The sequence below is a fragment of the Afipia felis ATCC 53690 genome (assembly GCF_000314735.2).
Classification (GTDB): Bacteria; Pseudomonadota; Alphaproteobacteria; order Rhizobiales; family Xanthobacteraceae; genus Afipia; species Afipia felis.
In genome coordinates, this window is record NZ_KB375270.1 from 3,820,656 (window position 1) to 3,875,025 (window position 54,370).

Consider the following 54,370-nt stretch of genomic DNA (forward strand, 5'->3'; position numbering starts at 1 on the left):
CATTCGCAGCTGGACAGCAGGTGATGGTGTCGTTCGCGCCGGAAGACGCAGTGGTGCTGACGCAATGAAGAGCCGCCGCATCTTCACCCGCCCGGCGCGGATTGCCGCGATCGCGCCCTATCTCTGGATGGTGCTGTTCTTTCTGGTGCCGTTCGGCTTCGTGCTAAAGATATCGCTGTCGGAAACCGTGATCGCGCAGCCACCTTATCTGCCGACGCTCGATCTGTTCGGTGGCTGGGATGCGCTTCGTGCGGGTCTTGCGAAATTCTCGACCGACAATTTCTATCTGCTTGCCACTGACGACATCTATATCTTCTCTTACTTGCGCAGTCTCACCGTGGCGTTGGTCTCGACCGCGATCCTGCTGGTGATCGGCTATCCGGTCGCCTATGCGATGGCGCGCCTGCCGCAGCGCTGGCAGGGTATCGCGATGATGCTGGTCGTGGTGCCGTTCTGGACCTCGTTCCTGATCCGCATCTATGCCTGGATCAACATCCTGCAGCATGACGGCCTGTTGAACTCGCTGCTGCTTGCGCTGCATGTCATAGACCGACCGCTGCCGTGGCTGTCGACCGACAGCGCGATGTATCTCGGCATCGTCTATTCGTATTTTCCTTTCATGATCCTGCCGCTGTTCGCGACGCTGTCGAAAATGGACGGCTCGCTTCTGGAGGCGGCGGCCGATCTCGGCTGCTCGCGGCTGAAAGCATTCTGGCTCATCACCGTGCCGCTCTCGCTGCCGGGCATCGCGGCGGGCGCGCTGCTCTGCTTCATTCCGATCGCGGGCGAATTCGTGATTCCTGATCTGCTCGCAGGCTCGGACCGGATGATGATCGGGCAGACGCTGTGGCTTGAATTCTTCACCAACCGCGACTGGCCGGTGGCCTCGACCATCGCCGTCGTATTGCTGGTGCTGCTGCTCGCACCGCTTCTGGTGTACGAGCACATCCAGCGCAAGCAACTGGAGCAGGGGTGATGGCAAGCTCGCTGCACAGACCCTCTGCTGTGAACGTCGCGGCGCTCGCGCTGGGGCTTGCGTTCCTCTATCTGCCGATCGTCATTCTGGTGATCTATTCGTTCAACGCCTCGCGCCTTGTCACGGTGTGGGGCGGCTGGTCGTTGAAATGGTACCGTGAACTGTTCAACGACGGCGCGATGCTGTCCGCCGCGTGGATGAGTCTGCGTGTCGGTGTGGCGTCGGCGAGCGCCGCGACATTGCTCGGCACCTTGGCCGCGGTGGCGCTGTCGCGCGGCGGGCGTTTCCGTGGCCGCACGCTGTTCTCCGGCATGCTGTATGCGCCGCTGGTGATGCCGGAAGTCATCACCGGGCTGTCGCTGCTGCTGTTGTTTGTTGCCACCAATGCCGGGCGCGGCTTCTGGACTGTGACCATCGCGCACACCACGCTGACGATGTGCTTCGTCACCTTGGTGGTGCAGGCGCGGCTGAACGGGCTCGATCGCAGTCTGGAAGAGGCGGCGATGGATCTCGGCTGCAGCCCGGCGCGGGCGTTCGCCTCGGTGACGCTGCCGCTGATTTGGCCCTCGATTGCCGCTGGCTGGATGCTTGCCTTCACGCTGTCGCTCGACGATCTGGTGATCGCGAGTTTCACCACGGGGCCGGGCTCATCGACGCTGCCGATCCGCATCTATTCGGAAGTGCGGCTCGGCGTGAAGCCGGAGATCAACGCGATCTGTACGCTGATCGTGGCATTCGTCGCGATGGTGATCGTGGCCGCCTCGCTCGCCTCGAAGCTCTCAAACGACCGTGGCGAGAACGCCGCGCCGCTCTAGATCAGTTGGATTGCGGAGCAGCGGGTGCCGCCGGTTTCTCTGCTGCGGGCGGAGTTGCAGCGGCAGGAGGTGCTGCCTCTGGCGCGGATTTCTTGCCGCCCGACAGCCGTTCGATCACCGCCTTCACGGCATCATGCGCATTGCGCCCCTTGAGCGAGTCGAGCAGCGGCGCGGTGACGGTCGAGCGGCGGATCAGGATATCGGAATCCGGCAGGATCAGCGGATCGTCCCATGGACCTTGAACAACAAACGGTAACTGGAATTCGGGCGGGGCGCCGTTCGCCGCTTTCAGCTCGGCATTGCCTTTCAGATCGTATTCGCGTGAGGGGATCGAGGCGCCGCCGGTGAGTGTGACGCGCGTCGCTGGTCCGTCGAGTGCTATGTCGTCTGCGTGCGCCATGCCGTCATTGATGGTGACGGCGATCCGCAGCGTATCGAATGGTGTCGAGCCGCTGCGGAAACTTCCCGCGCCCGATAGAGGCCGCCGCTCCAGCCGCCGCAGCAACTGCTCGATGTTGAAGCCCGACAGTGCGCCGTTGTGGGCGGTCAGGGCAGCGTTGCCGTCGAGCGTCTGAGTCAGCGCGAAGGCACTCGCGCCCTGGGCTTCAAGGGTGAGGTTGAGATCGCCCCTGCCGCGCAGCGAACGGATGTCGAACAGGTCGGCTGCGCCCGCTTCGAGATCGACGTCGGTGAATCCGAACTGCGCCTTGATGTTGGCTCCTTCGTCGATACGGCTGAGGGAGAGTGATCCCCGGACGATGCCGCCGAACACCTGCGCCTCGCCGATCGAGAGCGCCAGCGTGCCGTTGCGCAAATTCGCTCCGAGCGCGGTGCGCCCCATCCGCGAGGAGCCGACAGTGACCTTCGCTGCCGAGAGGCGGATATCGAGATTGGTTTCCGCCAGCGCCTGCAGATCGAATGCCTGCCGGTTCCACTCATGTGCGCCCGCAAGCAGGCGAATGGTCCCGAGATAGGGCGTAAGATCGAGCGAATCGGCTGCGAGCGTGCCCTGCAGCGTGTGCTGACCGGTGCTGTCGTTGAAGGTCAGCACGCCTTCTGCGGCGTTGCCGTCGAGCGAGGTGGTGACGTTGGTCAACGCGACGGAGTTGCCGACGACGTTGGCCCGCGCCTTCAGCGAGAACGGGCCGAAGCCGTTGTTGCCCGGCAATTCATGCCCTGCCCAGCGTGTCAGGCCGCGCAGCGAACTGGTGTCGGCGGTCAGCGCGCCATCGAGCAGCAGGCTCGAACGGTTGGTCATGCTGCCATCGAAGGAGAGTTTCAGCGGCGTGCCGGAGAGCTTCACCTTCAGGCCGGATTTCTCGCCGCCGACGGCCGCGAGGAAATCGGCGATGGTGAAGCTGCCTTCGAGTTGCTCGTTGTGCCAGGTCGACTGGCCGCGCACTGAGAAAGAGCGCGAGCTGGATGGCAGCGAGATCGCGAGATCAATGCCGCCCACTGTTTCGTTGGCGTGGTTCTTGGCATCGCGATAGAGGAGCGTGCCGTCGGAAATCCTGACGTCGGAAAACCATACATCGCGCGATGCGGCGGGCTTCACCGCGCGGGCGAAGGTCTGCACGATCGGCCCCCAATTGGAGTGGCCGTCCTTGTCCACGGTCAGGCGGATGCGCGGCGCGCGCAGCGAGACGTCGGCGACGCGGTAATGTCCGACGATCAGCCCGAACAGGCTCAGCCGGGCCTGAAGTTGGTCGGTGCTGAGCGGTGCATCGTCATTGGCGTTGCCCTTCAGGGAGACGCCGTGGAGCACGACCCGCGTGGAAGGAAACAGCGACACGTCGGTCCGGCCGGTGACGACAAGTTCGAGGCCCGTGGCGTCGCGAATTTGCTTTTCGACGGCCTGCCGAACGGCATTACGATCGATGAACCAGGAGCTTGCGAGAAGTCCCGCCAGCACGACGCCGAGGACGATCGCCACGGGCAAAGCAAGGCGTCTGATCGCGTGCGTAGTCAAATAGAAGGATCCGGGTTTGATGTCGTGGTTGCGGGCGATCCACAGGGGTCGCCCAAGCCGCGCGCAACTTGATCCGTTTTCTTGACGCTTTCAAGGCTTGTGGGATCTTTGCCACACCTCCCCGCACGTGCCCATGCCGTTGGCGGGCAGACATCCGCCCGTCACGAAAGCCACCGATCCTGGGTGGCCTGCCTATTTTTGCTCGATTGACGGCTTTTCCGGATTGCGCCTAAGAACGTCCCTGAGCTCGGCGTTGCCGCCGTGTCCACTGGAATGGGTTGCACATGAACAAGGTATATCCCGACGCCAAATCGGCGCTGGAAGGCACGCTCCGCGACGGCATGACCATCATGTCGGGCGGCTTCGGTCTGTGCGGTATCGCCGAGTCGCTCGCCAACGCGATCTGCGACAGCGGCGTGAAGAACCTCACGGTGATTTCCAACAATGCCGCCGTCGATGGCATCGGGCTCGGCCGGATGCTGGAGAGCAAGCAGATCAAGAAGATGATCTCGTCCTATGTCGGCGAAAACAAGACCTTCGCGCAGATGTTCCTGGCGGGCGAGCTCGAACTCGAGTTCAATCCGCAGGGCACGCTCGCCGAGCGCATCCGCGCCGGCGGCGCAGGCATCCCGGCCTTCTACACCAAGACCGGCGTCGGCACGCTGGCGGCGGAAGGCAAGGAGCTGAAGGAGTTCGACGGCGAGACCTATGTGATGGAGCGTGGGCTGTTCGCCGATCTTTCCATCATCCACGCCTGGAAGGGCGACACCGCCGGCAACCTGATCTACCGAAAGACCGCGCGCAACTTCAATCCGATGATGGCGACCGCCTCGCGCATGACGGTTGCGGAAGTCGAGCATCTGGTGCCTGCGGGCGAACTCGATCCCGACCAGATCCATACGCCCGGCATTTTCGTCAAACGCATCGTCGCGGTCGATCCCAAGCTGAAACACATCGAGCAGCGCACCGTGCGCAAGCGCGCCTAATTCTTCAGGAGATACATCATGGCCTGGACCCGCGAACAGATGGCAGCGCGCGCCGCGAAGGAATTGCGCGACGGCTTCTACGTCAATCTCGGCATTGGCATTCCGACGCTGGTGTCGAACTACATTCCCGACGGCATGGACGTGAACCTGCAGAGTGAGAACGGCATGCTCGGTACCGGGCCGTTCCCCTATGAGGGTGAGGAAGATCCCGACCTCATCAACGCCGGCAAGCAGACCGTCACCGAACTGCCGAACACCAGTTATTTCTCCAGCGCGGATTCGTTCGGCATGATCCGCGGCGGCCACATTGACCTCTCTATTCTCGGCGCGATGCAGGTCGCGGAGAACGGCGATCTCGCCAACTGGATGATCCCCGGCAAGATGGTGAAAGGCATGGGCGGCGCGATGGATCTCGTCGCGGGCGTCAAGCGTGTCGTCGTGGTGATGGAGCATTCGGCCAAGGACGGCCCGAAGCTTTTGCACAAGTGCACGCTGCCGCTGACCGGGCAGAAGGTGGTCGATCTCGTCGTCACCGATCTTGCGGTGTTCACCATCGACAAGCACGGCTCAAACGGCATGACGCTGATCGAACTGGCCGACGGTGTCACGCTCGACGATGTGAAGGCCAACACCGAGGCGAGCTACAAGGTGGCGCTGAAGGGGGCGTGAGCCTCACGCCGTCGCGGCGGCCTGTGAAAACGCCACTTCGATCAGCGTGCCTGTGTTTGGTGCGCTCTTGAGATGGAAGCGGCCGCGATTGGCTTCCACCAGCGCTTTCGCAAGCGACAGGTTTGTGCCGTTGCCCGCCGCGACCTCATCGGCAGGCGATGGCGTGCGAAACGGCGCCATTGCGGCGGCAATCTCGTTGTCGTTCATGCCGTGGCCAGTGTCGCGAATGCGCAGTGCCACTTCGCCCAAATCCGTAAGCGCGGTCGAGACGATCACCTGTCCGCCCGCATTGGCGAGATGGATCGCACAACCGATCAGTGTTAGCGCGATCTGGCGCAGCGCCCGTGCATCGGCCTGAATGTTCGGCAGGCCGTGAGTCAGGGATGAACGGATGATGATGCGCTCGCGGTTGGCCTGAGGCTGCATCACGCCGACGCACTGTTCGACCAGCGCGTTGAGATCCTGTTTTTCGAAATCGAGATCAAGCTTGCCGGACTCGATCCGCGACAGGTCCAGCATGTCGTCGATGATGGAAATCACGCGCTCGCCGGAGGCGCGGATGTCCTTCATGTAGTCGGCGTAGCGCTCGTTGCCGAGCGCGCCGAAACGCTCCTCGATCATGACGTCTGCGAAACCGATGATGGCGTTGACTGGTGCACGAACCTCATGACTGAGGCGGGCGAGCAGATCGGCCTTGGCGTTCGCCGCGCGTTCGTCGGCCTGCTTCGTCTGATCCGGCCGTGGTGCTGCGGGCGCTTTGTCCCGGAACACTGCGAAGTAGCGCGGGCGGCCCGGGTGGGTCCGTCCGATCGTCACCGACAACGCCATCGCGCCGCCGTCGGGCGCGCGGCCGAGGACGTCGCGGCCCTGTTCGAGCAGGCCGTGCATGGCGTCGGACTTGATGCCGTCGAGATAATCGAGCACCGCGCGCTGGCTTTCCGGCGCGAACAGTTCGGTTAGGTTGCGGCCTTCGAGGCCGTCGCGGCCGAACAGTGCCTCGGCGCTGCGGTTGCAGGCGATGATGCGGCCGTCGCCGTCGAACATCACGACGCCTTCGGCGGTGGTTTCGAGAATGGTCGCGAGTTCATCGGCCTCGATGCGGTCTTCCGCAGCCGGCGATGGTTCGGCAACGACGCGCTCCAGCTGCGGGGTTGCTGCTGTCGGTGACAGCACCAGTGCGAGCGCGCTTTCGCCCTCCCAGTCGACGGTGTGCAGCTTTGCATCGTGCGCCTGATGCGCACCCATCGAGACGGTGGAGACCTTGATCGGCGTCCCTTCGCTGCTGCCATCTGCATCGGAGCCGCCGGACCCGACATAAAGCGCACCGAGACCGCCATCCCTGTTGAGCGCGGCGAGCGTCGTGTAGCCGGTTGCGGCGAGGAAGGCGGGGTTGGCGTAGAGCAGGCGATCGGCGCGATAGACCAGTACGCCCGAGGGAATCTGATCGTAGAGCGAGGTGTTCTGCGGCGCATGCGCGACAGCCTGAGGCTGTGCGGGCGGCACCTCGACCTCGTCCTCGTCGGATTCGAAAATCATATCGTCGCGCGGCTGTTCGGCCAGGCTGTTGTTGGCTTCCTCGGCGTGCTGGGCGTCGAGCCGATGTTCGGCTTCGCTTTCCAGCCGCGCGGACAGTTGCCGCGCCAGTTCCTGAAAAGCGTTGTTCTCGCCGGGCGTCAGCACGGGCGGCCGCGCGTCGTCATTGGCGGGACGGAACGGCACCACGTTGGGCGGCGTCTCGCCGTTTTCGATGTGCTCCGGTTCGTCGGCCGATGCGACGAATTCGGGCGCGGCCTGCCCGGCAATGGAATCATGCTCGACAGTCGAAGCAGCGTCCATCGGTGTCTGCACCGGGGCAGGCGACGAGCCGAACAGCGTGTCGTGGCGGCGCTGTGCGGCGGCACGCGCGAGACCGTCGAGATCGCGGCAGATGCCGAAGCCGCGATAGCCCGTGAAGGCGCGGTCGCGGCCGTAGATCGGCAGCCCCGACATCTCCACCGGCAGCCTTCCGCTGAGGCCGTCCGCCGGCCATTGCAGCAGAATGTTGCTGAAGGTGTCACGGGTCGCGACCGCCTGCGCCACGCGGTTCTCCGGATCGAGCGTCAGCGCGTCGTTGACCTCGCTCCAGAGCCGGCCGAACGCGGCGGTGGTCTGTGCGCCGATCAAATGGGTGAATTCCTCAGAGCCGAACGAGAAGCGGCCCTCTGCATCCATCGCCCATGTGAAGCGCAGCGGATGCTGCCGCTTTTGTCCGGCGAGATCGTCCGGCAACGGAATCAAATCCGGCGCCGCTGTGGGCGGCGTCTCGGAAGGGTGGTTGGATTCCACGCGGTCGTCCATGAAGGGCTCGTTCGGCAAAGAGGGCGTGGGCGCGGCCGGTTCGGTCGCGACCGGCTCAGGCATAGAGACAACGTCGCCCGCCGGGGCCGGTTCGGCAACAGGGGCTGGGGCTGCGTCAACGGGTTTGTCGGGGTGCGGATGTGCAATGAACCCGTGCAGAAGCACGATCAGGACGGTTTCCGGGTCTATTCCCGCACGGTGGACCGTGGCGTGCCCGAGCGGCGTCTCGATTTCTGAGGCTTGCTCGGGAAAATGGGTCGGAAGCACCATCCCGGCGAGCTCATCGCGCACGTCGTCATGCGCGCGGGCGGCGGAGTTGGCGGCGGTAAGCCGTCCGTCCACGAAGGCCACGGCCGGCCGCTCGATGCCCTCGATCAGCGCCAGCACGCGCTCCACGAGTGGCAGCGGCCGCCCGCCGGGATACTCAGCGACGATCAGAACGCCGCTCTCGCCGCCCAGCGAAATTCGCGCGCAGCCGCAGGTCATCAGGCCGCCAAGCGGTGCACCGAATCCGCGCAGCCGCTCTAGCCGCATTGCGCCTGAGGACGAAAGACGGGCTGCCAGTTGCTTCACCAGACGGCGATACGGATCGGCAGGGCCGAAGGTGCGCTCACACAATGCGTCGTCACTCGACGCGCGGAAGAAGGCGCGGCCCGCCGCATTGGCCCACAGCAAATGCTCGCCGCTTTCGGACCACACCCAGGCGGGCGCGGCGCTCAGACAATAGGTCGAGAGCCGGCTGTCGCGGATCGCCTGCAGGGAGAACTCGGCTCTGGGCAACGTTCGAAATCCCGCTCCGGAAAGAAATTTGGCTGCACGATGTGGGCCTTACAGGCTGATTATCAATGGGAAAGCGGATGAGTCCACCAACTGCAGCCCAAACTGGCGATAAACCTTAACTAGGGTTGTTAAATCATCCGCGATGATGGCGCAGGCGATTGCAAAAAATGCTGCGTCAGTCACGATGAGCGTCGGACGGCTGTCACGCCGCGCTGTTATGATGCAGGAACCGCGCAGCCCTGCCGTCTGTTGGTTTTACGAGGCTGGCAAGCAGGCCGGAACGAACAGGAGCGACGCCATGGCTGACAACAATCGTTTCGAGATTCCCCAGGAAATGCGCTCGATGGCGGAAGCGAGCTTCGACCAGGCCCGCAAGGCGTTCGAGAGCTTTCTCGGACAGGCTCACCAGACCGCCAGCACGCTGACGGGGACAGGCGAGACGGCGCGCGCCAACGCCAAGGACATTACCGCTAAGGCGATTTCGTTCGCGGAGAAGAACGTCCAATCCTCGCTCTCCTACGCCCAGCAGCTTGTGCACGCATCCGACCTGACCGAGATCATGCGGCTGCATTCCGAATACGTGCAGGCGCAAATGAAAGCGCTGGCCGAGCAGGCCTCGGAAATGGGGCAGGCTGTCACCAAGGCGGCAATGGATAACGTAAAGCCACGCTAGTTCAGGCGCTTAGGATGAAATTAACGCATTGCAATAAAAATATTGCAATGCACAATAAGACGTCCTATATTGGTTGGGTCAGAGGCTGGTGGCCGGTCATATGCCGGGCTGCGCGTGGCCTCATTTTTTTCAAAGGCTGAGGACCCGCCAATATGAGCACCCAAGGATTTTTCACCGCCACTCCGTTCCAGATTCCCGAGCAGTTCCGCGCGTTCGCCGAGAACGGCGTCAACCAGGCCCGTGACGGCTATCAGAAGCTCAAGGCTGCCGCCGAGAGCAACAACGAGGCGCTGGAAGCGGTTTACGCTTCGGCTGCCAAGGGTGCGAGCGGCTTCACCGCCAAGCTCGTCGATATCGCGCAGGCCAACGTCACCTCGTCGTTCGATTTTGCCCAGTCGCTGGTCGGCGTCAGCTCCCTGTCGCAGGCGGCCGAATTGATGAGCGCCCATGCGCGCAAGCAGTTCGAAACCCTGACGGTCCAGTCGAAGGAGCTCGCCGAGCTCGGCCAGAAGGTCGCGACCGAGACCGTTGAGCCGTTCAAGGCCAGCGTCACCAAGGCGTTCCAGAACGTCGCCTGAGCGATTTAGAAGATTGATCTGCGGACGGCCGGGCTTGCCCGGCCGTTTTCGCGTTCGGCATGCGGCAGCGGCGGAATTTCTTCTGCCGGCCGGCCTGCAATTTGATAGAATCTCTTGTTACAGAATGGCTTGTCCGGTCTTGCCAAAGCCGGGCGGTGCCCCTAGTTTCCGCGCGTTCGCGCCCCTTGGGCGCAACGAAGGATGCAGTTGTAGCTCAGCTGGTTAGAGCGCCGGATTGTGGATCCGGAGGTCGGTGGTTCGATCCCACCCAACTGTACCATCGTCGGCTTTTACACCGTCTCTCATCCCCCATTCCCGTGTCTGCCTTGCGCGTCTGCTCGCGATGCTTTGAGCTGTTGGTCGGCGCGACGCCGACCCAAACAAAAAGCCCGGCGCAAGGCCGGGCTTTTTTACGAAATCAGTACCTGGCGATAGCCGGGCCACCCCAGTTGAAGTGGTAGTTGATGCCGGCCTTCACCGTGTGAAGGTCGTCGCGGTAGCGGAAGGCTGTCACACCGGGCGCCATTTCCACCGTGGTGTGATCGAAGTTGTAGTACTGGTACTCGATCTTCGCTGACCAGGCGGGAGCGAACATGTATTCGACGCCACCGCCGATGGTATAGCCGGTTTGGTTTCGATCGGCCTCAAGGGTCGGGAAACCGCCAAACCCGGTCAGACCACTGTTGTCACGGAAGGCAACACCGCCCTTGGCGTAGATCAGGCCCGGTCCCCATGTGTAGCCGAGGCGCCCCGTCACCGATGCCAGCCAGTTGGTGCGATCACGAACGCCGACAGATGGGGGAAGGAGAAACGTGCGTTCGCTTTTTGACAGGCCTCCGATGTCGCCTTCGAGGCCGGCCACCCAGTTCGAAGCGAATTGGTAGTTGTAACCGAGCTGACCGCCGCCAAAGAAAGAGCTGTCGCGCGTGCCGCCGCTGAAAGGCACGACGATGTCACTCATGCTGGCAGAGTCGCCGAACGCTCCGCCGACGAAACCGCCGATGTAGAAACCCGTCCAATTGTAGACAGGGGCGGCATAGGCAGGTGCCTTGGTGTAGGTCCGTGCAGGCAGGTCTGCGGCGGTGGCGGCACCGGCGGTGAACAGAATGGCGACAGCGCTCAAAAAGATTTTTTTCATAGTCGATTTCCCCGATCGATCATTTTCAGAAACAGTCGATCGGTTTGTTGCACCGTGCCTGTGGAGAGTCTGTAGCGTGGAAATCACAGCGTTAGGGGAGGGGGTGTGATGGTTAGCAAGTCGTCATTATGGGCATGATCGTTGAAGATGCCGCCGCCGGTTTTGTCGGTCGGCGCTCGTTCACCAAACAAAAAGCCCGGCGCAAGGCCGGGCTTCGTTGTTTGGAGCGCACCTTTGGCGAAAGACGTTTTGTCTGATCCGCCAGATGGTCTGAAGTCAGTACTTTGCTACAACCGGGCCGCCCCAGTTGAAGTGATAGTTGATGCCAGCTTTCACCGTGTGAACGTCGTCGCGGTAGTGGAAGACTGCAACACCAGGGGCGAACTCCGGCGCAACGTTGCCAAAGTTGTAGTACTGGTACTCGATCTTCGCCGACCAGGCCGGGGCGAACATGTATTCGAGGCCGCCGCCGACGGTGTAGCCGGTATCGTCGCGATGGGCCGGGAGTGAGGGGAAACCACCAAAGCCCGTCAGGTCGCTGCTGTCGCGGAACGCAACACCGCCCTTGGCGTAGATCAGGCCCGGACCCCAAGTGTAGCCGAGACGGCCAGTGACCGATGCCAGCCAGTTGGTGCGATCATGCAGGCCGACCCCTGGAGCAATGAGGAATGTGCGTTCGTTCTTCGACAGGCCGCCGATGTCCCCTTCGAGACCGGCCACCCAGTTTGGAGCGAACTGATAATTGTACCCGAGCTGGCCGCCGCCGAAGAAAGAGCTGTCACGGGTGCCGGTGAGGAAAGGGATGAGAGCATCACTAATGCTGGAGCTGTCACCGAACGCGCCGCCGACGAAACCGCCGATGTAGAAGCCGGTCCAGTTATAGACCGGAGCAACGTAAGCAGGAGCCTTGGTGTAGGGCCGGGCGGCGAGGTCAGCAGCACTGGCCGAACCAGCGGCGAGCAGGACGGCGGCTGTGCTTAAAAGGAATTTCTTCATGGTCGTTCTCCCTGACCGATAATTCCAGAAAACAGAAATTTCAGGTCATTTTGTCGCACCGAGCCCGCGCGGAGTCTGTAGCGCCGAAACCACAGCTTTACGCGAAGCGATGCGCGGCACTGGCGTCGGACGCTCCGGGGCTTGGAAAGGCTTTGAGATCACCTTGTTTTGAAGATGCCAGTCGTCAGACTGGCCTGTTATCGCGGCCCGGCGATGATCACAGCGGCCCCCGCCAGACAGATCGCCGCGCCCGTCAGGTCCCATCTATCCGGCTGCAGCCCCTCTGCCAGCCAAAGCCATGCGACCGACGCAAGGATGTAGACCCCGCCATAGGCTGCGAAGGTGCGTCCTGCGGCTTCACTCTCCACGAGTGTCAGCAGGTAGGCGAACAGGATCAGTGCCGCGATTCCGGGAATAACCAGCAGGGCAGACTTGCCGAGACGCAGCCACGCCCAGAATGCGAAGCATCCTGCGATCTCCATGAATGCAGCGCCGAGATAGGCAAGCGCGGTTTTCATCGCCCCTCCAACATGGACCCAACGCGATCTACACCACGCGGCTCATGTCAGCTAGTCATGGGCTTTCGGCGTCTTGGTGATACCCAGCATCTGGAAAGCCGCCGGTTCGATCCATTTCCATGATGCGGCCGTCGTCGTGAGAAATGTCGAAGCAATGAGAAGCGCAATGGCTGTTCGTGTCGGCCATGTCCGATTCTTGACGGCCTGCCGGATTGTCACTGCCCATGCGATGCCCAGCACCAGCATGGCAAGTCTCGTCATCCAGACATGAGCATGGTCGAGAACGGCGGTGACGCCGCCGATATTGGCCATCACCACGGCGGGCAACACCAAGGGAAGAACGCAACACGAGGTGCAGGCCACGGCGGACATTGCCGATGTCGCGGCGGCACCGGCGAGCTTTGAGTCCGGCGCGGATTTCCGAACGCATCCGCATCCCTGAGCCGTATCTGTTGCGGGTGTGCATGCGGTGGTGCAGGTCGAGTTCTGGTCGATAACGCTCATGTGAAGCTCCAGGCGAGTTAGTGAATGCCTCGGCTGTAGCCCCTCAAGTAACTTGAGGTTCAAGCAGGAAATGGACGCGGCCATGCGCATCGGAGAACTCGCCCGGAGGACGGACACGACCGTCGCCACGATTCGCTATTACGAAGAGATCGGCCTGCTGTGCCCTGCAGCGCGGCAAAGCGGCGGCCAGCGGACTTACGGCTTCGAAGATGTCAGCCGGTTGACGTTCGTGCGGCGGTGTCGCGCGTTCGATCTGTCCATCGACGATATCCGGTCATTGCTTGTCACGATGCAGAACGACCGCTCGTCGTGCTCGGACGCCCGCGACCTTGCGCAGGTGCATCTCGAAAGAGTTAGAAATCGGATTTTAGATTTGATCGCGCTGGAAAAGTCGCTCGCGTCGATGGTCCGCGCATGCGATGCGAACTGCGCCGGAGGCTCCGGTCCGGATTGCGTCATCTTCGAGGAGATCGGAGCCGCCGCTAGCCTAGCCGCAAGCCGATCGTCTGCTGCAGGCTAGATCGAACTCCATCCCATCCATCCGGTGTACAGGCCCACCATCAGGATCAAAGCGGCCGATGCATAGGGAGCGTTGTGTGCGAACCGGCTGAAACCGGACCAGCGCTTTTCGATATGCCGGATGCTCAGCGCCGCGATCACGCCTGCCGACACCATGGTCAAAGCGAGGCCGATGCCGAAACACAGCACGAGGACGAAGCCGAGACTCAGCTGCTTGAGCTGAATGCAAAGCAGCAGAACCGTGATGGCCGCCGGGCAGGGGATCAGGCCGCCTGTGAGGCCGAAGAGCACGATTTGCCATGTCGTAACGGTGCGCCCGGAAAATCGCTTCCGGATGTCGGCGGCATGAGCACGCGCATGTGCATCGTCTTCCTCCCCGAGATCCATGTGTGAATGGTCGTGCTCTTCGAAAGCCAGTTCGAATGCGCCGGGATGCTCCGGAAGCGAGAGGCGCACCTGAAAAGCATGTGGCTCGGGAATCTCTTCAACGCTTTCGAGAACGTCACCGCTTCGGACGAAGCTGAACGATTGCCGATTTGCATCCGGCCGCAGAGTCTCCAGCCTCACGTGCCCCGCATCGGGGAGAGTCCCGCGTTCAGCTCCGATACGCCAGCGCGGCGGCACGCCGTCTTCGAACACCTCAAGGGTCAGAACAGACTGGCCTGCTTCGATGAGTTGAGGTTCGTCGTGATGGTGATGGTCGTATTCCGAATGATTATCGCGCCATATCCGCCAGGCCATCCAGATCGCGACACCGACGATGATGATTGCCGAGCCTAGCTGAAAATAGGCCTCGCTTTGTTCGCCACCCCATTCGCGTCCAAAGTACAGTCCGGCGGCGGCGACGATCCAGACGATTGCGGTGTGGGATAGCGCGGCCGAAAGTCCAAGCAGAGCTGCCTGAAACACCGTCCCCCTGATGGCAACGATGAAAGCGGCCATCATGGTCTTCGAGTGGCCAGGCTCGAGCCCATGAAGCGCACCTAACAAGATTGCGCTCGGCACGAACAGCCAGGCGTGAGCCGTACCCTGCTGTAACAGCTGCGCGAAGTCGGTCATCGGGTCACTTCAGGTAGGTTCGAACAACATCGATGAGATCGGCCGCGCCTTTGGCCTTCTCCGGGTCCTTCTCGTGCGCGGGGTCAACGACGTGATGGCGAATGTGGTCTTCGAGCAGTTCCGATGTGAGGCCCGTGACAGCGCCGCGGACCGAGGCCACCAGCATCAGGACATCGGCGCAGCCAATTTCGGCCTCCAGCGCCCGTTCCACAGCCTCAAGCTGGCCCTTGATACGCTTCACGCGGCCCAGAAGTTTGGGCTTGTTCTTGATCGTATGTGACATGAATATAATATAGGGGGGTACCCTATATTGGTCAATGCCAGCCCTGAGCCGCATCGGGCTGCTCGCTCATACAGCACGGTTAAAGCGGATCAGTTCAGGTTTGTGTATTGGCCGTGTCGGCGGGTTTCCGCCGCCGTCACTTGCGAAGCTGCTCCTGCATTATCCGGCTTTGGCTGCCGACATCGTGCTGCTTCCGATGTCGGAGGGCGCTTCGTTATGCGTGAACGTGCGGAAGTCCTCGATGTCCGAGGGACGGCCGATCAGATAGCCCTGAATTTCGTCGCAGTTCTGGTCGCGCAGGAATTTCATCTCGCCGACGGTCTCGACGCCTTCGGCCAGCACCGGCAGACCGAGCCCGCGGCCGAGGCCGAGCACCGTGCGCACGATCGTCGCCGCCTGTTCGTTGTGGTCGACGGACTTGATGAAGGAGCCGTCGATCTTGATCTTGTCGAACGGGAAGGCGCGCAGGTTGGACAGCGACGAATAGCCGGTGCCGAAATCGTCCATCGCGATGTGCACGCCGAGCGCCTTGATCTGACGCAGCGTCAGCAACGCGCGGTTGAGGTCACGCACCAGCGCCGTTTCGGTGATCTCAAGTTCGAGCTGGCCCGGCGGAAGGCCCGTTTCCAGCAGGATGCTGTGGACGAGCTGGGCGAAATGCGGGTCGTAGATTTGCAGCGTCGAGACGTTGACCGCGACGGTCAGCGGCTCCGGCCACGAGGCGGCTTCCCGGCAGGCCGTGCGCAACACCCATTCGCCGATGCCGAGAATGGCGCCGGCCTCTTCCGCGATTGGAATGAAGGTCGCGGGAGAGACATCGCCGCGCGTCGGGTGCTTCCAGCGCAGGAGCGCCTCGAAGCCGGTGACGGTGTTGGTCTTGATGTCGTGCTGGGGCTGATAGACGAGCCGCAGTTCGTGGCGGGCGACCGCGTGGCGCAAATCGTGCTCGATCATCCGCCGCTCGCGGACTTCTTCGCCCATTCTGGCTTCGAAGAAGCGATAGGTATTACGGCCCTCGGTCTTGGCGCGATACAGCGCGGTATCGGCATGGTTGAGCAGCATCTGGCGGTCGCTCGCATCGTCCGGATAAAGTGCGATGCCGACGCTACTGGAAATGCTGTCGGTTTCCGGCGTGTCGCCTTTGACGCGCAATGCGCCGAGCACGCTTTCGGCAAAGCGGCGCGCGGATTGCACGTCGGCGGCGTTCGGGAGCAGAATCGCGAATTCATCGCCGCCGAGGCGCGACATGACCTGTCCGTTCCCCAGTAGCGCGCCGATGCGGATGGCGACGGTTTGCAGCACCTTGTCGCCTGCGGCGTGGCCGAACAGATCGTTGACCTCCTTGAAGCGGTCGAGATCGAGGCACAGGACGGCGAGTTTCTGGTTCTTCGGAAGAACCTCCAGCGCCTGATCGATTGCCGTGTTGAAGGATGTGCGATTGGGCAGCGAGGTCAGGGCATCGTGATGGGCGAGATAGCGGATGTGCTGTTCGTTTTTCTTGCGCGCACGCAGATCGCGCACGGCGATAACGTGATGAGGACGCCCGGCATAGTCGATCGGCCGGAGAATGACTTCGGCAGGAATTCCCGCTCCGCTCTGATCGAGCAGGGTGACTTCCATCGGCTGGTTCGGCGTGGCGAACAGTTTGCTTCGCGTGGCTTCGTCGGGAAGGCAGCGGTCGAGCTTGCTGCCGACCAGCGCCGCTGACGACGATCCTGTCAATTGCGCGAAGCTGTCGTTGACGGTGACGATGGTATCGCCGTCGCACACCAGAAGACCTTCGACGGCGGCGTTGGCGAGGCCACGCATCCGGTCCGTTTCAAGTTCGGCGCGACGCCTGTCGCGTACGTCGAGCGCAACTGCGCCGAGCGCGAGCAGAATGATCGTCAGGCTTGCCGCGCAGACGAGGATGGCGAGCAAGGCCGGAGGCAAAGCGGTGTCGGGGACGTGCATCGCCGGATCGGGCAGGATCGTGACCGCGGCCATGCCGGTGAAGTGATGGCTGCAGATCGCGAGCGTTAGCAACACCGCGCCAGCCGCTTTCCACTTTTCGGAGGAATCGTGAAGTCCAACCGGGAGTGCGATCGCACCGAGCACCGCGCCGAGCACGATGGACCATGCGACCATCGCAAAATCCCAGACGATGATGCCGGCGATTTCGAACGCGGCCATGCCGGTGTAATGCATCGCCGCGATGCCGCCGGCGACGATGGCGCCACCTAAAACAGGGGCGGCGCTCCAGCCGGGAATCATCGCCACGGCAAGGCCGCCGCCGGTCAGCAGGATGGCAGCCGCCAGCGACAGGGCCGTGAGAGCGATGTTGTAGCCGCTTTGAATGCCGGGAGAGAAAGCGAGCATCGCGATGAAATGCGTCGCCCAGATGCCGAAGCCGATGGAAACGGCAGACACCGCGAGCCAGATGTAACGCATCTGGCCATGCACCGTGCGCGCATGATGCAGCAGGCGGAAGGCGGCGAAGGACGACAGCGCGCAGACAATGGCCGCGAGCATGACCAGCCGCAGATCATGGGCGGTCGCGATACAATTATAAATTTTGAGCATGGAAACCGGCTGCGGCTGCGGGAATACGCAATTGCATGCAACCTAGGTAGAGTTACGTAACAAGTTGTAAACTCGGCATCCGTGATGCCACCCGCTCTTCGTTAAGTTTACGAATCCGTTGCCGGGCTATTTCAAAAGCGAGCAATCGCGGCGGAGTAGCCGCTCACCGGTCAGCGCGGCTCACCACGTCCATCAGCTCGGCGATCTTCTGCCGCTGGTCGGCTTTGTCGCCGGAGCGGATCGCATGTTCCACACAGTGAGCCACATGGTCGCGCAGGATTTCTTCCTCGACGCGGCGAAGCGCCGCCCGCGCCGCCGCGATCTGCGTCACGACGTCGATGCAGTAGCGGTCGGCTTCGATCATGGCGCTGAGCCCGCGGACCTGACCTTCGATGCGTTTGAGCCGTTTTTGGCAGGATGACTTGATCTCGTCTCTCATATCGTCCATATACCCCATAGGGGTATAAAGTTCAAGGTGAATGTGATGGCTCATGACGCGGACGGGAAATCAGGCTGCTGCGGCTCTCATGACAAGGCAAAGACGGCAGGCGCTGCTCCCGCGCATGGCGAGGGCGAAAGCTGCTGTCAGGGCGAGAGCGGCGGTCACGAGCACACGCATAGCCATGAGCCCAAGCAAGCGGCGTCCTGTTGTCACGCGACACAAGACGGAGCTGCAGCCGCGAACGCCGATGTTGCCATCGATCCGGTCTGCGGCATGAAGGTCGATCCGCGCGCGCCGAAGGGCGGACGTTTCTCTTACAAGGGCACGGACTACGTCTTCTGCAGTTCGCGCTGCCACGATCGCTTCAAGGCGGACCCCGAGAAATACCTCGCACCGAAAACCGAGCCCGAAGAGGTCATCCCCGGCGCCGTTTACACCTGTCCGATGCATCCCGAGGTGCGCCAGATCGGTCCCGGCACCTGCCCGAAATGCGGCATGGCGTTGGAGCCGGAAACCATTTCGCTCGACGACAAGCCCGATCCTGAACTGATCGACATGCGCCGCCGCTTCTGGATCGCGCTGGTGCTCACGATCCCGGTGTTCGTGATCGAGATGGGCGGACACATGTTTGGCCAGCATCTGGTTTCGCCGACGGTGTCGAACTGGCTGTCGCTCGCGCTCGCGACGGTGGTGGTGCTGTGGGCGGGCGCGCCGTTCTTCGTGCGCGGCTGGCAATCGGTCGTGACGTGGAATCTCAACATGTTCACGCTGATCGCGATGGGCACCGGCATCGCCTATCTCTACAGCGTCGCCGCGGTGCTCGCGCCGCAGGCTTTCCCGGACGCGTTCCGCGACATGCACGGCGCGGTCGCGGTGTATTTCGAATCCGCGATGGTGATCGTGACGCTGGTGCTGCTCGGGCAGGTAATGGAGTTGCGCGCGCGCGAGAAGACATCGGGCGCGATCCGCGCGCTGCTGTCGCTCGCGCCGAAAACCGCGCGCCGCGTCAAGGATGGCGTCGAGGAAGATATCGCGCTCGATGATGTCGCGGTCGGCGATTTGTTGCGTGTGCGGCCCGGCGAAACCGTGCCGGTCGACGGCACGGTGAAAGAGGGACGTTCCTCCGTCGATGAATCGATGGTGACCGGCGAATCGATGCCCGTCACCAAGAGTGCGGGCGCGCCGGTGATCGGCGGCACGCTCAACCAGAGCGGCGGGCTTGTCATGGTCGCCGACAAGGTTGGCCGCGACACCGTGCTGTCGCGGATCGTCGATCTCGTCGCCAAGGCGCAGCGCTCGCGCGCGCCGGTGCAGCGGCTGGCGGATTACGTCGCAGGCTGGTTCGTGCCGACCGTGGTGACGGCGGCGATCCTCGCCTTTGCCGCGTGGGCGATGTTCGGCCCCGAGCCGCGTTATTCCTATGCGCTGGTTGCCGCCGTGACGGTGCTCATCATCGCCTGTCCGTGCGCGCTCGGTCTTGCCACGCCGATGTCGATCATGGTCGGCATCGGGCGCGGCGCACGTTCCGGCATTCTGGTGCGCGACGCCGACGCGCTGGAGCGGATGGAGAAGATCGACACCTTCGTGATCGACAAGACCGGCACGCTGACGCAAGGCAAGCCCGATGTCGTCGGCATCGCCGCGTCGGACAAATTCAGCGAGAATGAATTGCTGCGTCTTGCCGCCAGCGTGGAGCGCGCGAGCGAGCATCCCCTGGCGGCGGCCATCGTGAAAGCGGCGCAGGAGCGCAGCCTGCAACTCGCGGACGTGAGCGGCTTCGATTCGCCCGCGGGCAAGGGCGCGATCGGGCGGGTGGACGGCAAGATCGTCGCGCTCGGCAACGCCACATTAATGGCGGAGCTCAAGATCGATATTGCTGCGTGGGAGGCAATTGCCAAGGCGCGGCAAAGCGAGGGCGCGACCGCGATCTACATCGTGGTCGACGGCGTCGCGCAGGGTGTCATCGCCATCGCTGATCCGGTGAAGCCGAGCGCGCAGGCTGCGCTCGACAAACTGCGCGCTGTGGGGCTGAAGATCGTCATGCTTACCGGCGACAATGCCGCGACAGCGCGTGCGGTGGCAGCGCGGCTCGGCATCACGGATGTCGAGGCTGATGTATTGCCCGAGCACAAGAGCGATGCCGTGCTGCGTCTGCAGAAGCAGGGCCGTCGTGTCGCGATGGTGGGTGATGGCGTCAACGATGCACCGGCGCTCGCGGCCGCCGATGTCGGTGTCGCCATGGGAGGTGGAACCGATGCGGCCATTGAGAGCGCCGGCATCACGCTGTTGCGCGGCGATCTGATGGGCCTCGTGCAGGCGAGGGAATTGTCGGTCGCGACGATGCGCAACATCCGCCAGAATCTGGCTTTCGCATTCCTCTACAATGCGGGCGGCGTGCCGATCGCGGCGGGCGTGCTGTATCCGGCATTTGGCCTGTTGCTGTCGCCTGCGGTCGGTGCCGCGGCGATGGCGCTGTCGTCGGTCAGCGTGATCGGCAATGCCTTGCGGCTGTCGCGGCTGCGGTTGTCGTCATGACGATTTCACAATGTGAACATTTGAAATCGAGATACGAAAAAAGCCGGGCGTGAGCCCGGCTTATTAGTCGACAGCCTTGAGAGGCCGATACGATCTTCTTTCCGGTCACCTAACGGCTGCCCGGAAAGATGCCGATGCAGGGGTCCACAGGAGGAGGGGACAGGATGTGAACCGATGCATCGGATGCAAAGAGTATCGTATCGAGCACCGATGTATCGCAACAGCGGGTTTGGAATGTCAGTCATGCGCAAGAAGCGTGCGACATCCTGTCGAGGCATTTTGCGTGCAAGTTATGACGGCCAGCGCTGCGCTTTGCTGACGATGAAATCGCGGAACACCTGGACGCGCGCCACCGACTTCAATTCTTCGGGATAGACAAAATAAGCATCGAGTTGAATCGAATCGTCCTCACCGAATAATTGCAGCAGGCGATTGGTTTCATCGATCAGGTAATCGGGCAACGCGGCGATGCCGATGCCCTGCTGGCAGGCACGGACGAGGCCCAGCACGTTGTTGACCTTGAAAAACGGTTCGCGTGGTCCTGCGCCGTTGCGCCCGGCCTCGATCAGCCAGTTCCTGTTCTGCAGGTGCGGCGGCACATTCTGCGCGTTGAGGACGATCAGCCGGTGATTATCGAGGTCCTCCAGCGTACGCGGCGTGCCGAATTTCTTGGCGTAATCCGGCGAGCAATAGGCGTGGAAGCCGATTGAAAAAAGTTTCCGCTGAATCAGGTCCGGCTGGGTCGGCTTGCGGGTACGCAACGCGACGTCGGCCTCGCGCATGGAAAGGTCGAGTTCCTCATCCGTCAGCGTCAGTGCCAGCCGGATTTCCGGATAGAGCGAAGTGAATTCGGTCAGCCGCGGAATCAGCCAGTTGATGCCGAGACCCGGCGAGGTCGTGACCTTGAGTTCCCCACTTGGCCGTTCGCGGCTGTCGGTCAGCTTGGCGCGTGCCGCCTGAAGCTGCATGAAGACATCATGCGCGGTGCGGAACAGCAGGTCGCCCTGTTCGGTGAGGATCAGGCCGCGGGCATGGCGGTGAAACAGCGATACCGACAGTTCCTGCTCCAGCGCGGAAACCTGGCGCGACACCGCAGACTGCGACAGCCCAAGCTGTTCGCCGGCATGCGTGAAGCTGCCAGCCTCGGCGGCAGCGTGAAACACCTTCAGCTTGTCCCAGTCCATATCCGTCAGTCCGTCGTGAGATCGGGCCATGATTACTCCGCAGCGGCGCGTTCGCTCGCACGGGCTGCAAGGAAGCGTTCGGTTTCGAGCGCGGCCATGCAGCCCATGCCGGCAGCCGTCACGGCCTGCCGGTAATGTTCGTCGGCGACGTCTCCGGCGGCGAACACGCCGGGCACGGAAGTCGCGGTGGAATGCGGGGCGATCTCGATATAGCCCGATGATTTCAGCTTGAGCTGGCCCTGCACCAGTTCGGTCGCGGGCGCGTGGCCGATGGCGATGAAGACGCCGTCGGCGGCCTGCTCGGTGACCGTGCCGGTCTTGAGATTGCGCAGGCGCACGCGGGTGACCTTGGATGGATTCTGCTCACCCGCGATTTCCGCGATCTCGCTGTCCCACACCACCTTGATCTTGGGATGTTTGAACAGGCGATCCTGCAGGATGCGCTCGGCGCGCAGGCTGTCGCGGCGGTGGACCAGCGTCACCGAGGAGGCGAAGTTCGTCAGGAACAGCGCTTCCTCGACCGCGGTGTTGCCGCCGCCGACCACGATCACTTCCTTGTTGCGATAGAAGAAGCCGTCGCAGGTCGCGCAGGCCGAAACGCCGAAGCCCTTGAAGGCTTCCTCGGAGGGAATGCCGAGCCAGCGCGCCTGCGCGCCGGTCGCAAGAATCACCGCTTCCGCGAGATAGACATCGCCCGAATCGCAGGTGATGCGGAACGGGGATTGTGTGAGTTCGAGCTTGTTGACGTGATCGGTGACGATCTTGGCGCCGACATGGGCAGCCTGCTTTTCCATCTCCGTCATCAGCCAGGGACCCTGGATCGCCTCGGCGAAGCCCGGATAGTTCTCCACGTCGGTGGTGATGGTGAGCTGGCCACCCGGCTGGATGCCCTGGATCAGCACCGGCTCGAGCATCGCACGCGCAGCATAAATTGCTGCGGTGTAACCGGCCGGGCCGGACCCGATGATGACGACTTTGGCGTGGATAGGACCGGCCATGGGATGACCCTTCGATTTGACCTTTAAGGACGACGCGCCTTTCAGCGAACCGGTGGCAAATCGGTGAAAATCAGAGAGAAATTGCCACCACCGCGGCGCTAGCAGTCTGGTCGGGACAATGTAGGCTTTCCTGCGAGCTATGCAAGATTTGCAACCCCCGGTCTGCAATTTTCCCCAAGCCAACAGGGGTTAAGAGGCGCGCAATAAAATTGCGCAACGGCAGGGACCTCGCTAAAAGCTGGAATAATTGCTGCGCCGCCAACAGAGCCCCGGGGAGCCCGTGACCAAACAACTCGACGCCATCGACCTCAAGATCCTGCACGAGCTTCAGGAGGATGGCCGCATCACCAATGTGGAACTGGCCAAGCGTGTTGGAATCTCGCCGCCGCCCTGCCTGCGGCGTGTCCGGGCGCTGGAGGACGAAGGCTACATCAACGGCTATCGCGGGCTGCTCGATCCCAAGGCGCTCGGCTTCGACGTCACGGTGTTCGCCGCCGTGCATCTGTCGAGCCAGGCGGATGCCGATCTGCGCGCCTTCGAGGCATTCGTGAATGCCCAGCCGATCGTGCGCGAATGCTGGATGCTGTCGGGCGAGACCGACTTCATCCTGAAATGCGTTGCCTCCGACATGGCAAGCTTCCAGGAGTTCGTGACGCATCTGACCGCCGCGCCGCATGTGCAGAACGTGCGCACCTCGCTGGTGCTGCACAATTCGAAATACGCGCCTGCGGTGCCGCTGGAATTGAAAGTCTGAACGGGCGCATGACCGCATTGCGCGAATGCGGCTTCTGGCGGCCTGCTGTTTTGCGATAGAGACTGCGCATCGCTTCCTCAGAGCGCCGCGCCTTTCGATTGCGGCGCAGGCGCCAATCCCGGCGCGGATCACCGGGGATCATCGTGACGTTTGTCGATTTTTTGCTGCTCGCCGCAGGAGGCTTCCTCGCGGGCGTCGTCAACTCTGTCGCCGGTGGCGGCACCTTCCTGTCTTTCGCGTCGATGGTCGCCTGCGGCCTGACCGCGCTCGAGGCCAATGCCACCAGCGCGGTCGCGATCACGCCGTCCAATCTCGCGACCGTTGCGGCGTATCGCAATGAAGTGAAATCGCACTGGCGCGAATTCATTCCGTTCGCGGTCATAGGCATGATCGGCGGCGGGATCGGCGCATGGCTTCTGATCTGGCTCGGCAATGCCGGCTTCCGGCCGCTGGTGCCGTGGCTGCTTTTATTCGCGACGCTGCTGTTCGCCTTCAGCGGACCGATCCGGGCGCTTGTCGAACCGTGGTCACAGCGCGCGGAGAGCGGTGTGCGCCTTGCCGCCTACGGCTTGATGGTGGCGGTGTCGATCTATGGCGGCTTCTTCGGCGCGGGGATCGGCTTCGTCATCCTCGCGGCGCTGCTTATTCTCGAAGGCGGCGACTATCACAAGGCCAATGCGATCCGCATCACCATCGCCTTTTTGATTCAGGCGGTGGCGGCGGTGCTCCTGATCTTCGGCGGGCTGGTGTATTGGCCGCATGCGATCGTGACGATGCTCGCGGCGTCGGTTGGCGGCTATTACGGCGTCGGCTGGGCGAAGGCGTTGCCGGATAAGATTGTCCGCGCCGTGGTCGTGACCATCGGCGCGGCGCTGACGATTGTGTTCTTCGTGAACCCGTAAGCCGGATTACTTCCTGCCGCGCATGGCATCGACGCTCCACGGGCCGGGACCGGCCGCGAAGATGTACAGGAACACGAAGCAATAGAGCACCGCGAGTTCGCCGCCGTTCAGGATCGGGAAGAAGCTTTTTGAGGCGTGGACCATGAAGTAGGCCACCGCCGTGAAGCCGCAGAGAATGAACGCGGTGGGCCGCGTGAACAGCCCGACCACCATCAGTGCGCCGCCGATCAGTTCGATCAAACCACCGATGCCCATCAGCGATCCGATCTGGACATTGGCCATTTGGGGCACGGGTGGAAAATGCAGGATCTTCGCCATTCCGTGCTGGAGAATCTCAAGTCCGGCCATGAAGCGCAACACGCTGAGAACTTGCGGCCGCCAGGGTGCGAGTGTGTTTTCGAGGCTCATGGAGATATCCCTTTTGAAGAATCTGCAATGTATCGGATGCGTACCGGGCGCGAACATGCACCGTGCGGAGTACATACGATGTCGCGCACTGAGACAATGCGGCGATGACGACATCAAGCGATTTTGCTTCGTCTGACGTGCTCGATCGATTCTAGGGCGTTGTCTTGCCGTTTTCGGCAGGCGCGGTTTGCAGGCACTGGAGCGGGCCTGGCTGGCAGGCGGGGCCGATATTGGAGCAGGCCGGCTTGTCCTTGATGTCGGTGCGCGTGCAACTGACGCAACTGTCACTCCACCGCAGGCATTGCGGCGGTCCGGTATGAACGGAGGTTTCTTTCGGCTCGGACGATTGCGGCTGCGCAGGCCGATCCGGCGGCAGCGGCAGGAGTTCATCCGCCTGCACGTGGCCTGCCGCCAGCACGGCGGCCAACACCAGCATCGCTACACGAAAACGCTGCATGTCGCCTCATCGGGGACCTGCGAAAATGGCCGGACAAGCATCCGGCCATTCGTCAGATCAATCTGCCGTCGCGCGAAACTACTTCCAGTCTACCTTGGTGACCTCGTAGGCCCTGGCGCCGCCGGGGGCGACGACCTCGACGGAGGTGCCCTTGGTCTTGCCGATCAGCGCGCGCGCGAGCGGCGAGGTGATCGAGATGCGGCCCTTCTTGGCGTCGGCCTCGGTCTCGCCGACGATCTGGTAGACGACCTTCTTCTCGGTGTCCTCGTCGATCAGCGTCACGGTCGCGCCGAACTTGATGGTGTCGCCCGACAGTTTCGAAACGTCGATGATGTCGGCGCGCGCGAGCTTGTCCTCGAGTTCGTGGATGCGGCCCTCGTTATGCGACTGCGCTTCCTTCGCCGCGTGATACTCGGCGTTCTCGGACAGGTCGCCATGCGAGCGCGCTTCCGCAATCGCCTCGATGATGCGGGGACGCTCCACAGCCTGGCGCTGCTTCAGTTCTTCTTCGAGAGCCACATGTCCGGCGGCGGTGATCGGAAGCTTCTCAACCATGTCGTCTATTCCTCGATTTCATGTCCGGCCGAAACCGGACCTGAAAAACTGTCTGTCAGGCCATTGGCGGCCAAACCGAAAAGAACATGCACGGGGCAGGCTGGTTCCCGCACAGTTCTGGCAATCCGCCCGGAGGCGGCGTCAAACCTCAAAGATCGGAAAAATAACCCTGCAACGTGCGGACCTCGAAGTCTCCGCCCAGATAGGCGCGGATGCCCTGCGTGGCCGCCACGGCACCCGAAAGTGTGGTGTAGTAGGGCACTTTATGCAAGAGGGCAGCGCGACGCAGAGAGCGGCTGTCCGCCAGCGCTTGCGGGCCTTCCGTGGTATTGAACACGAGTTGCACCTCGCCATTGGTAATGGCGTCCACGATGTGGGGACGGCCTTCCAGCACCTTGTTGATCTTGTCGGCGGGGACGCCGTGATCGGCAAGATAGCGCTGGGTGCCGGAGGTTGCGATCACCTTGAAACCGAGTTCGGCCAGGATGCGCGCGGGCTCCAGGATGCGTTCCTTGTCGCTTTCGCGTACCGAGATGAACACGGTGCCGGTGCGAGGCACGCGGGTGCCGCCACCGAGCTGGCTCTTGGCAAACGCGATCGGGAATGAGCGGTCGATGCCCATCACCTCGCCGGTCGATTTCATCTCCGGGCCGAGCACGGTGTCGACGCCGGGGAAGCGCGCGAACGGGAAGACCGATTCCTTGACGCCGACATGGCCGAGCTTGCGCGGCTTCAGCTTGAAGCTGGCGAGCTTCTCGCCCGCCATCACGCGCGCGGCAATTTTCGCGACCGGCAGACCGACCACCTTGGCGACGAACGGTACCGTGCGCGAGGCGCGCGGGTTGACTTCGAGCACGTAGATCTCGCCGTCCTTGATGGCGTATTGCACGTTCATCAGGCCGACGACGTCGAGACCGAGCGCAAGCTCGCGGGTCTGGCGTTCGAGTTCAGCGATAGTGGCTGCGTCGAGCGAATGCGGCGGCAGCGAGCAGGCCGAGTCACCCGAATGGATGCCCGCTTCCTCGATGTGCTCCATGATGCCGACGACGAAGGTGTCGGTACCATCGCAGAGGCAGTCGACGTCGACCTCGGTGGCGTCCGACAGATAGCGGTCGAACAGCAGCGGGTTCTTGCCGAGCACGGTGTTGATCTGGCCGGTCTTGTCGTTTGGATAGCGCGCCTTGACGTCGGCGGGCACAAGCTCAGGCAATGTGTCGAGCAGATAGTCGCCGAGTTGGCTCTCTTCGCGAATGATCTGCATCGCGCGGCCGCCGAGCACGTAGGACGGGCGCACCACGAGCGGCAGGCCGAGTTCGGCCGCGACGAGCCGCGCCTGCTCGACCGAATAGGCGATGCCGTTCTTCGGCTGCTTCAGCCGCAGCTTGTCGAGCACGCGCTTGAAGCGGTCGCGGTCTTCGGCAAGGTCGATCGCATCTGGCGAGGTACCGAGGATCGGTACGTCGGCGCCCTCGAGAGCGTGCGCGAGCTTCAGCGGAGTCTGGCCGCCGAACTGCACGATGACGCCATGCAGCTTGCCGTTGGAGCGTTCGGTGTCGATGATTTCGAGCACGTCTTCCGCGGTCAGCGGCTCGAAATAAAGGCGGTCCGCGGTGTCGTAGTCGGTCGAGACCGTTTCCGGGTTGCAGTTGACCATGATGGTCTCGAAGCCCGCGTCATGCAGCGCGAAGCAGGCGTGGCAGCAGCAATAGTCGAACTCGATGCCCTGACCAATTCTGTTTGGTCCGCCGCCGAGGATGACGACCTTGGTCTTGTCCGAGGGCGCGCTTTCGTCCGCGACCTTGCCCGCGAACGGCGCCTCGTAGGTCGAATACATGTAGGCGGTAGGCGATGCGAATTCGGCCGCGCAGGTGTCGATGCGCTTGAACGCCGGGCGCACGTCGAGCGCGCGCCGCGCCGCTTTCACTTCGGCTTCCGTCTTGTTGGCGAGTACCGCGAGACGGGCGTCGGAGAAGCCCATCGCCTTGAGCGAACGCATCGCGAAGGCGTTGCCCGGCAGGCCGTGCTCGCGCACCTTCTGCTCGGTCTCGACGATGCCGCGCATCTGAGCGAGGAACCACGGATCGATCTTGCAGGAGTTGAAGATCTCCTCGTCCGACCAGCCGAGACGCATCGCCTGTGCCACTTGCAGGATGCGGTTCGGCGTCGGCGTGCCGAGCGCTGCGCGGATCGCATTCTTGTCGTCGCTCTGGCCGAGGCCTTCGATCTCGATCTCGTCGAGGCCGGTGAGGCCGGTTTCCAGACCGCGTAGCGCCTTCTGCAGGGATTCCTGGAAGGTGCGGCCGATCGCCATGACTTCGCCGACCGACTTCATCGAAGTGGTTAGCGTCGTGGACGCGCCGGGGAATTTCTCGAATGCGAAGCGCGGAATCTTGGTGATGACATAGTCGATGGTCGGCTCGAACGACGCCGGCGTCGCACCCCCGGTGATGTCGTTGGCGATTTCATCGAGCGTGTAGCCGACCGCGAGCTTCGCCGCGACCTTCGCGATCGGGAAGCCGGTGGCCTTCGATGCCAGCGCGGACGAGCGCGACACGCGCGGATTCATTTCGATCACGACCATGCGGCCGTCGGCGGGGTTGACGCCGAACTGCACGTTGGAGCCGCCGGTCTCGACGCCGATCTCGCGCAGCACCGCCAGCGAGGCGTCGCGCATGATCTGGTATTCCTTGTCGGTCAGCGTCAGCGCCGGCGCGACGGTGATGGAGTCGCCGGTGTGCACGCCCATCGGATCGAGGTTCTCGATCGAGCAGACGATGATGCAGTTGTCCTTCTTATCGCGGACAACCTCCATCTCGTATTCTTTCCAGCCGAGCACCGACTCTTCGATCAGCACTTCGTTGGTCGGCGAGGCATCGAGGCCGCGCTCGATGATGTCGAGAAACTCTTCACGCGTGTAGGCGATGCCGCCGCCGGTGCCGCCCATCGTGAAGGACGGGCGGATGATCGCGGGCAGGCCGATTTCGGACAGCGCCATCAGCGCTTCCGCCATCGCCTGCTGCTGGTAGCGCTTGCGGCGGTCGTTTTCGCCGAGCGACCACTGCCGCTCGTAATCCGCGAGCGCGGTGCCTGCGAGCTTGGCGCGTTCGGCGAGATAGGCGTCGCGGTCAGCTTTTTTCATCGCGGAGGCGTTGGCGAGCCGCGACTTCGGCGTCTCGAGGCCGATCTTGGTCATCGCCTCGCGGAAAAGCTGGCGGTCTTCCGCCTTGTCGATGGCATCGGCGGTCGCGCCGATCATCTCGACATCGAATTTCTCTAGCGTGCCCTGCTTGCGCAGGCTGAGCGCGCAGTTCAGCGCGGTCTGGCCGCCCATGGTCGGCAGCAGCGCGAAGCCGCCGGGCTTCACGTTGCGTTCCTTCTCGATGATCTTGGCGACGATTTCGGGCGTGATCGGCTCGATATAGGTCGCGTCGGCCAGATCCGGGTCCGTCATGATGGTCGCCGGATTGGAGTTTACCAGCACCACCCGGTAACCTTCCTCCTTCAACGCCTTCACGGCCTGGGTGCCGGAATAGTCGAATTCGCAGGCCTGACCGATCACGATGGGGCCGGCGCCGATGATGAGGATCGTCGAGATATCTGTACGTTTGGGCATTAAGTCTCGCAGGCAGGAAGGCCAGCCGGAATTTCGGCATAAAAAAAGGGCGCGCAGCCGCGCGTCCCTTGAGCCAAGAGCGCGATTTTCGCGCGCGGGGTGTCTTTAGACCAGAATCCGGTGTGGTGGAAGGGTTTAAACGCCTCCATCAACCGGCAATTTCCGGCCCGGAGGGTGGAAAAAGTCCTTTTGCGGCCGCCTGTTATCGCTGGCTTTGGCGAACCGGGGAGGGTGGGAAACAAATCGGCCGGGGAAACGTAGAGTGTGGCGTTCGGATTTCCCCGTTTCGGTCCCGGAGACCTTGCCTATGGCTGCCCCCACACAGACTGCGTGCGATCTGGTGACGGAACAAAGCCCGCACACATTTGAGATTACCCTGGACCGTCTTGAAATCGCGGTGAGAGATAACGGTCTTAAGGTATTTACCCGTATCGACCATGCGGCTGCGGCGGCCGGCGTGGGCCTCAAGATGCCGCCGGCGACGGTTCTGATCGTCGGCAGCCCGCAAGGCGGAACGCCGCTGTTTCTGCAGCACCCTACGCTGGCGATAGACCTGCCGCTGAAAATGCTGGTCTGGCAGGATCAGGCCGGGCAGGTTTACCTCAGCTACAATGATGCGGCCTACATGTCGGCGATTTTTGCGCGCCACGGCTTCGATGCGCAAGGCGAAAAGCTTCGGGCCGCGGCGAAGGGATTAGAAGGCAAGCTCGCCGCGGCAACGGCAGCGGCGATCAAATAATTCCGAAGATCGCGGAGAGGGAAGCTGGAGGCCCGGCCTGGATTCGAACCAGGATAAAAAGCTTTGCACAGCTCTCGCGTAAGACGTTTCCGCCACCGGGCCGTACGTAGTCTAATCGCGACACAATGACCCTGTCATAGCCAGATGTGCGTCAGGGTTAATCCCGGGGTCGGGGTCTGGTTAACTCGTGAGGCGACAGATTTCCTGACCGGGTTTAGCGGGGCCGGGCCACGAAGGTCTTGCGTGCGGGATTGGTCCCGACATTGCGCGGCGCCAGCGTCGCGGCAAAGTCCGCATCCGCGAGTTTGCGGAGCATGTCGTCCGTGCGGTAGCTGTACAGGCCGATCTTGTGCCGGAGCGAGCGGTAATTTGATAGCGCCATGCGGGTGATGCCGGTGACTGCGTCGATCAAAAATCCGTTTTTTGCCGCGAATTTCAGCAGTGCCGCAGCGTCGGTGGCAGCGCCGACGTCTGGATCGAGAATGTCGCCAAGCACGAAGCGGCCGTCCGGTTTCAGGAGGCGGCGAAACCGCACGAAAGCGGCGTCGAGATCTTCCGGCGTCATGTACTGGGCGACCGAAATCATCACGATGAGATCGAGCGAGGCATCAGGCAGGGCTGTCAGGTCGTCGGGCGATAGTGCCTCGATATTGGGCACGGCAGCAAACCGGTCTGCCAGGCGCGCCCGCACACTCGGCGCGGGTTCGGCAAGGATGAGACGACTGCATTTCGCTGCGACACGATTGGCGGACATGGCCTCGCCGCAGGAATAGTCGAGCACCGTGGCTTCGGGCGAGGCGATGTAGCCGATGATGTCATCGGCGATGAGATTGAAATGAGCCTGCCGGTGGGCGTCGCTCACATAAATCGAAGGTGCGGAATCATAGAAATCAATCCAGGCCATGAACTTCCGGTAATGGTTTCGGACAGGGGTTCCGGCGCCGGAACAGGCACCTATGTCGTGAGTTGGTGGTCGTCGAGCCGGATTTCCCCGGCGGCGCAACTCACTCCTATTAGCAGGAAGGTCCGTCGTGAGCAAAAACAAGAACTCCGTAGCGTCCGAACTGGATACGCCAACCGATCTGCCACAGGCGGCAGTCGACAAGATTTCAGTGGCGGTGAATACGCTGCTGGCCGATGCTTTCGCGCTCTATCTGAAGACGAAGAATTTCCATTGGCACATCAGTGGGCGGCATTTCCGCGATTATCATCTGCTGCTCGACGAGCAATCGGATCAGATTTTCGCGACCACAGACCAGTTGGCTGAACGCGTTCGCAAGCTTGGCGGCACCACGCTGCGCTCGATCGGGCAGATCGCCAAGCTGCAGACGATCAAGGACAACAACGAGGCTTATGTGCCGCCGCGCGAGATGCTGCGCGAACTCATGAACGACAACAAGCATATGGCGAAGGCGATGCGCGATGCGCACGAGATCGCCGACAAGGGCGGTGACGTTGCGACCGCAAGCATTCTCGAGAATTTCATCGATGAAACCGAGCGGCGAACCTGGTTCCTGTTCGAGGCGACTCGTCAGGAAGGCGGCAACGAGGCGTGAGCGGCTTCGCTGTCCCGATGAATCCGGGAGCGTCCCCAGCGATGGGGACGCTTTTGTTTTGCGGGGCAGGCTCGCTTTACGCGGCTTCCTGTTGCTGGTTGGCGCGCCGCGAGAACCACAGGATGCACACGAGCATGAATGCAGCGAGCAATGCGGACGCATAGAAGCGGCTGAAGGCCAGCCCGCCATCCGCGACGGGTTTGTCGAGGAAATCGCCGACGGTCGCACCCAACGGCCGGGTCAGGATGAATGCGCTCCAGAATAGCAATGTGCGCGACACGTTCGTCAGGAAATAGGCGGCCACGATGACCAGCAGTCCCGCCGTGAAGACGAGCGCGCCGCCTTCATAGCCAAGGCCGGTGGCGGCCATCCAGTCGCCGAGCGCGGTCCCGAGGGTCTGTGAGAACAGGATCGTGATCCAGTAGAACATCTCGACTTTGGGTGAGGTGATGGTGCTGACCGATACCGAGCCGGCGGTGCGGTACCAGATCGCAAGAGACGCAAGCAGGAGGGCGAACAGGATCGTCGCGCCGCCGGCATAGCCGATGCCCAGCGAGCGATCCGCGAAGTCCGCCATCGTCGTGCCGGCGGTCGTGGTCGCGACGATCACGGCCCAGTAGAGAAGCGCGTGAAAACGTTTCGCGGACATCTGCAGGAGAACCGCGGCCACGAAAAGCCCGATAAAGATGAGGCTGCTGACGGCATAGCCGAGGTTCATGGACATCGATACGGCGTCTCCGGCCGTCTCACCCAACGTCGTCGCGGCGATCTTGATGATCCAGAACGCCAGCGTGACCGCAGGCACTTTGCTGGCGTGATCGTCCGCGATCTTGTTCATGAATGTCTCCGTTCAGGGGTGACCGGTGCTGCCCGGAGGAGAGGTCACAGATAAAAAATGTTGGTTGTGAGACGGGGCCGTTTCACAACGCGGTGATGTGTTCGACGATGACGCTTCCTATTCGCCGAAAGGTGAATTCGGCGCGGCCGCGTCCAGTGTGGCGGGAGACGGCAAACCGCCTTTGCCTTGGACGCAGCCTTCCGCTAAGGCATGGCGCGATAGGATCAGCCTGCGGGTTCTTGCATGAGTTCGACGGTGTCACGCGCCGATGTTGTTCGCCCGATCGCCGTTCTCGTCGATCGTGAGGGCCTCGGCGACACGCTTCTGAAGTTGCCGTTCCTGCGCGCGATCTCGCGCGCCTATCCGGACCGGCCGGTCTGGTGGATCGCGACCCACACCACCTCGATGGCGCGGGAGATGAAGCCGTTTGTCGGCGACATGATTTCGCATGTCGTCGAGAATGCCAACATCACGACCCCGATGGGCACGGTGATCCGGCAATTGCGAACATTCCCGCCGTTCGATCTCGTGTTCGACATGCGCACGCGACTCATCACGGTGGCGCTCGCGCGCACGGTCCTGAAGCATCGCGGCTTCTATTGCTGCCTGCCGGGCTATGCGCTCTCCGACAAGCGTCCGCCCGGCCGCTGGTCGCGACCGGAAGGAATCGCCGCGCGGGCGCTGTCGATGGCGGAGGCCGCCTTGCAGCGCGAACCGGAATGGCAGGGTCGTTTTCAACTCAGCGAACGCATTCGTGCACGCGCCGCGCAGACGCTGCCGGACGGCCCGAAATATATCGGCATCGCCATTGGTAGCCGCGAGGTGCGCAAGAACTGGCCGCTGGCGAATTACGTCGCGCTGGCCGAGCGACTCGCCGCGCAGGGTCTGACGCCGGTGTTCTTCACCGGCCCGCAGGAGCGCGCCATTGCGGATGAGTTGGGGACCGCGATTCCGTCGGCGCTGTTTCCGCAAGCCGATGCGGACGATGCCGACGCGGCTTCGCTGGAATATGCCATTGCGCTCGGCGAACGCGTGAATGTTGCGGTGGCCAATGACAGCGGCATGGGACATCTGCTCGGCGCGCTCGGCGCACCGCTCGTCAGCCTGTTCGGGCCGACGAACCCTGCGCGCTGGGCGCCGCTGACAAAGCGCGGCGTCGTGATTCGCGCGCAGGACCATGGTGGCGAGACGATGGAGGCGATTCCCGTCGATGCGGTGGTCGCTGCCGTCGAATGTTTATTGCGTGAGGTTTGAAGGCGGCGGCAGCGCGAGCACGGAGCGGTAGATCGGCTCGATGTCGGCGAGCAGCACGCTCTCCAGACGGCCCGCATGCTCTGACCAGTCGATGCCCTGCTGATAACGCAACGCTGCCTCATGCTGGCTGCGCCAGAGAGCGTCGTCGGTCAGAAGCCGCACGGCGTCGGCGCCGAATTTGGCGTCGTCGTCATGGACGAAGCCCGTCAGCCCGTCGATCACGCGCTCGGGCATCACCGTGATGTTGGAGACGATGGCGGGCAGGCCGAGCGCCTGCGCCTCGGCGACGGCGAGACAGAACGCTTCCGCCTTATGGCCGGGGTAAAGCATCACGCGTGCGCTGCGCATCGCGGCAATCAGCGTCTCGCGGCTCTGCGGCGTGTGCACGTGCACCGAGGCTTTCACCTCCGCCGGCATTCCGGGCGGCAACGTCGTGCCTTCCCAGAGTTTCCATGCGTCGTCACCGTCCTTGAGCGCGTTGATGCCGTAGACATCGAGCACGGCGTTCGGCACGCGCGGCAGAATGTATTTCGCCCAGATTTCGACGACGCGCCGCAGATTGCGGGTCGGATGCGAGGCGAAAATCGCGCGCGGCGGGGGCGGGGCCGCAAGCGGGGCATGGCCGCGAATGTCCTCGGGCAGGCCGTGCGGCAGCACGAACATCGGATTGTGTTGCGGCAGCACCGGCGAATACTTCTTCGCCTGATGCAGGCTGATGAGAATCGGCACCGGACGGTGCAGCCACAGACGCCAGAACTTCTTGTAGTGCTTGAGCTGGTTCACCGGCCACAGCACCCAGAGCGCATTGCGGCGCGGCTTGCGCACGAAGCCCAGCAATTCCGGCTGATGGCAGGCGATATAGAGATCGCAGGTGTCGGGCCGTTCGCCGTCGAGCGGCCGCCACATCACGCCGCGATCCATCACTGGCGTGTCGCAGTTCGAATACACCGTGACCTGATGGCCGCGCTTTGCGAGTTCGCGCGCGCACTGGATGACGCTGGACTCGGTGCCGCCGAGCGGGCGGCTTTCGAGATCGCGGCCGTCGTAGCGCAGCGTCTTGTCGGCGAAGACGATGGTGGCCATCGGCTCCGCTCAGGCCCGCTTCTTGGCGCGCATCAGATCGGCGAAGCGCGTGAAGAGGTAATGCGAGTCGCGCGGGCCGGGCGAGGCTTCCGGATGGTACTGCACCGAGAACACCGGCTTGTCGTTCAGCGCGATACCGCAATTGGAATCGTCGAACAGCGAAAAGTGAGTCTGCTCGACGTTCTTCGGCAGCGTGGTCTTGTCCACCGCGAAGCCGTGATTCATCGAGGTGATCTCGACCTTGCCGGTGGTGACGTCCTTCACCGGGTGGTTCGCGCCGTGATGGCCCTGATGCATCTTCACGGTCTTGCCGCCGAGCGCGAGGCCGAGCATCTGGTGGCCGAGGCAGATGCCGAAGGTCGGCACGCCCGAGTCGACGATCTTCTTGATGACCGGCACGGCATATTCGCCGGTCGCCGCCGGATCGCCGGGGCCGTTGGACAGGAACACGCCGTCGGGCTTCATCGCCAGAATGTCTTCGGCCGGCGTCTTTGCGGTGACGACGGTGACTTTGCAGCCTTCGCCCGCGAGCAGGCGCAGGATGTTGCGCTTGATGCCGTAGTCGATCGCGACGACATGGAATTCCGGCTTGTCCTGACGGCCGAAACCTTCGCCCCATTTCCAGTCAGTCTCGTCCCAGTCGAAACGCTGCGCGCTCGTCACCATCGGCACGAGGTCCATGCCCTCGAGCCCCGGCCATGCGGCGGCTTCCTTCCTCAGCGCGGCGAGATCGAAAGTGCCATTCTTGCTGTGGGCGATCACCGCGTTGGGCATGCCCTTCTCGCGGATCAATGCGGTCAGCGCGCGGGTGTCGATGCCCGCGAGGCCGATGATGCCGCGTGCGGAGAGCCAATTATCGAGATGGCGGGTCGAGCGGTAGTTCGACGGATCGGTGATCGAGGCGCGCAGGATCGCGCCGCGCGCACCCGGCGTTGCCGCCATGTTCACCGTCTCGATGTCCTCGTCATTGGCGCCGACATTGCCGATGTGCGGGAAGGTGAAGGTGATGAGCTGCCCGGCATAGGAGGGATCGGTGAGGATTTCCTCGTAGCCGGTCATCGCGGTGTTGAAGCAGACCTCGCCGACGGCGGAGCCTTCAGCGCCGAGGCCGAAGCCCTCCAGCACGGTCCCATCGGCGAGCACGAGCAGCGCGGTCGGTTTTTTGTCCGGCCAGGCGGGGGAATTGTCATTTGTTGTCATAAGCCCATGACATAGCCCGCACGCTGCGGCGCGTCAAAGGCCAAACGTGCGCTGTCCATGCGCTTTCCTCATGTTTGCCGCCCGCGCTCCGCGCCCCAAGCAGGGGGCGGTTGTGGGACGGCAAAAAACCCCGTAAATCCAACGCGGATTTGACGGCGCCTCCGCGCCTTGAGCAAATATGGGCGCTTTCGCGCCCACGGGAGATTGACCATGCTGCGCGACGACATCGGCAACGCCGTGAAAGAGGCCATGAAGGCCAAGGAGGAGCGCAAGCTCTCCACGCTGCGGATGGTGAATTCGGCGATCAAGAACGCCGATATCGAGGCGCGCGGGCAGGGCAAGCCGCCTCTGTCCGACGAGGACATCCTCGGCCTGTTGCAGAAGATGATCAAGCAGCGCCATGAATCGGTCGAACTGTACGACAAGGGCGGACGCGCGGAGCTGGCCGCGCAGGAACGCGAGGAGATCGCGGTGATCTCCGCCTATCTGCCCAAGCAGATGTCGGACGACGAGATGAAAGCCGCCATCGCCGCCATCATCACGGATACCGGCGCCGCCGGCATGAAGGACATGGGCAAGGTGATCGGCGCGCTGAAAGCCAAGTACGCCGGCCAGATGGATTTCGGCAAGGCGAGCGGGATGGTGAAGGCCGCGCTGACGGGCTAGTTCATTCGCCCGGGATTTTGATACCGAGTTTTTTGAGAGCCGCCAGCATCTGTGTTGGCGGCTCCATTTTGATCTGAAGCGGTTTTCCGGTCTCCAGCAGGCTCTTCATGCTGGAGAGGATCGCCGGCCAGCCGGTGCGCCCGCCGGAGAGAATGTCGTCGCTGATCGGACGGTCGTGAGACTGGGTCAGCGTCAATTTCACGCTCGCGCCAGCCTGTTCGATGTCATAAGTCACGAGCGCGGAGCCGAGCGCCTCGACGATCCCGGGCCAGTTGACGTCCCATGTGATCGTGAGTTTGCGCGGCGGATCGTACTCGAAAACCTTGCCGCTGATGTGTGTCGATCCGTCTGGCGCGCGCACGATGAAGTTGCCGCCGACCTTGCTGTCGAGTTCGACGGCAAAGCCGTGGAAGTACTGACGGCTGAATTCGGCGGACGTCAGCGCCTGCCAAACCTTTTCCGGCGTCGAGGCGATGTAGATCGCGTAGACGATTGCGGGTTTGAAGGCGCTGATATCCATGATGTCCTCACGCATGCTCGAAGGCGAGCGGCTTGCCGGTTTCGAGAATGCTCTTGAGGCTCGAGAGCACGAGCGGCCAGCCGGTCGAGATGCTCGGCAGCGTCTTGCTGTCCGCCGCGAAGCCTTCGTGTGTCACGGTCAACTTGACGCCGTCGTAGGACGGCTCGATGACATAGGTCACGCGCGAGGGCTTCTCTTTCCTCATGTCCTCGTCGAACACGGACTGCCAGCTATAGGCGAGCCTGCGCGGCGGATCGGATTCGAGGATGACGCATTCGTTCTTCACCTCGCCATCCCGGTCCATGTGCATGCGCGAGCCGACCTTCCAGTCGGACGTCAGGCTGCAGCAGTACCAGTATTTCTCGGTGAACGCCTTGTCGGTGAGTGCGTGCCAGAGCTTCTCGGGCGTGGTCTTGATGTAGGTGGTGTAGACGAATTCCGGTTTACTCATCACGCTTCTCCAGTTTTCGTTTCAGTTCGCTGAGGGCTTCGAGTTTTCCGTGCTCGAACTTCCTGATCCATCGTTCGCCGATCTGATGGATCGGCACGGGGTTGAGGTAGTGCAGCTTCTCGCGGCCATGCTTGATGGTGGCGACGAGATTGGCGTCTTCCAGAATCGCGAGATGTTTGGTGACGGCCTGTCGCGTCATGTCGAGGCCGTTGCAAAGCTCAAGCAATGTCTGACCGTTGCGGGCATGAAGCCTGTCGAGCAGCAAGCGCCGCGATGCGTCCGCCAGTGCCTTGAAGACCTCATCCATGCTGAGGATAATAGGCAACCAAATGGTTGCCTGTCAAGAGGCGTGATCTCTCATGCTGTCATCCCGCCGCAGGCGGGGACCCAGCGGGATTTCCGCGAGAACAGGTGGCTGTTGGAACGGGGACGCGGTGCGCGAAGGCGCTCAGAAACAGGAAGAAGAAACTCTGGCTCCCAGCCGGAGCCTGTCATCGGGTCGGCGGAGCCGGACCCGTTAGCGGGGACGGCGCGGGAAAATGCGAAGCGGCGTCCGCGCTGCTTATTTGAACTGCGCGCGGCACGCCGGGGTGAGGCGCTGTTTGTTGGCTTCCATGCAAGCAGTGATACGCCTAACGTTCGGAATGTACTCGCCGCAGAATTTCTTCGCATCCGCGCGGCAGGCGCGGCGCTGTTCAAGGGTGCCGGCCGCGTGCGCGGCGCCGGCGCTCATGAACGCCATCAGAGCGAGAGCGGCAAGGGACCAAATTCTGACTGCTGATAGCTTCATGGAATTCAGCTTTCTCTGTGTGGCCCAGCGTCAGCGTTTCACCATGCCCTGCGCCAGCAGGCGACCCTCGATTTCATGCAGGATACGCGCGAGCCGCTCGGCCCACTCGATCTGGCCGGCTTCTTCCGCAATCAGATCCTGCCGGATCTCGATTCCGGAATTGATCAGTCCTCTCCGCTCGCCATGCACGGGGATTGTGTAGTCGGTGGCGTCATTCACCGCGTAAGGCTCGTTGTCGCCGACCAGGAAATGGCCCTCGGCACGCAGCAGCTTGAGCAATAGCGGCGGCAGGCCGTTGCCGTTCTGGTAGAGCGTGCCGACATGCCAGGGCCGCGCGACGCCGGCATAGAGCGGTGTGAACGAATGCAGTGATATCAGAATGGTCGGGTGTTTTTTTTCGGCGCAGCGGTCGAGCACCTGCGCGATGCGCGCGTGATAGGGCGTGAAGATCTCGCGTCTGCGCGCGGTGATCTCGTCAAAATTCAGGCCGTCATTACCGGGAATATGCGTGGCCTCGCTGATGAGCGGGATCGAGCCCGGACTCTCGAATGGCCGGTTGCAATCGATGACCAGCCGCGAATATCGCTGTGCGATCAGATGTGCGCCGGTGGCCTCTGCCAGCCGCCGCGCGACACCGGCGATGCCGACGTCCCATGCGATGTGCCGCTCCAGATCGCTCTCCGTGAGGCCGAGACGGCCGAGACGCTCCGGAATGCGTCTGCCGTAATGATCGCAGGTGAGAAGAAAGGGAGATGTGCTTTCCGCGTTGTCTTCGCGCACGGGCGAGACTTCATCGGTATCGAGCAGGAGGGGTGAGACAGGTGAGTGCATGGGTCCCTCGTCAATCGCGCCGGGATAGTTCCCCCAGAAACAGTATAAGCGTGATTGCGGGAAAGCATAGACCGATCATTGCGACGCTGGCGTGGCCGCCATGGCTCACCGCCCAGCCGCTCAGGGCAGAGCCGATCGCGCCGCCGAGGAAGAACAGCGCGATGTAGAGGGCGTTGACGCGGCTGCGGATGTCCGCGCCGAGTCCGTAGATGGTGCGTTGCCCAACGAGCATATTCATCTGCACGCCTGCATCGAGAATGATGCCCGCGAAAACCCATAATGTGAGCGAATGGCCGCTAACCCAGACCAGCCCGAAGCCGATTGCGACCGCGACGATGGCGGCGAATGTCAGCGCATCGCCATGCCCCTTGTCGGCCAGGCGGCCCGCGACCGGTGCGATGAAGGCCCCGGCGGCGCCGCTCAGCAGGAAAAGCGATAGCATTGTATGGCTCAGCGAAAACGGCGGCTGCAGCAGAATCAGCGGCGCGGCCGTCCAGAACAACGAGAACGCGCCGTACATCATGCCCTGATAGGCGGTCCGCCGCTGCAGCTCCGGCGTGTCACGCAAGAGCGACCACATCGAGCCGAGCAATTTTCCGTAATTGAGCGTGTGCTCCGGCCGCCGTCGCGGCAACGTGATCGCGAGCATCGCCACGACACCGAGCATCGCCACCGCCGAGGCGAGATAGACGCCGCGCCAGCCGATGAAGCCCGAGACCAGCGTCGAGACCGGACGTGCCAGCAGGATGCCGAACAACAGCCCGCTCATCACCGTGCCGACGATCTGGCCGCGCTTGTGTTCGGGCGCGAGGTGAGCGGCGACCGGCAGCACCATCTGCGTGGCGGTCGCGGTGATACCGAGCAGCAGCGAGGCTGCGATGAAAACGGATGCCGTCGGCGCGAACGACGACAGAGCGAGGCTCGCAATCACCGCGCCTAGCGCCGTGAGAATGAGCGTCTTGTTTTCGAGCAGGTCGCCGAGCGGCGCGAGAAAGATCAGGCCGATCACGTAGCCGATCTGGATCATCGTCACGATCAGGCCGGATGCGGAAATATCGAGGTGAAAGGCCTCGCTGATCGGGCCGATCAGGGGCTGCGCGTAATAGAGATTGGCGACCGTGACGCCGCAGGCGATGGCAAATGACAGGATGATCCAGAATCCGGGATCGCTCGTTTCCGAGGTCGTCTTCATCAACAGCTTTCAGAGCGGCAGGACGGGACGCGCTCGATAAGCCATTGGAACAATTGATGCCAGTGAAATGCCTGTGAATAGCGGCGACAAAGGCAGCGGCTTACCCCCGGTTTTGGGAAAAGCCGTCCGCGTCCTATATTGATGGTCGGCTGACAGGACTCCATTCAAATCCATGCGCTTCACGCCCCAATTTCTCGACGATCTGCGCGCGCGGCTTCCGGTGTCGGAAGTCGTGGGCAAGCGCGTGAAGTTGAAGCGGGCGGGTAAGGAGTGGAAAGGGCTGTCGCCCTTTCATCAGGAGAAAACGCCGTCCTTCACGGTCAATGACCAGAAGGGTTTTTATCACGACTTCTCGAGCGGCAAGCACGGCAACATCTTCGACTTCGTGATGGAGACCGAAGGCGTCGGCTTCGTCGAGGCGGTGGAGCGCCTCGCCTCGATGGCGGGCATGGCGCTGCCTGCGGTGACGCCCGATGCTGCGCGCCACGAACAGCGCCGCCGCACGCTGTATGACGTGATGGATCTCGCCGCGAAGTTCTTCGCGGAAACTTTAGCCTCGCGCACCGGCGCGAAGGCGCGCGGCTATCTCGCGGACCGTTCGATCTCGCCTGCGACGCAGTTGCAGTTCCGCATGGGCTACGCGCCCGGCGAGCGCTTCGCGCTGAAGGAGCATCTTGGTTCGCAGGGCGTCAGTGCCGAGGACATGATCGAGGCCGGATTGCTGATCGCGGGCGATGACATTCCGGTGCCGTACGATCGCTTCCGTGATCGCGTGATGTTTCCGATCACCGATGCGCGCAACCGCATCATCGCGTTCGGGGGGCGTGCGCTCGAGAAGGATGTGCCCGCGAAGTATCTGAACTCGCCGGAGACGCCGCTCTTCCACAAGGGCGACAATCTCTACAATCAGGCGATGGCGCGGCAGGCTGCGCATGACGGCTCGCAGGTTGTCGTCGCCGAAGGTTATGTCGATGTCATCGCGCTGGTCGGCACGGGATTCGCCGCCGCGGTCGCACCGCTCGGCACCGCGCTAACCGAAAACCAGCTCACGTTGTTGTGGAAGATGGCCGACGAGCCGTTGTTGTGTTTCGACGGCGACGGCGCGGGCCAACGCGCGGCGTTTCGCGCGGCCGACCTCGCGCTGCCGCACCTCAAGCCCGGCAAGAGTCTTCGTTTCGCGATGATGCCGGAAGGGCAGGACCCCGACGATCTCGCGCGCAATGGCGGCCGCGCCGCGATCGACGAAGTGTTCGCAGGCGCGCGGCCGCTCGCCGACATGATCTGGACGCGCGCGACCGAGGGCGGACAGTTCGCGACGCCGGAGCGCCGCGCAGCGCTGGAGGCGCAGCTTCAGAACCTCACCAACGGCATCCAGGACGAGACCGTGCGGCGCTACTACCGGCAGGATTTTGCTGAGCGGTTGCGCCGGATGTTCGCACCCGAGGGAAGCGCACCGGGCGGCTACGGTGGGGCGCGGGGTGGCTTCCGGAGCGAATCACCGCGGCGTTTTCCGGGCCGGGGCGGCTTCGGGGCCGGTTCCGCCGGGCGGCCGGGCAGCCGGGCCAATCTATCCACAGCCGCGCTGGGCCGGGGGCCGTATCAGGCCGCGAGCCCGCAACTGGCGAATTCGCCGTTGATGCGCGGCCAGCGTGGCGCGCTCTCGCGCCGCGAGGCGCTGATCCTGCAGTCGCTCGTCAACCACCCCTGGCTGCTGCACGACCATCTCGAGGAGATCGCGGGTCTCGAACTTGCCCACCCGGATGCTGTGAAATTGCGCGCCGGCATTATCGCGGCGTTTGCCAATTATGGCACGACCGACGATTCGGAGGCCGAGCGCGACCGGATCGCCGCGTGGCTGGAAAAGAACAATTATTCAGAGCAAATTCAAAGGGTTGAGAAAGCGCTCACCACCAAGGATGTGTGGGGAACGCAGGCTGGCGCTGCGCGCGAGGATGTTTTGTCGACCTGGCAGCAACTCGTTGCCTTGCATCGGCAATCCCACGCCCTACTTAGGGAATTGAAGGATGCCGAACAGGCGCTCGGACATGACAACACTGAGGCGAACATCGCCTGGTTGCGGGATGTCAAAGCGAGGCTTGCGGCGGCGGACGGGACCGAGGCGCTGATTGAAGGCTTCGGGGAGTCCTCGGGGCGGTTCCGCGCCTGACAGGACAGGGATTCGGCGGCACGGGCTTCCGATTTGTGCGAAAATGACTCGCCAAAACGAGGATTTACCCGCAAATACAGGGTTAATCGAAGCTTAACGGCCTGTAGGCCAAAACGGCGGCTGAATCGTAGGACAGGTCAAAGGGTGGCGTAGGGTGCGCGCCGCCTTTTCCGTGTCAGACCGTTGACCTGATCGGCGCGGGCCTCACGCCCGGCGCGATCAACAAATTCGAATTCCGCGCAGGGCGCAAGCCTCGCGTGCGGCGTGCGTTTCAGGAGCGACAAGTATGGCCATCAAGGCGAAGACGGCAGCAGTCAAGGACAAGGAAAAAGAACAGAAGGCCGCCGAGACGCCCGAGAAGGATTCCGCCGACGCGCCGTCGCCTTTGCTCGACCTCTCCGACGCCGCCGTCAAGAAGATGATCAAGCAGGCGAAGAAACGCGGCTTCGTCACCTTCGACCAGCTCAACGAAGTGCTGCCCTCCGACCAGACCTCGCCGGAGCAGATCGAGGACATCATGGCGATGCTCTCGGACATGGGCATCAACGTCTCCGAGGCCGATGACGCCAACGACGAAGACGAAGAGAAGGACGATTCCGACGACGACACCGACAACGAGCTTGTCGAGGTCACCTCCAAGGCCGTCACCGAAACCAAGAAGTCCGAGCCGGGCGAACGTACCGACGACCCGGTGCGCATGTATCTGCGCGAGATGGGCACGGTGGAGCTTCTGTCGCGCGAAGGCGAAATCGCCATCGCCAAGCGCATCGAGGCCGGCCGCGAGGCGATGATCGCCGGGCTGTGCGAAAGCCCGCTGACCTTCCAGGCCATCATCATCTGGCGCGACGAACTCAACGAAGGAAAGATCTTCCTTCGCGACATCATCGATCTTGAAGCGACCTATGCCGGTCCCGAGGGCAAGAACGGCGTGAACCCTGCGATGATCGCAGGCCCGACCGGCCCCGACGGCCAGCCGACCGCGGCCGTCGTCAACGGCGACGGCACCGTGCAGGTGATCGGTCAGCAGCAGGCAGCCCCCGCGCAGACCGCGCCGCAGGCCGCGACCCCGTTCCGCCCGGCGCCCGCCGCCGGCGACGATGCCGCCGCGTCCGACAATGACGGCGACGAGGACGATGAGTTCGAGAACCAGATGTCGCTCGCCGCGATCGAGGCCGAGCTGAAGCCGCGCGTGGTCGAGACCTTCGACAAGATCGCATCCGAGTACAAGAAGCTGCGCCGCCTGCAGGAGCAGGACATCGCCAACCAGCTGCAGAGCGAGTCGCTCTCGCCGTCGCAGGAACGCAAGTACAAGAAGCTGAAGGACGAGATCATCGTCGAGGTGAAGTCGCTGCGCCTCAATCAGGCCCGCATCGATTCCCTCGTCGAGCAGCTTTACGACATCAACAAGCGCCTCGTTTCGTACGAAGGCCGCCTGTTCCGTCTCGGCGATTCACACGGCGTCGGCCGGGAAGACTTCCTCAAGAACTACGTCGGCTCGGAGCTCGATCCGCGCTGGCTCAATCGTGTGTCGAAGCTCGCCGCCAAGGGCTGGAAGAATTTCGTCGCGCACGAGAAGGACAAGATCAAGGACCTGCGCCACGAGATCCAGCAACTCGCAGCATTGACCGGCCTCGAGATCGGCGAATTCCGCAAGATCGTGCTCGGCGTGCAGAAGGGCGAGCGCGAGGCGCGGCAGGCGAAGAAGGAAATGGTGGAGGCGAACCTCCGCCTCGTCATCTCCATCGCCAAGAAATACACCAACCGTGGCCTGCAATTCCTCGACCTCATTCAGGAAGGCAACATCGGCCTGATGAAGGCGGTGGACAAGTTCGAGTATCGCCGCGGCTACAAGTTCTCGACTTACGCGACGTGGTGGATTCGTCAGGCCATCACCCGCTCGATCGCCGACCAGGCGCGCACCATCCGCATTCCGGTGCATATGATCGAGACGATCAACAAGATCGTGCGCACCTCGCGTCAGATGCTGAACGAGATCGGCCGCGAGCCGACGCCGGAAGAGCTCGCCGAAAAGCTCGGCATGCCGCTGGAGAAGGTGCGCAAGGTTCTCAAGATCGCCAAGGAGCCGCTGTCGCTCGAGACCCCGGTGGGCGACGAGGAAGATTCGCACCTCGGCGATTTCATCGAGGACAAGAACGCGATCCTGCCCATCGATGCGGCGATCCAGTCGAACCTGCGCGAGACCACGACGCGCGTGCTGGCTTCGCTCACGCCGCGCGAGGAGCGCGTGCTGCGCATGCGCTTCGGCATCGGCATGAACACCGACCACACGCTGGAAGAAGTCGGCCAGCAGTTCTCGGTCACGCGCGAACGTATCCGTCAGATCGAGGCGAAGGCGCTGCGCAAGCTCAAGCACCCGAGCCGGTCAAGGAAGCTGCGGAGCTTCCTGGATAACTAAGCGCATACATCATGTGACAAACAAAAAACGGCGGGCCGAAAGGTCCGCCGTTTTGATTTGTGAGTAATTGTAAATCCGTGCGGCTAGCCTGCCGCGCATTTTTTGACGAAACGTCTGCGCTCCAGCAAGTGCAGCTTGCGCTGCTTGGCCTGTGCCTTGCAGGTCTTGACCTTGCGGGCGCGGTGCTGGGCTTTCTCCAGCGCCTGCTGATCAGCATTTTGCCGGCGTGCGGTGCCTGCGCGTTCCTGCGTGGTCAGTTGATCGCGCCGTGCCTTGGCGCTGTCGTTGATGGATTGCGCGAAGCCGATGCTGGTGGACGACACCCCCAGTATCAATGCGCTGCATAGCAACAAAATTCGCGATGACGATTTCATATGAGCCCCCCCAGTACGGCGTGAATCGTACCACGCTTGGCGGGAGCGAGTCTTTGGACCAAAGGTGGGGATGTGACAACAGCACGACCCCACCGTCTATACGCAAAGCGAAGACGTAAAGTTCGTTGCTCGTTTTCGGCGTCGCGCCGGTGCCTACGAGCGAGGCCCTGCAACAATAACTCGAAAAACAAAAAGCCCGGCGCGAAGCCGAGCTTGGTTGTCTGAATTCATCTTGCGATGCGGTCGTCGCGACTAGAACCTATAATTCACGCGGACCAGCCCCATGTCGATGTTCTCACCAATGTGCTCAACGAAATTGTCTGTAGCATCAGCAGGATTAACAACGGTGACGTTCTTCTTGCCCAGGAAGATATGATTCCATTCGACCCCAACCGACCAGTTGCGGGCAAAGCCATATTCGAGACCGACGCCAACCGCGCCACCCCAACGGGTTACACTGCCATTATAATCTCTCGGAGGTGATATCTGGGGGTTGCTGTATTTGAAGCCGACCACTGCCGCGCCGCCCTTAGCGTAGAGCAGCACATTGTCCCAAGCATAGCCGACCTGACCGGTGAAAAGACCAAACGAATCGATGTGAGTTTTGTCGTTGTAGTCAGGGTAGCTCAGATCAATGCTGCTACCCTTGAAATTGGCCCAGTTGCCCTGAGCTTCGAGACCAAAGACCCAGTTCGAAGACTGCCAGCGGTAGCCGAGTTGGCCGCCCACCGTGCCGCCGGTGGCGTTGTGGCATCCACCGGGGTCGCCCTGATAATCCCAGCAGCTATGCGAAGAACCAAAACCGCCGTTAGCGCCAACGTAGAAGCCGCTCCAGTTATAGATCGGGGCGACAATTGGGGCCTTTGTGTAAGGCCGCGCAGCAAGGTCGGCAGCGGAAGCCATCGAAACCATCGCGCATAACGCAACAGAGCTCAAAAATAACTTTTTCATAGAAAGCCCCATCAATTCAATAAATCTAGCTTTCACCTTTAGGGGGACCGTCACAACCACTGCGTAAAGAGAATCACGGAGTGATGCTTTTAAAGCACGCTGCACCGGTCCAGATGTCTGCCGCTCGCTGGCATCAAGGGGGCTCGGCGAAGGAAGACGGTGATCTTCGCGGTTCACTCTGATTTTCTGCTTTTTCGGAAGGCGCTTGACCTTTCTGGATTTAGGTTTATATTCCTATACATCCCGTCTCACTCCCGAGGGGCGGCTCGCGATCGTCACTTGTCGCGGGGCGGGATGCGGTGGTTCGCGCCGCAGCGTTCGATTGTCGCCGATCGACCGCATCGTGAGGCCGGCGCAAATCGGCTGATGGTGCGGACGTGAGGCGTCTGACGGCATCGCTGCGTCCGGATGGCCCAAGTTGCATGATCCTGGCGCGGCAGCCCGCGCCTTCGACTTACGGTGGTGCCAGCACTGGACACCGGGGGTGATGCAAAGCAAGCCATGACCCCACCGCGTGCGGAACGCCGGGTGTGTTCGGCGCTTTCGTGGTGGACTTACTCGTGCGCTTGTTTTCATCGCGCATGAGGCTGCGGATGCGTCACGCATCCGGCGTTCCGTGCGCCCTCGGTTTTGAGGGGAAACGGTTAGAGCTTCGGGCGCGCCCGCGCCGTCACAAGAACAGGGCCGATGTCGCGCACCCCGCGCATCGCTACCCTTTTCGGGCACGGATGGGGCAGGCTCCGCACAGATTACGTCATCCTCCCGCCCCGATTCGCCATGCTATAAAGACATCCGAAATTTCCCGCCCGCCTGTCCCGGCAGCCAAAGAGGTTTTCATGCGCACTTTGTCCCGTACATTTTCTCGCAAATTGTCTCTTCTGGCGCTGTCGCTCGGCCTTTTCGGCGTGGGCTCAGTGTCGTCCGCGTCCGCCGCGCAATGCGGCGGCGATTTCAACGCCTTCATCTCGAGCTTCTCGCGCGAGGCCGTGGCCGCGGGCATTTCGCCGAACGTCGTCAGCCAGGCGTTTGCGGGCGTGACGCTCGATCAGGCCGTGCTGCAGTTCGACCGCCGCCAGCGCTACACCTTCAACAAGACCTTCGAACAGTATGTCTCGACCCGCGTCGGACCCGGCCGTATCAAGACCGGCCGCTTCATGATGCAGAAGAACGCCTCGCTGCTGTCGCGCATCGAGCAGCGCTTCGGCGTGCCGCCGCAGATCATCGTCGCGATCTGGGGTCTGGAAACGGATTTCGGCAAGGGCGACATGGGCAAGCGGCCGGTGATCAAGACGCTCGCGACGCTCGCGCATGATTGCCGCCGCTCCGAGCTGTTTCAGGGCGAACTGCTCGCGGCGCTGAAGATCGTGCAGCGCGGCGATCTGCGGCTCGACGATCTCGTCGGCGCGTTCGCGGGCGAGATCGGGCAGACGCAGTTCCTGCCGTCGAGCTACATTAAGTACGGCGTCGATTTCGACGGCAACGGCCACGTCGACCTGCGCCACAGTGTGCCGGACGTGCTCGCCTCCACCGCGAACCTTCTGCACACCTCGGGCTTCAAGGCGGGCGCCGACTATCACGAGGGCAGCGCCAATTTCGACGCCATGCGCGAGTGGAACAGGGCGGTGATCTATCGCAAGACGATCGCCTATTTCGCCGACAAGCTGGCCGGGCCGTAGGAAGCAGCGCCGCTTCTGCAGGGTTAACGAGGCGCGAACGCGGCTCGTATCTTCATTAATTCAAAACCACGCCAAAAGGTGCTATGGAACAGTGAGGGTCCGTTAAGTTCCCACAGCGCATGTTCCCCGAAAGAAACCGGCGGAACACCCGCACGGGGGCAGGGAATATGCGTCAGGCAGGACACCCACGGCATGATCCGCGCGACAAGACGCGGACGCGCGACAGCTTCGGAGGTTGCGCGTGCTGAACGTCGTCACGCTCTGGCTCGTGTTCGTCGTCAACTTTATCGCGCTCGGCGTGGTGTGGACCTACGTCGCGCGCTCCTATCCAAATTTCGAGGCGGCGCGGTTCTGGGCCGCCGGAGCGCTCGTCGCCTCCGCCGGCGCGGCGTTGTCCGTGCTGCGGATGTATGTCGATCCCGTTGCGCCGCTCTATCTCGGCGCCGTGATGATGATCGCCTCGACGTGCTTCGTCGCGATGGGCGTCGAGCGGTTCTACGGTCTGCCGGTCTCGTGGCGGACACATGTCGCGCTTGTCGGCCTTTGTGCGTTCGGCATCGCGTTCTTCGTCTGGCACGCCAATTCGCCGATGCGGATCATCATCTACTCACTCGGCCAGGCGCTTTCGATCGCGATCTCGGTCATGCTGGTCTGGCGGCATGGCGCGCGCCATCCAGGCGCACGGTTTGCCGGCGTGGTCGGTATCATCCTCTCTGCGGTCGTGATCGCGCGTTGCGCCCTGCGATTGTCCCAGCCACCGGACAATATTTATATGATCCACTTCTCGCCGCTCCAGTCGATCATCGTTCTGGTACTGGTGTTCCTGTCGATCGTATGGAATTTTGGCTTCCTGCTGATGGCTGTTGATCGGCTCCGCGCTGAGGTCGCCGATCTCGCGCTGATCGACGATCTCACGGGCGTCGCCAATCGCCGCCGGCTGCTGACGTCTCTTGCCGAGGAGTGCGCGCGGTCGGATCGCGCGATGCAGCCGTTTTCGGTGCTGCTGATCGATCTCGATGGCTTCAAGGAAATCAACGACAGTCACGGTCATGGGGCAGGCGACGAATGCCTGCGGCAATTCACCCGCATGATCCAGCAACGACTTCGTACCGGCGATCTGCTGGCGCGTCTGGGTGGTGACGAATTTTGCGCCGTGCTGCCTGCGACCGCTTCGCACGAAGCGTCGTGTGTCGCGCGCGATGTGCTCGATCTGTGCGCCTCGGCGCAGGTCTTCTGGAATGGGACGACGGTCAGGTTGTCGGCGTCGATCGGTGTGGCCCAATGGCGGCCGGAGATCGGTCATGATTTCAGTCGATTGATCGGTGCGGCGGACGAAGCGCTCTATGCAGCGAAGCGCGATGGGCGGAGCCGCTATACGGTTTCAGCTCTGTCATCCGAAACCGAAGCCTGGATGCGTCAAAGCGCATAGGTGTTATCCGCGCAAAAGCCCGCGTGAACATAATTGCCGATTGCGCGTTGTCGTGGGATTCCAACCCCGAGGGTTTGACGATGAGCGATCCGCGTATCAAGGAACACATGGAAGTGATCGGCGCCGACGGCGTGCATGTCGGCACCGTCGACCGCGTCGAAGACGGCCGCATCAAGCTAACCAAGGCCGATAGCGGTATGGGGAGCCACAAAGGCCACCATCATTACATCGATCTGGGCTTGGTGGCGGATGTCGAAGGCAAGAAGGTTCGGCTGTCGGCCAATGCCGCCGTCGCCGTGACGCTCGAGGAAGAGGGCGGCCGCAAGGCGGTCTGAACTCATTCACACTCGCGATATTGATCGGATCCCGCGTCGCTTCGGCGCGGGCCATTTCTGTTGTGGGTTATCTTCCGCCATAATTTGCGCCTGCCGGTGTGGAAGGTGTTTGATCGAAAAGAGCGGGGCCAAGTAGAATTACGGGACTAGGATTGTGACAGCGAAGTCAGATACTTTTTTCACCCACCCCCAAAGCGCGCCTCGCCACCGCAAGCCGCCGCCGATCATCGATCAGGACGGCAACGAGGTTCATAGCGGTGGTCGTTTCGGTGGCGGGCAGTTCGGTGCTGGCTCGTCCGGCACGGCGTTCAGCGGCACCGCTTTTAACGGCACGGTTTTTGGGAATATCGGGTTCGGCCCGCTCACCCGCGAGCAGCGCTTTGCGCGCATTGAGGCGCTGGCGCGACTGATGGATGTCGCCTTCGTCCTGCCGGGGACCAATGTGCGCTACGGCATCGACGGGTTGATCGGCCTCATTCCCATCGTTGGCGATCTTTTGACGACTGCGATGTCGCTCTGGCTGGTGCGCGAGGCGCGGGCGCTCGGTGCGCCGGCCCATGTCGTCGCGCGAATGCTCGGCAATGTGGCGCTCGATGGTGTCGTCGGCATCGTGCCGTTCGTCGGCGATGCGTTCGACGTCATGTTCCGCGCTAACATGCGCAACATCCGCATCCTGCGGCGCTGGATGGACAAGCAGCCGCGGATGGATTGAGCGTCGAAGGATTGAAAGTGAGCTGAGGCCTCAGGCCGCGTCGGTCGCTTCCGCTTCGGCCTTTTCTTCTTCCTGGTCGCGTCGGCGCGGCAGCGGGAAGGCGCTGCTCTCATAGAGCGAGCGAATGCCGTTCTGATCGAAGCGGGCTTCGTCCACCTGCAGATAGGCGCCGTTCAGCGAATCCGCAGGCAGTTGTTCGATTGCGAATTGCACGGCCTCGGCCGCGGTGCCGAACCGGCGATAGGCGAAGCCTGCACGCTTCTTCTTCCGGATTGCTGCGGGAAAAAGTTCGGCTTCGGTATTGTAGTTGAATGCCGCCATCGTTTTCGGCCTCTCATCATTCAAGTTGGGTTGCTAGCCATTTGCCGCGGCTGCCACGCTGAAGCGATACGCGCCGCGCTTTTTCATTGACCCCTAATATAGGCTCTTTCCGCCCAGAATGCGACCTCCGATTCGTAGCATGATGAACGAAGCCTCCGCGCGGTTCGAATGCGCGGAGGCCTTTGAATCAATCACTTAGTAGGTTTGGAACCCCGATAAGGGGCAAATATGCGCGATCGCTTACTTCGGTTCGAGTTTCAGCGCCGCCGAATTGATGCAATAGCGCAGGCCCGTTGGCCCCGGCCCGTCGTCGAAGACATGGCCAAGATGACCACTGCAGCGGGAGCAGAGCACTTCGGTCCGGATCATGCCATGGCTCGTGTCGTGCTCCTCGTCGAGGCTTTCGGCCCCCACCGGTGCGCTGAAGGCAGGCCAGCCGCAGCCGGAATCGAACTTGTCGTCAGACGAAAACAACGGTTGACCGCAACCGGCGCACACATAGGTGCCGGGATCGAACGAAAGATCGTATTCGCCGGTGAAGGGACGCTCGGTCGCCTTCTCGCGCAGCACCGCGTACTGTATCGGCGTGAGTTCGTCGCGCCATTCCTGCTCCGATTTTTCGACGTGTCCGTTCTGGGTTTTGGCTGTCATGCGTTCCTCATTTAATTGGTCGCCTTCGTGTCGCGGACCAGCACCGGCTTGTCGCGATAATCGGCGGCGAACAGTTTTTTCAGATTATCGACCTTCGGGATGTCGTTGAACGCAATGTAAGGTTGATAGGGATGCAGCGTTAGATAGTCCTGATGATAATTTTCGGCCTGATAGAAGCCGTTCATCGGTTCGATCCGGGTGACGATGGGCTTTTTGTAGACCTTCGCCGCATCGAGTTCGGCGATGTAGTCCTTTGCGATTTTCTGCTCCTCAGGCTGCGAGGTGAAAATCGCCGAGCGATACTGTGTGCCGCTGTCCGGCCCCTGACGGTTGAGCTGGGTCGGATCGTGTACCACGGAGAAATAGATCTGCAGAATCTTGCCGAGGCTGATCTGCTTGGGATCGTAAGTGATCTTCACGGACTCGGCGTGGCCGGTCGAACCGGTTGAGACGGTGTCGTACCGGGCACTGTCCGCCGAGCCGCCTGCGTAGCCGGAGACAGCCTGAATGACGCCTTTGGTGTGCTGGTAGACGCCCTGCACACCCCAGAAGCAGCCGCCTGCGAGAACGATTGATTTCGGTTCGCCCGAGGTCATGGCAGTTGCCGCTGCATCGGTTTTCGGCGGCGGAATCGTGAAGGGCTCGGCCGACGCGCTGAATGATGCGCCTGCGAATGCGGCGAGTGCCACTGCGCCGAGCGCAGCGAAAGCGGTACGACGGGAGGAATGCTTCATAGGGAGCGTCCTTCGATTGCGGATGAGAGCGATCAGGCCCTTACGATGATACGCGCTTCCGCACCCATTGTTACGCGGCCGCGGGCAGAATCGTCATGCCGGGAACATTAAACCACGACGCTTAACCGCTTCGCGGCACGGGTGATGCCGGTATAGAGCCAGCGCGCACGGCTGTCCTGAAATGCGAAGCTCTCGTCGAACAGTACGACGTCATCCCATTGCGATCCCTGCGATTTGTGAACGGTGAGCACGTAGCCGTAGTCGAATTCGTCGTAGGGCTTGCGCTGATCCCATGGCAAATCCTCGATTCCGCCGTTGAAGCAATCGGCGCGGACCGACACCTTGGTGACCTTGGCGCCGAAATCCTCCTCTGGCGACAGGCGCATGGTGATGATTTTGGACTTCGATTGCGCGCGAGCCTTTACGCGCCACAGGCCGCCGTTAAAAAGTGCCTTTTTGCGATTGTTGCGCAGACAAACGAGCTTGTCGCCGGCAACCGGCAGTGCATCCTCGATTCCGTTCTTCTGCCGCACGCGCATGTTGTAGGCGCGGCGGGTGTTGTTGCGGCCGACCAGAATCTGGTCCGCAGCCATGACACGGTCGGGATCAAGCGCGTTGCGGCTCACCACTTCGCTATCGCCGAACTGGCCCGTTTCCAGCGTGCGGCCTTCACGCACCGCCATCGACATGCGCACGATCGGATCGTTTTGCGCCTGACGATGCACTTCGGTCAGCATGGCGTCCGGCTCGGCTTCGGTGAAGAAACCGCCGCCCGCGATCGGTGGCAATTGCGCGGGATCGCCGAGCACTAACAAAGGACAGTCGAACGACATCAGGTCGCGACCGAGGTCGGCATCGACCATCGAGCATTCGTCGATGACGATGAGCTTTGCTTTCGAGGCGGGCGCATCGTCCCACAGTTCAAAGCTCGGCTGTTCGTCGCCCGTCTCGCGGGTCCGATAGATCAGCGAATGGATCGTCGATGCGTTATCGCAGCCCTTGTTGCGCATCACCAGCGCAGCCTTGCCGGTGAAGGCGGCGAACTTAACCTCGCCGTTGACGGCGTCGGCGATATGGCGCGCGAGGGTGGTCTTGCCGGTACCGGCATAGCCGAACAGGCGGAACACTTGTGGGGTATCGCCTCGGCCGGGCTTCGCCTTGAGCCAGGCGCTGACAGCGGACAGCGCGTGGTCCTGATGGGGAGTAAAAGTGGGCATGGGGACCGATATAGAGACACTTGGTCGCGCGGTATAGTCACCCGGGAATGGCAGCGCTCGCATGGCGCATTTTGAGGCGGGATATCACGACAAACTGTCACCCGCGGGGTACCCGGAGCACATATAATCTCCGCCGAAATACCGGCCTCTCTGTGACAGCATGGATGCGCGACAATGGAACGAATCATTTTGCAGATCGCGATCGGGGTCGTGGCAATTGTACTGATCGGCGCGGGCACTGCGGGAGCGATGCTCGGTGTAGATCTGATCCATGGCCGTAACGGTGGGTTGGTTGATAGCTATTTCCGCTATCTCTCGGCGATGACGGCCGCGATGGGCTTGATGTTCGCGATGACGATTCCTCATGTCGAAACTCATCGCGAGCGGATCGGCACGTTGTCGTTTCTGATTTTCATTGGCGGCCTCGCGCACCTCTATACATTCAGTATCCGGCCGACGCCGACGGTGGGGACGTTATTCATGCTGTTCATGGAGTTGATTTTCGTTCCGCTGTTGTGGCTCGGCCAACGGCACATCGCGCACAAAGCCGCGAGTCCATCATGAGATTCGTCCTCTCGCGATCAGGATTCGGGGAGTGGCGCTGCTGATGGCGAAGCGAATTGCGCTCGGTGTTGCGGCGATTGTGATCGCCGCTGTCGCTGTCATCTTTGCGCTACAGCTCTACCGCCACCTGACCGGCGGCGCCGACGACGAACCGGGCGTTATCTTCGAGCGAACAGACCGGCCTTCGCGGGCTTGATACGGCCTCAGGCCCTGCGCGCCCCAAGAGCGAAGAGCGGCCGGGTCGTGGAGTCTTTCGGAGAGACAATGAGGTCGGCGAGGGTATAGCCGTCGAGTGTCTCGAGGAAGGCGGTCAATGCCTCGTTGAGCGCGCCTCGCAGCCGGCAGCGCGGCGAGATCACGCAATGATTATCGGTCGTCATGCACTCAACCAGCGCGAAATCCGGTTCGGTTGCTCGCAGGACATCGCTGAGACGTATACGATCGGGACGCTTGGCGAGTGTGAGACCGCCGGACCGGCCGCGAACGGCTTTCA

General features: G+C 62.4%; 57 protein-coding genes and 2 tRNA genes (2 of these 59 only partly in view). 25 read left to right on the forward strand and 34 right to left on the reverse strand.

The features are described 5' to 3' along the window. The 3 genes in view from HMPREF9697_RS18235 to HMPREF9697_RS18245 are tightly spaced (each overlapping or abutting the next) and all read left to right on the forward strand, a layout consistent with a single transcriptional unit that may run on beyond the window. On the forward strand, positions 1 to 68 hold the 3' portion of the coding sequence (locus HMPREF9697_RS18235; protein WP_002718728.1) for an ABC transporter ATP-binding protein. It extends 1,057 nt beyond the left edge of the window; 68 of the gene's 1,125 nt are visible here — the last part of the coding sequence; the start codon falls outside the window, past its left edge; it ends in the stop codon at positions 66 to 68. Continuing rightward, positions 65 to 976 (forward strand): ABC transporter permease, encoded by a 912-nt coding sequence (locus HMPREF9697_RS18240; RefSeq protein WP_002718729.1) that lies wholly within the window; start codon positions 65 to 67, stop codon positions 974 to 976. The genes HMPREF9697_RS18235 and HMPREF9697_RS18240 overlap by 4 nt, the downstream gene beginning before the upstream one ends. Next, positions 976 to 1,791, forward strand: a complete 816-nt coding sequence (locus tag HMPREF9697_RS18245) for an ABC transporter permease (protein ID WP_002718730.1) — start codon at positions 976 to 978, stop codon at positions 1,789 to 1,791. Before HMPREF9697_RS18240 ends, HMPREF9697_RS18245 begins: the two co-directional genes overlap by 1 nt. Position 1,792: 1 nt before the next feature. Here the strand turns inward: HMPREF9697_RS18245 and HMPREF9697_RS18250 are convergent, their stop codons facing one another. Then, positions 1,793 to 3,760: an AsmA family protein gene (locus HMPREF9697_RS18250; RefSeq protein WP_002718731.1), complete on the reverse strand. Its 1,968-nt coding sequence runs from the start codon at positions 3,758 to 3,760 to the stop codon at positions 1,793 to 1,795. Between the two features lie 284 nt (positions 3,761 to 4,044). Here HMPREF9697_RS18250 and HMPREF9697_RS18255 point away from each other — a divergent pair, with 284 nt between their 5' ends. Both HMPREF9697_RS18255 and HMPREF9697_RS18260 read left to right on the forward strand, forming a co-directional pair. Beyond that, positions 4,045 to 4,746 (forward strand): CoA transferase subunit A, encoded by a 702-nt coding sequence (locus HMPREF9697_RS18255; RefSeq protein WP_002718732.1) that lies wholly within the window; start codon positions 4,045 to 4,047, stop codon positions 4,744 to 4,746. Positions 4,747 to 4,764: 18 nt separating this feature from the next. Next, on the forward strand, positions 4,765 to 5,415 hold the full coding sequence (locus HMPREF9697_RS18260) for a 3-oxoacid CoA-transferase subunit B (protein ID WP_002718733.1): 651 nt from the start codon (positions 4,765 to 4,767) through the stop codon (positions 5,413 to 5,415). 3 nt (positions 5,416 to 5,418) lie between these two features. Here the strand turns inward: HMPREF9697_RS18260 and HMPREF9697_RS18265 are convergent, their stop codons facing one another. Next, positions 5,419 to 8,532, reverse strand: a complete 3,114-nt coding sequence (locus HMPREF9697_RS18265) for a PAS domain-containing protein (RefSeq protein ID WP_002718734.1) — start codon at positions 8,530 to 8,532, stop codon at positions 5,419 to 5,421. Between the two features lie 298 nt (positions 8,533 to 8,830). Between HMPREF9697_RS18265 and HMPREF9697_RS18270 the strand changes: the two genes are divergently transcribed. The 3 genes from HMPREF9697_RS18270 (at position 8,831) to HMPREF9697_RS18280 (ending at position 10,063) form a co-directional block, all read left to right on the forward strand. Next, on the forward strand, positions 8,831 to 9,205 hold the full coding sequence (locus HMPREF9697_RS18270) for a phasin family protein (RefSeq protein WP_002718735.1): 375 nt from the start codon (positions 8,831 to 8,833) through the stop codon (positions 9,203 to 9,205). Between the two features lie 152 nt (positions 9,206 to 9,357). Beyond that, positions 9,358 to 9,783, forward strand: a complete 426-nt coding sequence (locus HMPREF9697_RS18275; protein WP_002718736.1) for a phasin — start codon at positions 9,358 to 9,360, stop codon at positions 9,781 to 9,783. 203 nt (positions 9,784 to 9,986) lie between these two features. Next, positions 9,987 to 10,063, forward strand: a tRNA-His gene (locus tag HMPREF9697_RS18280). A gap of 138 nt (positions 10,064 to 10,201) precedes the next feature. Here the strand turns inward: HMPREF9697_RS18280 and HMPREF9697_RS18285 are convergent. After that, on the reverse strand, positions 10,202 to 10,921 hold the full coding sequence (locus HMPREF9697_RS18285) for an outer membrane protein (RefSeq protein ID WP_002718737.1): 720 nt from the start codon (positions 10,919 to 10,921) through the stop codon (positions 10,202 to 10,204). 128 nt (positions 10,922 to 11,049) lie between these two features. On the opposite strand from HMPREF9697_RS18285, the gene HMPREF9697_RS21675 reads away from it, so the two are divergent. Further along, positions 11,050 to 11,178, forward strand: a complete 129-nt coding sequence (locus HMPREF9697_RS21675) for a hypothetical protein (RefSeq protein ID WP_283804946.1) — start codon at positions 11,050 to 11,052, stop codon at positions 11,176 to 11,178. A gap of 19 nt (positions 11,179 to 11,197) precedes the next feature. Here HMPREF9697_RS21675 and HMPREF9697_RS18290 read toward each other — a convergent pair whose 3' ends face one another. The 3 genes from HMPREF9697_RS18290 to HMPREF9697_RS21105 form a co-directional block, all read right to left on the reverse strand. Then, positions 11,198 to 11,917 carry an outer membrane protein gene (locus HMPREF9697_RS18290; protein ID WP_002718738.1) on the reverse strand — a complete coding sequence of 240 codons (720 nt, stop codon included), beginning with the start codon at positions 11,915 to 11,917 and terminating at the stop codon, positions 11,198 to 11,200. A 197-nt stretch (positions 11,918 to 12,114) separates the two neighbouring features. Next, the gene (locus HMPREF9697_RS18295; protein ID WP_002718739.1) at positions 12,115 to 12,435 is read right to left on the reverse strand and encodes a YnfA family protein; all 321 of its coding nucleotides are present in this window, start codon (positions 12,433 to 12,435) and stop codon (positions 12,115 to 12,117) included. Positions 12,436 to 12,486: 51 nt separating this feature from the next. Beyond that, positions 12,487 to 12,939 (reverse strand): hypothetical protein, encoded by a 453-nt coding sequence (locus tag HMPREF9697_RS21105; protein WP_002718740.1) that lies wholly within the window; start codon positions 12,937 to 12,939, stop codon positions 12,487 to 12,489. Positions 12,940 to 13,021: 82 nt separating this feature from the next. Here HMPREF9697_RS21105 and HMPREF9697_RS18305 point away from each other — a divergent pair, with 82 nt between their 5' ends. Next, a complete protein-coding gene (locus tag HMPREF9697_RS18305) occupies positions 13,022 to 13,459 on the forward strand; it encodes a MerR family transcriptional regulator (RefSeq protein WP_002718741.1) in 438 nt (145 codons plus the stop codon). Here the strand turns inward: HMPREF9697_RS18305 and HMPREF9697_RS18310 are convergent. From HMPREF9697_RS18310 to HMPREF9697_RS18325, 4 genes are all read right to left on the reverse strand, one after another. After that, on the reverse strand, positions 13,456 to 14,517 hold the full coding sequence (locus HMPREF9697_RS18310) for a nickel/cobalt efflux transporter (RefSeq protein ID WP_002718742.1): 1,062 nt from the start codon (positions 14,515 to 14,517) through the stop codon (positions 13,456 to 13,458). The genes HMPREF9697_RS18305 and HMPREF9697_RS18310 overlap by 4 nt on opposite strands. A gap of 4 nt (positions 14,518 to 14,521) precedes the next feature. After that, a complete protein-coding gene (locus tag HMPREF9697_RS18315; RefSeq protein ID WP_040308028.1) occupies positions 14,522 to 14,800 on the reverse strand; it encodes a metal/formaldehyde-sensitive transcriptional repressor in 279 nt (92 codons plus the stop codon). A 159-nt stretch (positions 14,801 to 14,959) separates the two neighbouring features. Beyond that, complete coding sequence (locus tag HMPREF9697_RS18320; protein WP_002718744.1) at positions 14,960 to 17,362, reverse strand: bifunctional diguanylate cyclase/phosphodiesterase; 2,403 nt, start codon at positions 17,360 to 17,362, stop codon at positions 14,960 to 14,962. A gap of 163 nt (positions 17,363 to 17,525) precedes the next feature. Next, complete coding sequence (locus HMPREF9697_RS18325) at positions 17,526 to 17,801, reverse strand: metal-sensitive transcriptional regulator (RefSeq protein WP_040308359.1); 276 nt, start codon at positions 17,799 to 17,801, stop codon at positions 17,526 to 17,528. A gap of 45 nt (positions 17,802 to 17,846) precedes the next feature. Between HMPREF9697_RS18325 and HMPREF9697_RS18330 the strand changes: the two genes are divergently transcribed. Beyond that, a complete protein-coding gene (locus HMPREF9697_RS18330; protein WP_002718746.1) occupies positions 17,847 to 20,339 on the forward strand; it encodes a heavy metal translocating P-type ATPase in 2,493 nt (830 codons plus the stop codon). 290 nt (positions 20,340 to 20,629) lie between these two features. Here the strand turns inward: HMPREF9697_RS18330 and HMPREF9697_RS18335 are convergent, their stop codons facing one another. Both HMPREF9697_RS18335 and trxB read right to left on the reverse strand, forming a co-directional pair. Beyond that, the gene (locus tag HMPREF9697_RS18335) at positions 20,630 to 21,553 is read right to left on the reverse strand and encodes a LysR family transcriptional regulator (protein WP_002718747.1); all 924 of its coding nucleotides are present in this window, start codon (positions 21,551 to 21,553) and stop codon (positions 20,630 to 20,632) included. A 2-nt stretch (positions 21,554 to 21,555) separates the two neighbouring features. Beyond that, the gene (gene trxB / locus HMPREF9697_RS18340) at positions 21,556 to 22,521 is read right to left on the reverse strand and encodes a thioredoxin-disulfide reductase (protein ID WP_002718748.1); all 966 of its coding nucleotides are present in this window, start codon (positions 22,519 to 22,521) and stop codon (positions 21,556 to 21,558) included. Positions 22,522 to 22,801: 280 nt separating this feature from the next. Between trxB and HMPREF9697_RS18345 the strand changes: the two genes are divergently transcribed. Further along, on the forward strand, positions 22,802 to 23,275 hold the full coding sequence (locus HMPREF9697_RS18345) for an Lrp/AsnC family transcriptional regulator (protein ID WP_002718749.1): 474 nt from the start codon (positions 22,802 to 22,804) through the stop codon (positions 23,273 to 23,275). A gap of 143 nt (positions 23,276 to 23,418) precedes the next feature. Then, positions 23,419 to 24,177 (forward strand): sulfite exporter TauE/SafE family protein, encoded by a 759-nt coding sequence (locus HMPREF9697_RS18350; protein ID WP_002718750.1) that lies wholly within the window; start codon positions 23,419 to 23,421, stop codon positions 24,175 to 24,177. Between the two features lie 6 nt (positions 24,178 to 24,183). Here the strand turns inward: HMPREF9697_RS18350 and HMPREF9697_RS18355 are convergent, their stop codons facing one another. From HMPREF9697_RS18355 to carB, 4 genes are all read right to left on the reverse strand, one after another. After that, positions 24,184 to 24,585 (reverse strand): DoxX family protein, encoded by a 402-nt coding sequence (locus tag HMPREF9697_RS18355; protein WP_002718751.1) that lies wholly within the window; start codon positions 24,583 to 24,585, stop codon positions 24,184 to 24,186. Positions 24,586 to 24,736: 151 nt separating this feature from the next. Beyond that, complete coding sequence (locus HMPREF9697_RS18360) at positions 24,737 to 25,042, reverse strand: hypothetical protein (RefSeq protein ID WP_002718752.1); 306 nt, start codon at positions 25,040 to 25,042, stop codon at positions 24,737 to 24,739. Between the two features lie 78 nt (positions 25,043 to 25,120). Then, positions 25,121 to 25,597, reverse strand: a complete 477-nt coding sequence (gene greA / locus HMPREF9697_RS18365; RefSeq protein ID WP_002718753.1) for a transcription elongation factor GreA — start codon at positions 25,595 to 25,597, stop codon at positions 25,121 to 25,123. Between the two features lie 148 nt (positions 25,598 to 25,745). Beyond that, positions 25,746 to 29,210 (reverse strand): carbamoyl-phosphate synthase large subunit, encoded by a 3,465-nt coding sequence (carB, locus tag HMPREF9697_RS18370; RefSeq protein WP_002718754.1) that lies wholly within the window; start codon positions 29,208 to 29,210, stop codon positions 25,746 to 25,748. Positions 29,211 to 29,472: 262 nt separating this feature from the next. On the opposite strand from carB, the gene HMPREF9697_RS18375 reads away from it, so the two are divergent. Continuing rightward, complete coding sequence (locus HMPREF9697_RS18375) at positions 29,473 to 29,949, forward strand: DUF302 domain-containing protein (RefSeq protein ID WP_244597816.1); 477 nt, start codon at positions 29,473 to 29,475, stop codon at positions 29,947 to 29,949. A gap of 25 nt (positions 29,950 to 29,974) precedes the next feature. Here the strand turns inward: HMPREF9697_RS18375 and HMPREF9697_RS18380 are convergent. Further along, positions 29,975 to 30,051 (reverse strand) — tRNA-OTHER (locus HMPREF9697_RS18380). A gap of 112 nt (positions 30,052 to 30,163) precedes the next feature. Beyond that, positions 30,164 to 30,853: a class I SAM-dependent methyltransferase gene (locus tag HMPREF9697_RS18385; protein WP_002718756.1), complete on the reverse strand. Its 690-nt coding sequence runs from the start codon at positions 30,851 to 30,853 to the stop codon at positions 30,164 to 30,166. A 127-nt stretch (positions 30,854 to 30,980) separates the two neighbouring features. Between HMPREF9697_RS18385 and HMPREF9697_RS18390 the strand changes: the two genes are divergently transcribed. Then, positions 30,981 to 31,505, forward strand: a complete 525-nt coding sequence (locus HMPREF9697_RS18390; protein ID WP_002718757.1) for a Dps family protein — start codon at positions 30,981 to 30,983, stop codon at positions 31,503 to 31,505. A gap of 76 nt (positions 31,506 to 31,581) precedes the next feature. Here the strand turns inward: HMPREF9697_RS18390 and HMPREF9697_RS18395 are convergent, their stop codons facing one another. Further along, positions 31,582 to 32,343, reverse strand: coding sequence for a COG4705 family protein (locus tag HMPREF9697_RS18395; RefSeq protein ID WP_002718758.1), 762 nt, complete (start codon positions 32,341 to 32,343; stop codon positions 31,582 to 31,584). 243 nt (positions 32,344 to 32,586) lie between these two features. Between HMPREF9697_RS18395 and HMPREF9697_RS18400 the strand changes: the two genes are divergently transcribed. Next, entirely contained in the window at positions 32,587 to 33,597 is a 1,011-nt protein-coding gene (locus HMPREF9697_RS18400; protein WP_002718759.1) for a glycosyltransferase family 9 protein, read from the forward strand. Here HMPREF9697_RS18400 and HMPREF9697_RS18405 read toward each other — a convergent pair. Beyond that, entirely contained in the window at positions 33,580 to 34,680 is a 1,101-nt protein-coding gene (locus HMPREF9697_RS18405) for a glycosyltransferase family 4 protein (protein ID WP_002718760.1), read from the reverse strand. The two genes, HMPREF9697_RS18400 and HMPREF9697_RS18405, sit on opposite strands and share 18 nt — an antisense overlap. Before the next feature lie 9 nt (positions 34,681 to 34,689). After that, the gene (carA, locus tag HMPREF9697_RS18410) at positions 34,690 to 35,880 is read right to left on the reverse strand and encodes a glutamine-hydrolyzing carbamoyl-phosphate synthase small subunit (protein WP_002718761.1); all 1,191 of its coding nucleotides are present in this window, start codon (positions 35,878 to 35,880) and stop codon (positions 34,690 to 34,692) included. A gap of 210 nt (positions 35,881 to 36,090) precedes the next feature. Here carA and HMPREF9697_RS18415 point away from each other — a divergent pair, with 210 nt between their 5' ends. Next, the gene (locus HMPREF9697_RS18415) at positions 36,091 to 36,546 is read left to right on the forward strand and encodes a GatB/YqeY domain-containing protein (RefSeq protein ID WP_002718762.1); all 456 of its coding nucleotides are present in this window, start codon (positions 36,091 to 36,093) and stop codon (positions 36,544 to 36,546) included. Between the two features lies 1 nt (position 36,547). Here the strand turns inward: HMPREF9697_RS18415 and HMPREF9697_RS18420 are convergent, their stop codons facing one another. From HMPREF9697_RS18420 to HMPREF9697_RS18445, 6 genes are all read right to left on the reverse strand, one after another. Next, positions 36,548 to 37,066, reverse strand: a complete 519-nt coding sequence (locus HMPREF9697_RS18420) for an SRPBCC family protein (RefSeq protein WP_002718763.1) — start codon at positions 37,064 to 37,066, stop codon at positions 36,548 to 36,550. Positions 37,067 to 37,073: 7 nt separating this feature from the next. Beyond that, positions 37,074 to 37,517 carry an SRPBCC family protein gene (locus HMPREF9697_RS18425; RefSeq protein ID WP_002718764.1) on the reverse strand — a complete coding sequence of 148 codons (444 nt, stop codon included), beginning with the start codon at positions 37,515 to 37,517 and terminating at the stop codon, positions 37,074 to 37,076. After that, positions 37,510 to 37,824 carry an ArsR/SmtB family transcription factor gene (locus HMPREF9697_RS18430; RefSeq protein ID WP_040308029.1) on the reverse strand — a complete coding sequence of 105 codons (315 nt, stop codon included), beginning with the start codon at positions 37,822 to 37,824 and terminating at the stop codon, positions 37,510 to 37,512. Before HMPREF9697_RS18430 ends, HMPREF9697_RS18425 begins: the two co-directional genes overlap by 8 nt. Before the next feature lie 255 nt (positions 37,825 to 38,079). Continuing rightward, complete coding sequence (locus HMPREF9697_RS18435) at positions 38,080 to 38,250, reverse strand: hypothetical protein (protein WP_244597818.1); 171 nt, start codon at positions 38,248 to 38,250, stop codon at positions 38,080 to 38,082. An 87-nt stretch (positions 38,251 to 38,337) separates the two neighbouring features. Further along, positions 38,338 to 39,138, reverse strand: coding sequence for an N-formylglutamate amidohydrolase (locus HMPREF9697_RS18440; protein WP_002718767.1), 801 nt, complete (start codon positions 39,136 to 39,138; stop codon positions 38,338 to 38,340). A gap of 10 nt (positions 39,139 to 39,148) precedes the next feature. Beyond that, entirely contained in the window at positions 39,149 to 40,330 is a 1,182-nt protein-coding gene (locus tag HMPREF9697_RS18445) for an MFS transporter (RefSeq protein ID WP_002718768.1), read from the reverse strand. Between the two features lie 172 nt (positions 40,331 to 40,502). Between HMPREF9697_RS18445 and dnaG the strand changes: the two genes are divergently transcribed. Then, positions 40,503 to 42,497: a DNA primase gene (dnaG, locus tag HMPREF9697_RS18450; RefSeq protein ID WP_002718769.1), complete on the forward strand. Its 1,995-nt coding sequence runs from the start codon at positions 40,503 to 40,505 to the stop codon at positions 42,495 to 42,497. A 286-nt stretch (positions 42,498 to 42,783) separates the two neighbouring features. Next, positions 42,784 to 44,913, forward strand: a complete 2,130-nt coding sequence (gene rpoD, locus HMPREF9697_RS18455) for an RNA polymerase sigma factor RpoD (RefSeq protein WP_002718770.1) — start codon at positions 42,784 to 42,786, stop codon at positions 44,911 to 44,913. 83 nt (positions 44,914 to 44,996) lie between these two features. Here rpoD and HMPREF9697_RS18460 read toward each other — a convergent pair whose 3' ends face one another. After that, positions 44,997 to 45,236, reverse strand: coding sequence for a hypothetical protein (locus HMPREF9697_RS18460; RefSeq protein ID WP_040308030.1), 240 nt, complete (start codon positions 45,234 to 45,236; stop codon positions 44,997 to 44,999). Positions 45,237 to 45,539: 303 nt separating this feature from the next. Continuing rightward, on the reverse strand, positions 45,540 to 46,415 hold the full coding sequence (locus tag HMPREF9697_RS18465) for an outer membrane protein (protein WP_347329647.1): 876 nt from the start codon (positions 46,413 to 46,415) through the stop codon (positions 45,540 to 45,542). Between the two features lie 659 nt (positions 46,416 to 47,074). On the opposite strand from HMPREF9697_RS18465, the gene HMPREF9697_RS18470 reads away from it, so the two are divergent. From HMPREF9697_RS18470 to HMPREF9697_RS18485, 4 genes are all read left to right on the forward strand, one after another. Next, positions 47,075 to 47,914: a lytic murein transglycosylase gene (locus tag HMPREF9697_RS18470; protein WP_002718773.1), complete on the forward strand. Its 840-nt coding sequence runs from the start codon at positions 47,075 to 47,077 to the stop codon at positions 47,912 to 47,914. 241 nt (positions 47,915 to 48,155) lie between these two features. Further along, positions 48,156 to 49,343 carry a GGDEF domain-containing protein gene (locus HMPREF9697_RS18475; RefSeq protein WP_002718774.1) on the forward strand — a complete coding sequence of 396 codons (1,188 nt, stop codon included), beginning with the start codon at positions 48,156 to 48,158 and terminating at the stop codon, positions 49,341 to 49,343. 80 nt (positions 49,344 to 49,423) lie between these two features. Next, positions 49,424 to 49,678, forward strand: coding sequence for a DUF2171 domain-containing protein (locus tag HMPREF9697_RS18480; RefSeq protein ID WP_002718775.1), 255 nt, complete (start codon positions 49,424 to 49,426; stop codon positions 49,676 to 49,678). A gap of 154 nt (positions 49,679 to 49,832) precedes the next feature. Continuing rightward, a complete protein-coding gene (locus HMPREF9697_RS18485) occupies positions 49,833 to 50,390 on the forward strand; it encodes a DUF4112 domain-containing protein (RefSeq protein WP_002718776.1) in 558 nt (185 codons plus the stop codon). A 30-nt stretch (positions 50,391 to 50,420) separates the two neighbouring features. Here HMPREF9697_RS18485 and HMPREF9697_RS18490 read toward each other — a convergent pair whose 3' ends face one another. The 4 genes from HMPREF9697_RS18490 to HMPREF9697_RS18505 form a co-directional block, all read right to left on the reverse strand. Next, positions 50,421 to 50,711, reverse strand: a complete 291-nt coding sequence (locus HMPREF9697_RS18490) for a hypothetical protein (RefSeq protein ID WP_002718777.1) — start codon at positions 50,709 to 50,711, stop codon at positions 50,421 to 50,423. 240 nt (positions 50,712 to 50,951) lie between these two features. After that, positions 50,952 to 51,362: a peptide-methionine (R)-S-oxide reductase MsrB gene (msrB, locus tag HMPREF9697_RS18495; protein ID WP_002718778.1), complete on the reverse strand. Its 411-nt coding sequence runs from the start codon at positions 51,360 to 51,362 to the stop codon at positions 50,952 to 50,954. An 11-nt stretch (positions 51,363 to 51,373) separates the two neighbouring features. Next, positions 51,374 to 52,096: a peptide-methionine (S)-S-oxide reductase MsrA gene (msrA, locus tag HMPREF9697_RS18500; RefSeq protein ID WP_002718779.1), complete on the reverse strand. Its 723-nt coding sequence runs from the start codon at positions 52,094 to 52,096 to the stop codon at positions 51,374 to 51,376. Between the two features lie 107 nt (positions 52,097 to 52,203). Next, positions 52,204 to 53,313, reverse strand: coding sequence for an ATP-dependent DNA helicase (locus tag HMPREF9697_RS18505; RefSeq protein ID WP_002718780.1), 1,110 nt, complete (start codon positions 53,311 to 53,313; stop codon positions 52,204 to 52,206). A 174-nt stretch (positions 53,314 to 53,487) separates the two neighbouring features. Here HMPREF9697_RS18505 and HMPREF9697_RS18510 point away from each other — a divergent pair, with 174 nt between their 5' ends. After that, the gene (locus HMPREF9697_RS18510) at positions 53,488 to 53,877 is read left to right on the forward strand and encodes a DUF4345 domain-containing protein (RefSeq protein ID WP_002718781.1); all 390 of its coding nucleotides are present in this window, start codon (positions 53,488 to 53,490) and stop codon (positions 53,875 to 53,877) included. A 31-nt stretch (positions 53,878 to 53,908) separates the two neighbouring features. Then, positions 53,909 to 54,073, forward strand: a complete 165-nt coding sequence (locus HMPREF9697_RS21110; protein ID WP_157223257.1) for a hypothetical protein — start codon at positions 53,909 to 53,911, stop codon at positions 54,071 to 54,073. Between the two features lie 7 nt (positions 54,074 to 54,080). Here HMPREF9697_RS21110 and HMPREF9697_RS18515 read toward each other — a convergent pair whose 3' ends face one another. Continuing rightward, on the reverse strand, positions 54,081 to 54,370 hold the 3' portion of the coding sequence (locus HMPREF9697_RS18515) for an Rrf2 family transcriptional regulator (protein ID WP_002718783.1). Its footprint extends 163 nt past the window's final position; the window shows 290 of its 453 coding nt (coding positions 164–453); the start codon falls outside the window, past its right edge — the gene reads right to left on this strand; the stop codon is at positions 54,081 to 54,083.

What these genes read in the sequence shown, in the direction of transcription:
- HMPREF9697_RS18240 (WP_002718729.1), top strand. Translation starts at nt 65, where the DNA reads ATGAAGAGCCGCCGCATCTTCACCCGCCCGGCGCGGATTGCCGCGATC.
- HMPREF9697_RS18245 (WP_002718730.1), top strand. Translation starts at nt 976, where the DNA reads ATGGCAAGCTCGCTGCACAGACCCTCTGCTGTGAACGTCGCGGCGCTC.
- HMPREF9697_RS18255 (WP_002718732.1), top strand. Translation starts at nt 4,045, where the DNA reads ATGAACAAGGTATATCCCGACGCCAAATCGGCGCTGGAAGGCACGCTC.
- HMPREF9697_RS18260 (WP_002718733.1), top strand. Translation starts at nt 4,765, where the DNA reads ATGGCCTGGACCCGCGAACAGATGGCAGCGCGCGCCGCGAAGGAATTG.
- HMPREF9697_RS18270 (WP_002718735.1), top strand. Translation starts at nt 8,831, where the DNA reads ATGGCTGACAACAATCGTTTCGAGATTCCCCAGGAAATGCGCTCGATG.
- HMPREF9697_RS18275 (WP_002718736.1), top strand. Translation starts at nt 9,358, where the DNA reads ATGAGCACCCAAGGATTTTTCACCGCCACTCCGTTCCAGATTCCCGAG.
- HMPREF9697_RS18285 (WP_002718737.1), bottom strand. Translation starts at nt 10,921, where the DNA reads ATGAAAAAAATCTTTTTGAGCGCTGTCGCCATTCTGTTCACCGCCGGT.
- HMPREF9697_RS21675 (WP_283804946.1), top strand. Translation starts at nt 11,050, where the DNA reads ATGGGCATGATCGTTGAAGATGCCGCCGCCGGTTTTGTCGGTCGGCGC.
- HMPREF9697_RS18290 (WP_002718738.1), bottom strand. Translation starts at nt 11,917, where the DNA reads ATGAAGAAATTCCTTTTAAGCACAGCCGCCGTCCTGCTCGCCGCTGGT.
- HMPREF9697_RS18295 (WP_002718739.1), bottom strand. Translation starts at nt 12,435, where the DNA reads ATGAAAACCGCGCTTGCCTATCTCGGCGCTGCATTCATGGAGATCGCA.
- HMPREF9697_RS21105 (WP_002718740.1), bottom strand. Translation starts at nt 12,939, where the DNA reads ATGAGCGTTATCGACCAGAACTCGACCTGCACCACCGCATGCACACCC.
- HMPREF9697_RS18305 (WP_002718741.1), top strand. Translation starts at nt 13,022, where the DNA reads ATGCGCATCGGAGAACTCGCCCGGAGGACGGACACGACCGTCGCCACG.
- HMPREF9697_RS18310 (WP_002718742.1), bottom strand. Translation starts at nt 14,517, where the DNA reads ATGACCGACTTCGCGCAGCTGTTACAGCAGGGTACGGCTCACGCCTGG.
- HMPREF9697_RS18315 (WP_040308028.1), bottom strand. Translation starts at nt 14,800, where the DNA reads ATGTCACATACGATCAAGAACAAGCCCAAACTTCTGGGCCGCGTGAAG.
- HMPREF9697_RS18320 (WP_002718744.1), bottom strand. Translation starts at nt 17,362, where the DNA reads ATGCTCAAAATTTATAATTGTATCGCGACCGCCCATGATCTGCGGCTG.
- HMPREF9697_RS18325 (WP_040308359.1), bottom strand. Translation starts at nt 17,801, where the DNA reads ATGAGAGACGAGATCAAGTCATCCTGCCAAAAACGGCTCAAACGCATC.
- HMPREF9697_RS18330 (WP_002718746.1), top strand. Translation starts at nt 17,847, where the DNA reads ATGGCTCATGACGCGGACGGGAAATCAGGCTGCTGCGGCTCTCATGAC.
- HMPREF9697_RS18335 (WP_002718747.1), bottom strand. Translation starts at nt 21,553, where the DNA reads ATGGCCCGATCTCACGACGGACTGACGGATATGGACTGGGACAAGCTG.
- trxB (WP_002718748.1), bottom strand. Translation starts at nt 22,521, where the DNA reads ATGGCCGGTCCTATCCACGCCAAAGTCGTCATCATCGGGTCCGGCCCG.
- HMPREF9697_RS18355 (WP_002718751.1), bottom strand. Translation starts at nt 24,585, where the DNA reads ATGAGCCTCGAAAACACACTCGCACCCTGGCGGCCGCAAGTTCTCAGC.
- HMPREF9697_RS18360 (WP_002718752.1), bottom strand. Translation starts at nt 25,042, where the DNA reads ATGCAGCGTTTTCGTGTAGCGATGCTGGTGTTGGCCGCCGTGCTGGCG.
- greA (WP_002718753.1), bottom strand. Translation starts at nt 25,597, where the DNA reads ATGGTTGAGAAGCTTCCGATCACCGCCGCCGGACATGTGGCTCTCGAA.
- carB (WP_002718754.1), bottom strand. Translation starts at nt 29,210, where the DNA reads ATGCCCAAACGTACAGATATCTCGACGATCCTCATCATCGGCGCCGGC.
- HMPREF9697_RS18385 (WP_002718756.1), bottom strand. Translation starts at nt 30,853, where the DNA reads ATGGCCTGGATTGATTTCTATGATTCCGCACCTTCGATTTATGTGAGC.
- HMPREF9697_RS18395 (WP_002718758.1), bottom strand. Translation starts at nt 32,343, where the DNA reads ATGAACAAGATCGCGGACGATCACGCCAGCAAAGTGCCTGCGGTCACG.
- HMPREF9697_RS18400 (WP_002718759.1), top strand. Translation starts at nt 32,587, where the DNA reads ATGAGTTCGACGGTGTCACGCGCCGATGTTGTTCGCCCGATCGCCGTT.
- HMPREF9697_RS18405 (WP_002718760.1), bottom strand. Translation starts at nt 34,680, where the DNA reads ATGGCCACCATCGTCTTCGCCGACAAGACGCTGCGCTACGACGGCCGC.
- carA (WP_002718761.1), bottom strand. Translation starts at nt 35,880, where the DNA reads ATGACAACAAATGACAATTCCCCCGCCTGGCCGGACAAAAAACCGACC.
- HMPREF9697_RS18415 (WP_002718762.1), top strand. Translation starts at nt 36,091, where the DNA reads ATGCTGCGCGACGACATCGGCAACGCCGTGAAAGAGGCCATGAAGGCC.
- HMPREF9697_RS18420 (WP_002718763.1), bottom strand. Translation starts at nt 37,066, where the DNA reads ATGGATATCAGCGCCTTCAAACCCGCAATCGTCTACGCGATCTACATC.
- HMPREF9697_RS18425 (WP_002718764.1), bottom strand. Translation starts at nt 37,517, where the DNA reads ATGAGTAAACCGGAATTCGTCTACACCACCTACATCAAGACCACGCCC.
- HMPREF9697_RS18430 (WP_040308029.1), bottom strand. Translation starts at nt 37,824, where the DNA reads ATGGATGAGGTCTTCAAGGCACTGGCGGACGCATCGCGGCGCTTGCTG.
- HMPREF9697_RS18435 (WP_244597818.1), bottom strand. Translation starts at nt 38,250, where the DNA reads ATGAGCGCCGGCGCCGCGCACGCGGCCGGCACCCTTGAACAGCGCCGC.
- HMPREF9697_RS18440 (WP_002718767.1), bottom strand. Translation starts at nt 39,138, where the DNA reads ATGCACTCACCTGTCTCACCCCTCCTGCTCGATACCGATGAAGTCTCG.
- HMPREF9697_RS18445 (WP_002718768.1), bottom strand. Translation starts at nt 40,330, where the DNA reads ATGAAGACGACCTCGGAAACGAGCGATCCCGGATTCTGGATCATCCTG.
- dnaG (WP_002718769.1), top strand. Translation starts at nt 40,503, where the DNA reads ATGCGCTTCACGCCCCAATTTCTCGACGATCTGCGCGCGCGGCTTCCG.
- rpoD (WP_002718770.1), top strand. Translation starts at nt 42,784, where the DNA reads ATGGCCATCAAGGCGAAGACGGCAGCAGTCAAGGACAAGGAAAAAGAA.
- HMPREF9697_RS18470 (WP_002718773.1), top strand. Translation starts at nt 47,075, where the DNA reads ATGCGCACTTTGTCCCGTACATTTTCTCGCAAATTGTCTCTTCTGGCG.
- HMPREF9697_RS18480 (WP_002718775.1), top strand. Translation starts at nt 49,424, where the DNA reads ATGAGCGATCCGCGTATCAAGGAACACATGGAAGTGATCGGCGCCGAC.
- HMPREF9697_RS18490 (WP_002718777.1), bottom strand. Translation starts at nt 50,711, where the DNA reads ATGGCGGCATTCAACTACAATACCGAAGCCGAACTTTTTCCCGCAGCA.
- msrB (WP_002718778.1), bottom strand. Translation starts at nt 51,362, where the DNA reads ATGACAGCCAAAACCCAGAACGGACACGTCGAAAAATCGGAGCAGGAA.
- msrA (WP_002718779.1), bottom strand. Translation starts at nt 52,096, where the DNA reads ATGAAGCATTCCTCCCGTCGTACCGCTTTCGCTGCGCTCGGCGCAGTG.
- HMPREF9697_RS18505 (WP_002718780.1), bottom strand. Translation starts at nt 53,313, where the DNA reads ATGCCCACTTTTACTCCCCATCAGGACCACGCGCTGTCCGCTGTCAGC.
- HMPREF9697_RS18510 (WP_002718781.1), top strand. Translation starts at nt 53,488, where the DNA reads ATGGAACGAATCATTTTGCAGATCGCGATCGGGGTCGTGGCAATTGTA.